General features: G+C 61.8%; 48 protein-coding genes, 3 tRNA genes and 3 rRNA genes (2 of these 54 only partly in view). 13 read left to right on the top strand and 41 right to left on the bottom strand.

The window, feature by feature from the left end; translation table 11 throughout:
* On the bottom strand, positions 1 to 1697 hold the 5' portion of the coding sequence (locus R5R73_RS01675; protein WP_322528600.1) for an AsmA family protein. Its footprint begins 691 nt before the window's first position; the window shows 1697 of its 2388 coding nt (coding positions 1-1697); its start codon is at positions 1695 to 1697; its stop codon lies off the left edge, out of view.
* 290 nt (positions 1698 to 1987) lie between these two features.
* Between R5R73_RS01675 and hisB the strand changes: the two genes are divergently transcribed.
* From hisB to hisF, 4 genes are all read left to right on the top strand, one after another.
* Positions 1988 to 2581, top strand: a complete 594-nt coding sequence (gene hisB, locus R5R73_RS01670) for an imidazoleglycerol-phosphate dehydratase HisB (RefSeq protein WP_071231538.1) — start codon at positions 1988 to 1990, stop codon at positions 2579 to 2581.
* A 40-nt stretch (positions 2582 to 2621) separates the two neighbouring features.
* On the top strand, positions 2622 to 3263 hold the full coding sequence (gene hisH / locus R5R73_RS01665) for an imidazole glycerol phosphate synthase subunit HisH (protein ID WP_322528599.1): 642 nt from the start codon (positions 2622 to 2624) through the stop codon (positions 3261 to 3263).
* Between the two features lie 172 nt (positions 3264 to 3435).
* Positions 3436 to 4221 carry a 1-(5-phosphoribosyl)-5-[(5-phosphoribosylamino)methylideneamino]imidazole-4-carboxamide isomerase gene (gene hisA, locus R5R73_RS01660; RefSeq protein WP_322528598.1) on the top strand — a complete coding sequence of 262 codons (786 nt, stop codon included), beginning with the start codon at positions 3436 to 3438 and terminating at the stop codon, positions 4219 to 4221.
* Positions 4218 to 4991 (top strand): imidazole glycerol phosphate synthase subunit HisF, encoded by a 774-nt coding sequence (hisF, locus tag R5R73_RS01655; protein WP_087720695.1) that lies wholly within the window; start codon positions 4218 to 4220, stop codon positions 4989 to 4991. Before hisA ends, hisF begins: the two co-directional genes overlap by 4 nt.
* Positions 4992 to 5118: 127 nt before the next feature.
* On the opposite strand, the gene R5R73_RS01650 is transcribed toward hisF, so the two are convergent.
* The 3 genes from R5R73_RS01650 to R5R73_RS01640 form a co-directional block, all read right to left on the bottom strand.
* Positions 5119 to 5892, bottom strand: coding sequence for a DUF3298 and DUF4163 domain-containing protein (locus tag R5R73_RS01650; RefSeq protein ID WP_322528597.1), 774 nt, complete (start codon positions 5890 to 5892; stop codon positions 5119 to 5121).
* Positions 5893 to 6037: 145 nt separating this feature from the next.
* Entirely contained in the window at positions 6038 to 6628 is a 591-nt protein-coding gene (locus R5R73_RS01645; protein WP_071231543.1) for a YjaG family protein, read from the bottom strand.
* A 10-nt stretch (positions 6629 to 6638) separates the two neighbouring features.
* The gene (locus R5R73_RS01640; RefSeq protein ID WP_071231544.1) at positions 6639 to 6941 is read right to left on the bottom strand and encodes an MGMT family protein; all 303 of its coding nucleotides are present in this window, start codon (positions 6939 to 6941) and stop codon (positions 6639 to 6641) included.
* Positions 6942 to 7001: 60 nt separating this feature from the next.
* Here R5R73_RS01640 and R5R73_RS01635 point away from each other — a divergent pair, with 60 nt between their 5' ends.
* A complete protein-coding gene (locus tag R5R73_RS01635) occupies positions 7002 to 7673 on the top strand; it encodes a type 1 glutamine amidotransferase (protein ID WP_322528596.1) in 672 nt (223 codons plus the stop codon).
* 17 nt (positions 7674 to 7690) lie between these two features.
* Here R5R73_RS01635 and mnmH read toward each other — a convergent pair whose 3' ends face one another.
* From mnmH to R5R73_RS01610, 5 genes are all read right to left on the bottom strand, one after another.
* A complete protein-coding gene (gene mnmH, locus R5R73_RS01630; protein ID WP_322528595.1) occupies positions 7691 to 8764 on the bottom strand; it encodes a tRNA 2-selenouridine(34) synthase MnmH in 1074 nt (357 codons plus the stop codon).
* A 35-nt stretch (positions 8765 to 8799) separates the two neighbouring features.
* A complete protein-coding gene (selD, locus tag R5R73_RS01625; RefSeq protein WP_087720707.1) occupies positions 8800 to 9840 on the bottom strand; it encodes a selenide, water dikinase SelD in 1041 nt (346 codons plus the stop codon).
* 131 nt (positions 9841 to 9971) lie between these two features.
* The gene (gene radA, locus R5R73_RS01620; RefSeq protein ID WP_322528594.1) at positions 9972 to 11348 is read right to left on the bottom strand and encodes a DNA repair protein RadA; all 1377 of its coding nucleotides are present in this window, start codon (positions 11346 to 11348) and stop codon (positions 9972 to 9974) included.
* A gap of 146 nt (positions 11349 to 11494) precedes the next feature.
* Complete coding sequence (locus R5R73_RS01615; protein ID WP_071231548.1) at positions 11495 to 11959, bottom strand: copper resistance protein NlpE N-terminal domain-containing protein; 465 nt, start codon at positions 11957 to 11959, stop codon at positions 11495 to 11497.
* Between the two features lie 127 nt (positions 11960 to 12086).
* Positions 12087 to 13184, bottom strand: coding sequence for an alkene reductase (locus R5R73_RS01610; protein WP_322528593.1), 1098 nt, complete (start codon positions 13182 to 13184; stop codon positions 12087 to 12089).
* A 189-nt stretch (positions 13185 to 13373) separates the two neighbouring features.
* Here R5R73_RS01610 and hisC point away from each other — a divergent pair, with 189 nt between their 5' ends.
* Positions 13374 to 14432 carry a histidinol-phosphate transaminase gene (hisC, locus tag R5R73_RS01605; RefSeq protein ID WP_322528592.1) on the top strand — a complete coding sequence of 353 codons (1059 nt, stop codon included), beginning with the start codon at positions 13374 to 13376 and terminating at the stop codon, positions 14430 to 14432.
* Positions 14433 to 14692: 260 nt separating this feature from the next.
* On the opposite strand, the gene R5R73_RS01600 is transcribed toward hisC, so the two are convergent.
* The 8 genes from R5R73_RS01600 to ilvC all read right to left on the bottom strand — a co-directional run bounded on the left by R5R73_RS01600 (position 14693) and on the right by ilvC (position 23715).
* Entirely contained in the window at positions 14693 to 15445 is a 753-nt protein-coding gene (locus R5R73_RS01600) for a VIT1/CCC1 transporter family protein (RefSeq protein ID WP_322528591.1), read from the bottom strand.
* Positions 15446 to 15705: 260 nt separating this feature from the next.
* Positions 15706 to 15820 (bottom strand): 5S ribosomal RNA (rrf, locus tag R5R73_RS01595).
* Positions 15821 to 16006: 186 nt separating this feature from the next.
* A 23S ribosomal RNA gene (locus R5R73_RS01590) occupies positions 16007 to 18898 on the bottom strand.
* 255 nt (positions 18899 to 19153) lie between these two features.
* Positions 19154 to 19229: transfer RNA gene (locus tag R5R73_RS01585), tRNA-Ala, on the bottom strand.
* Positions 19230 to 19367: 138 nt separating this feature from the next.
* Positions 19368 to 19444, bottom strand: a tRNA-Ile gene (locus tag R5R73_RS01580).
* A gap of 67 nt (positions 19445 to 19511) precedes the next feature.
* Positions 19512 to 21052 (bottom strand): 16S ribosomal RNA (locus tag R5R73_RS01575).
* Together the 16S, 23S and 5S rRNA genes with 2 tRNA genes alongside form the textbook arrangement of a ribosomal RNA operon.
* Positions 21053 to 21651: 599 nt before the next feature.
* Complete coding sequence (pssA, locus tag R5R73_RS01570) at positions 21652 to 22524, bottom strand: CDP-diacylglycerol--serine O-phosphatidyltransferase (protein ID WP_322528590.1); 873 nt, start codon at positions 22522 to 22524, stop codon at positions 21652 to 21654.
* 174 nt (positions 22525 to 22698) lie between these two features.
* A complete protein-coding gene (gene ilvC / locus R5R73_RS01565; protein WP_071230777.1) occupies positions 22699 to 23715 on the bottom strand; it encodes a ketol-acid reductoisomerase in 1017 nt (338 codons plus the stop codon).
* Between the two features lie 200 nt (positions 23716 to 23915).
* Here ilvC and ilvY point away from each other — a divergent pair, with 200 nt between their 5' ends.
* Entirely contained in the window at positions 23916 to 24800 is an 885-nt protein-coding gene (gene ilvY / locus R5R73_RS01560; protein WP_322528589.1) for an HTH-type transcriptional activator IlvY, read from the top strand.
* Between the two features lie 86 nt (positions 24801 to 24886).
* Here the strand turns inward: ilvY and ilvN are convergent, their stop codons facing one another.
* Positions 24887 to 25378, bottom strand: a complete 492-nt coding sequence (gene ilvN, locus R5R73_RS01555; protein WP_075561369.1) for an acetolactate synthase small subunit — start codon at positions 25376 to 25378, stop codon at positions 24887 to 24889.
* A complete protein-coding gene (locus R5R73_RS01550) occupies positions 25378 to 27102 on the bottom strand; it encodes an acetolactate synthase 3 large subunit (RefSeq protein WP_322528588.1) in 1725 nt (574 codons plus the stop codon). The genes ilvN and R5R73_RS01550 overlap by 1 nt, the downstream gene beginning before the upstream one ends.
* 634 nt (positions 27103 to 27736) lie before the next feature.
* Here R5R73_RS01550 and R5R73_RS01545 point away from each other — a divergent pair.
* Complete coding sequence (locus tag R5R73_RS01545) at positions 27737 to 29080, top strand: sugar porter family MFS transporter (protein WP_322528587.1); 1344 nt, start codon at positions 27737 to 27739, stop codon at positions 29078 to 29080.
* Between the two features lie 160 nt (positions 29081 to 29240).
* Here R5R73_RS01545 and clpB read toward each other — a convergent pair whose 3' ends face one another.
* From clpB to rluD, 3 genes are all read right to left on the bottom strand, one after another.
* Positions 29241 to 31823, bottom strand: coding sequence for an ATP-dependent chaperone ClpB (gene clpB / locus R5R73_RS01540; RefSeq protein WP_322528586.1), 2583 nt, complete (start codon positions 31821 to 31823; stop codon positions 29241 to 29243).
* A 317-nt stretch (positions 31824 to 32140) separates the two neighbouring features.
* On the bottom strand, positions 32141 to 32947 hold the full coding sequence (gene pgeF / locus R5R73_RS01535; protein ID WP_322528585.1) for a peptidoglycan editing factor PgeF: 807 nt from the start codon (positions 32945 to 32947) through the stop codon (positions 32141 to 32143).
* The gene (gene rluD, locus R5R73_RS01530; protein WP_322528584.1) at positions 32947 to 33903 is read right to left on the bottom strand and encodes a 23S rRNA pseudouridine(1911/1915/1917) synthase RluD; all 957 of its coding nucleotides are present in this window, start codon (positions 33901 to 33903) and stop codon (positions 32947 to 32949) included. Before rluD ends, pgeF begins: the two co-directional genes overlap by 1 nt.
* A gap of 159 nt (positions 33904 to 34062) precedes the next feature.
* On the opposite strand from rluD, the gene R5R73_RS01525 reads away from it, so the two are divergent.
* Positions 34063 to 34875: an outer membrane protein assembly factor BamD gene (locus R5R73_RS01525; protein WP_322529549.1), complete on the top strand. Its 813-nt coding sequence runs from the start codon at positions 34063 to 34065 to the stop codon at positions 34873 to 34875.
* A gap of 261 nt (positions 34876 to 35136) precedes the next feature.
* Here the strand turns inward: R5R73_RS01525 and R5R73_RS01520 are convergent, their stop codons facing one another.
* Both R5R73_RS01520 and thiO read right to left on the bottom strand, forming a co-directional pair.
* On the bottom strand, positions 35137 to 36777 hold the full coding sequence (locus R5R73_RS01520) for an NAD+ synthase (protein ID WP_322528583.1): 1641 nt from the start codon (positions 36775 to 36777) through the stop codon (positions 35137 to 35139).
* A 182-nt stretch (positions 36778 to 36959) separates the two neighbouring features.
* Positions 36960 to 38075 (bottom strand): glycine oxidase ThiO, encoded by a 1116-nt coding sequence (gene thiO, locus R5R73_RS01515; RefSeq protein ID WP_110635285.1) that lies wholly within the window; start codon positions 38073 to 38075, stop codon positions 36960 to 36962.
* 59 nt (positions 38076 to 38134) lie between these two features.
* Here thiO and R5R73_RS01510 point away from each other — a divergent pair, with 59 nt between their 5' ends.
* Positions 38135 to 38689: a GspH/FimT family pseudopilin gene (locus R5R73_RS01510; RefSeq protein ID WP_322528582.1), complete on the top strand. Its 555-nt coding sequence runs from the start codon at positions 38135 to 38137 to the stop codon at positions 38687 to 38689.
* A gap of 108 nt (positions 38690 to 38797) precedes the next feature.
* Here the strand turns inward: R5R73_RS01510 and R5R73_RS01505 are convergent, their stop codons facing one another.
* From R5R73_RS01505 to rplU, 16 genes are all read right to left on the bottom strand, one after another.
* The gene (locus tag R5R73_RS01505; RefSeq protein WP_322528581.1) at positions 38798 to 40528 is read right to left on the bottom strand and encodes a PilX N-terminal domain-containing pilus assembly protein; all 1731 of its coding nucleotides are present in this window, start codon (positions 40526 to 40528) and stop codon (positions 38798 to 38800) included.
* Between the two features lie 29 nt (positions 40529 to 40557).
* Entirely contained in the window at positions 40558 to 41055 is a 498-nt protein-coding gene (locus R5R73_RS01500) for a PulJ/GspJ family protein (RefSeq protein WP_322528580.1), read from the bottom strand.
* Between the two features lie 20 nt (positions 41056 to 41075).
* Positions 41076 to 41555, bottom strand: a complete 480-nt coding sequence (locus R5R73_RS01495) for a type IV pilus modification PilV family protein (protein ID WP_071230764.1) — start codon at positions 41553 to 41555, stop codon at positions 41076 to 41078.
* The gene (locus R5R73_RS01490; protein ID WP_322528579.1) at positions 41539 to 42000 is read right to left on the bottom strand and encodes a pilus assembly FimT family protein; all 462 of its coding nucleotides are present in this window, start codon (positions 41998 to 42000) and stop codon (positions 41539 to 41541) included. The genes R5R73_RS01495 and R5R73_RS01490 overlap by 17 nt, the downstream gene beginning before the upstream one ends.
* Complete coding sequence (locus R5R73_RS01485; RefSeq protein ID WP_322528578.1) at positions 41990 to 42445, bottom strand: type IV pilin protein; 456 nt, start codon at positions 42443 to 42445, stop codon at positions 41990 to 41992. The genes R5R73_RS01490 and R5R73_RS01485 overlap by 11 nt, the downstream gene beginning before the upstream one ends.
* A gap of 117 nt (positions 42446 to 42562) precedes the next feature.
* Positions 42563 to 43516, bottom strand: coding sequence for a 4-hydroxy-3-methylbut-2-enyl diphosphate reductase (gene ispH, locus R5R73_RS01480; protein ID WP_322528577.1), 954 nt, complete (start codon positions 43514 to 43516; stop codon positions 42563 to 42565).
* A gap of 51 nt (positions 43517 to 43567) precedes the next feature.
* A complete protein-coding gene (gene fkpB / locus R5R73_RS01475) occupies positions 43568 to 44035 on the bottom strand; it encodes an FKBP-type peptidyl-prolyl cis-trans isomerase (RefSeq protein ID WP_322528576.1) in 468 nt (155 codons plus the stop codon).
* Complete coding sequence (gene lspA / locus R5R73_RS01470) at positions 44032 to 44577, bottom strand: signal peptidase II (protein ID WP_416221230.1); 546 nt, start codon at positions 44575 to 44577, stop codon at positions 44032 to 44034. Before lspA ends, fkpB begins: the two co-directional genes overlap by 4 nt.
* A 34-nt stretch (positions 44578 to 44611) precedes the next feature.
* The gene (ileS, locus tag R5R73_RS01465) at positions 44612 to 47461 is read right to left on the bottom strand and encodes an isoleucine--tRNA ligase (RefSeq protein WP_322528574.1); all 2850 of its coding nucleotides are present in this window, start codon (positions 47459 to 47461) and stop codon (positions 44612 to 44614) included.
* Between the two features lie 68 nt (positions 47462 to 47529).
* On the bottom strand, positions 47530 to 48651 hold the full coding sequence (gene ribF, locus R5R73_RS01460; protein WP_322528573.1) for a bifunctional riboflavin kinase/FAD synthetase: 1122 nt from the start codon (positions 48649 to 48651) through the stop codon (positions 47530 to 47532).
* Positions 48652 to 48748: 97 nt separating this feature from the next.
* Positions 48749 to 50371 (bottom strand): murein biosynthesis integral membrane protein MurJ, encoded by a 1623-nt coding sequence (gene murJ, locus R5R73_RS01455; RefSeq protein ID WP_416221208.1) that lies wholly within the window; start codon positions 50369 to 50371, stop codon positions 48749 to 48751.
* Positions 50372 to 50513: 142 nt separating this feature from the next.
* Positions 50514 to 50780 (bottom strand): 30S ribosomal protein S20, encoded by a 267-nt coding sequence (gene rpsT, locus R5R73_RS01450; RefSeq protein WP_071230757.1) that lies wholly within the window; start codon positions 50778 to 50780, stop codon positions 50514 to 50516.
* Positions 50781 to 51026: 246 nt separating this feature from the next.
* Complete coding sequence (proB, locus tag R5R73_RS01445) at positions 51027 to 52163, bottom strand: glutamate 5-kinase (RefSeq protein ID WP_322528572.1); 1137 nt, start codon at positions 52161 to 52163, stop codon at positions 51027 to 51029.
* Positions 52164 to 52214: 51 nt separating this feature from the next.
* A complete protein-coding gene (gene obgE / locus R5R73_RS01440; RefSeq protein ID WP_071230755.1) occupies positions 52215 to 53408 on the bottom strand; it encodes a GTPase ObgE in 1194 nt (397 codons plus the stop codon).
* A 109-nt stretch (positions 53409 to 53517) separates the two neighbouring features.
* Entirely contained in the window at positions 53518 to 53775 is a 258-nt protein-coding gene (gene rpmA / locus R5R73_RS01435) for a 50S ribosomal protein L27 (protein ID WP_071230754.1), read from the bottom strand.
* A gap of 32 nt (positions 53776 to 53807) precedes the next feature.
* A complete protein-coding gene (rplU, locus tag R5R73_RS01430; RefSeq protein WP_071230753.1) occupies positions 53808 to 54119 on the bottom strand; it encodes a 50S ribosomal protein L21 in 312 nt (103 codons plus the stop codon).
* A 295-nt stretch (positions 54120 to 54414) separates the two neighbouring features.
* Between rplU and ispB the strand changes: the two genes are divergently transcribed.
* The 3 genes from ispB to R5R73_RS01415 all read left to right on the top strand — a co-directional run bounded on the left by ispB (position 54415) and on the right by R5R73_RS01415 (position 57373).
* A complete protein-coding gene (gene ispB / locus R5R73_RS01425; protein ID WP_322528571.1) occupies positions 54415 to 55407 on the top strand; it encodes an octaprenyl diphosphate synthase in 993 nt (330 codons plus the stop codon).
* 93 nt (positions 55408 to 55500) lie between these two features.
* A tRNA-Pro gene (locus R5R73_RS01420) sits at positions 55501 to 55577 on the top strand.
* 350 nt (positions 55578 to 55927) lie between these two features.
* The gene (locus R5R73_RS01415; protein WP_322528570.1) at positions 55928 to 57373 is read left to right on the top strand and encodes a P-loop ATPase, Sll1717 family; all 1446 of its coding nucleotides are present in this window, start codon (positions 55928 to 55930) and stop codon (positions 57371 to 57373) included.
* Between the two features lie 287 nt (positions 57374 to 57660).
* On the opposite strand, the gene R5R73_RS01410 is transcribed toward R5R73_RS01415, so the two are convergent.
* On the bottom strand, positions 57661 to 57671 hold the end of the coding sequence (locus R5R73_RS01410) for a DNA adenine methylase (protein WP_322528569.1). It continues 751 nt past the right edge of the window; the window shows 11 of its 762 coding nt (coding positions 752-762); its start codon lies off the right edge, out of view; its stop codon occupies positions 57661 to 57663.

Genomic DNA, 57671 nt, shown 5'->3' with positions numbered 1-57671 from the left:
GGCGCGATATCGACGCCGTTCATGCGCTCGGTGAAGGAGAGCCGGATCGGCGACTGACTCAGGTCCAGCGCGCTGGAGGCCTGCAACGCGCCGTCGTAGAGGTTGGCGCTGAGGGAATCGAGGCGCTGACGCCCGCCGCTGCCACTGGTGGCCAGTTCGACGTCGCTCAGATCGATACCCTTGACCTTGAGGGAATCCAGCGTCAGATGCCCTTCCTGCTCGAGCCCGGCGAGCCAGTCGACGGGAAGCACCTCGGCGCCTTCGGCCGCGGCCAGCGCCGGCGCGACACCGAGCGCCGAGAGCCAGGCGGTGTCCTTGGCGTCGTCGCCCGTCGCATCGCCGCCTGCGTCCTGCGATCGCGGTGCCAGATAGCGGTCCAGATCGAGCCGATCGCCGGCAAGATCGAAATTCAGCGCCTGACCGTCGAACGCGGCACCCAGCGAGCCACGCAGCTGGGTGTCATCCAGCGTCATCTGCAGATCGTCGAAGTCGATCTGTTGCGCATCGCCTGAGAACGGTCCACTCAGCGACAGCGCTGTGAGCGCCTCGTCGTCGGCGCTGTTTACCTCGATACCGAAGCGCGTCAGCCAGTCCCGCACCGACAGCGGCGCCAGTTCCATCCGGCCCTGATAGCGTGGCGCGTCGCTCAGTTGCGTGACGTTCACGCTGCCTTTCAGGTCCAGGCCATCGTCGCCGGTCAAAACGAGGTCACCGAGCGTGGCGGTCTGGGCCTCGAGATCGGCCGCCGCATCGCCCTGAAGGTCCAGCGACAGCGGTGTTTCCTGCATGGCGGAATGGTAGAGCGAGGCAGCAAGCTGAATGTCGTCGGCCCGGTACTGTTTCGCCCGGGTATCGGCGACCAGCGTGGCAACCTTCAGATTGAGCGTCTGGGCCTGCTCGGCCAGTGTCGGCAGTTGCGCCTTGCCGTTGAGCGTCACGCCCTCGAAGGTGTAGCGCCCGGCACCGAGATCCATCCGCATCTGGCTCTTCAACTGCAGATTGCCGTTCACATCCGGCTGGCGACCCTCGACATCGAAGGAGAGCTGGATCGGGAACGAGGATTGCGGGCTGACGTTGCTGCTTTGCAGACTGAGGTTGGCCAGCGTGATGTCCAGCGGTTTCTGCCGATCGACGTAATTCACCTGACTGTTGGAGACCTTGATGCTGGCGATGTCGAACGCCACCGCCTGATCGGCGCCCGGCTTCAGGCCGGGGCCCTTTTTCTCCGATTTCTCTGGCTGAGCCGGCTTCGACGACTCGGCCCCCTTCTGACCATCGTTCTCGGCCAGGCGATCCAGCAGCACCTGCCAGTTGCCCTGGCCCTGCGCATCGCGGGCGAGATTGAGGCGCATGCCATCGAGGATCAGGCCGTCGACCGAGACATCGCCGGTCAGCAGCGGCGTAAAGGCCACGCTGACCTCGGCGTTGTCGAAGCCGACGAAGGGCGCATCGTCCCGGGCCTGCTCGGGGAGCCAGGCTTCGGCGTCCTTGACGCTGACGCCGATGCGCGGATAGAAGGACCACGACAGCGGGCCGTCGAGACGCAGCTCCAGGCCACTCTGGTCGCGAACCGCCTCGATCAGGCGCGGTTTGAGATCGTTCGGATCGAAGAACGTGGTGATATAGACAACCGCCACCACGACCAGAATCCCCAGGACACCGACTGCCGCCAGCAGCGTTCTGAACAGCCCCTTCATTCCCATCCTCCCTGTGCGTGATCGACAGACGCCAGCGGTCGATGAACGGTACATCGCCGCCACGCCATGCGACCGGGAATCGCCCTACCGGGAACGACTGAATGATGCGACTCGACGTGCTGTGTGGCTTCCGGCATGCCCCCTGTATCTCCTTGTCGGCAGAACGGCCTGACTGATCGGTGGGCGGCGCGAAGATCGCCGCCTGATAAACACCGCCATTGTAGCGGATGCAGGGCTCGATTCACTATAATGGCCGATTCTCGCCAACCGTACCGGGAGATTCCCCACGCATGTCCGAGCGCATCGCCACGGTGTCGCGCGACACCAACGAGACGCAGATCACGGTCACGGTCAACCTGGACGGCAGCGGCCGCCTGGATTGCCGGACCGGGGTTCCTTTCCTCGACCACATGCTGGATCAGGTGGCTCGCCACGGCATGATCGACCTGACGATCGATGCCAAGGGCGATCTCGAGATCGACGAGCACCACACCGTCGAGGATCTCGGCATCACCCTGGGTCAGGCCTTCGCCCAGGCGATCGGCGACAAGCGGGGCATTCGTCGCTACGGCCATGCCTACGTGCCGCTCGACGAGGCGCTGTCCCGCGTGGTGATCGATTTTTCCGGCCGTTCGGGCCTGTTCATGGATGTCGAATTCACCCGCGCGACCATCGGCCGGCTGGACACGCAGCTGTTCTGGGAGTTCTTCCAGGGCTTCGTCAACCACGCTCAGGTCACGCTGCACATCGACAATCTCAAGGGCTTCAACGCCCACCATCAGGCGGAAACCATCTTCAAGGCATTCGGCCGTGCGCTGCGCGCCGCAGTCGAGGAAGACCCCCGCATGGCCGGCCAGATGCCATCGACCAAAGGCAGCCTGTGATACCGTCCATCGCCACCACCGAATCAGCGAGGAAACCGCAATGACGATCGCCGTGATCGATTACGGAATGGGTAACCTGCACTCCGTGGCCAAGGCGCTCGAGCACGTCACCCATGAAAACGTCATGGTGACCCGCGATCCGCGCTCGATTCGCGGTGCCTCGCGCCTGGTGCTGCCCGGCCAGGGCGCGATCCGCGACTGCATGGGCGAGTTGCAGCGCACCGAGCTCGAAGGCCTGGTCAAGGATCTGCTCGAGGAGCAGGCCAAGCCGCTGCTGGGTATCTGCGTCGGCCAGCAGATGCTGTTCGATCGCAGCGAGGAGAACGGCGGCGTCGACTGCCTGGGCTTCCTCCCCGGTCGCGTGCGTCACTTCGGCCACAAGCTGACCACGCCCGAAGGCGAGCGCCTGAAAGTGCCGCACATGGGCTGGAACCGCGTGGCGCAGCATCACCAGCATCCGCTGTGGGACGGCATCGAGGACGGCGCGAGGTTCTACTTCGTGCACAGCTATTACGTCGAGGCCACCAGCGATGCCGATATCTTCGGTACCACCGATTACGCCGGCGTCGATGCCCACGTGGTCACAGGTCGCGGTACCGTCTTCGCGGTCCAGTTCCATCCGGAGAAGAGCGCCGGGGATGGTCTGCGGTTGCTGGAAAATTTCGTCAACTGGGCGCCCTAGGCACCATCCGAAAAGTGGCTGCGCTCACCCATAATGGCGTTAAACATCGGCTCAAGATACTCATTTACCCTCTGTAAACTCCGTTCTTTCGCCGATTTTTGCCTTATCTGGTCATCGCTCGCCGACTTTTCGGACAGCACCTAACCGACTCACAGTCAAAGGATTCGAAGCCATGCTGGTGATTCCCGCCATCGATCTCAAGGACGGCCAGTGCGTGCGCCTCAAACAGGGCCGCATGGATGATGCGACCTCCTACGGGGACGATCCGGTCGCGATGGCCGCACGCTGGGTCGAGGCCGGCGCGCGGCGGCTGCACCTGGTCGATCTCAACGGCGCCTTCGAGGGCAAGCCGGTCAACGGTGACGCCGTCACGGCCATTGCCCGCGCCTATCCGGATCTGCCGATCCAGATCGGCGGCGGCATCCGCAGTGCCGAGACCATCGAGCACTATCTCGCTGCCGGGGTCAGCTACGTGATCATCGGCACCAAGGCGGTCAAGGAACCCGACTTCGTCGGCGAGATGTGTCGCCGGTTCCCGGGCCACGTGATCGTCGGCCTGGACGCCCGCGACGGCTTCGTCGCCACCGATGGCTGGGCCGAGGTGTCCACGGTCAAGGCGGTGGATCTGGCCAGGCGATTCGCCGATGACGGCGTCTCCTCGATTGTCTACACCGACATCGCCCGCGACGGCATGATGCAGGGCGTCAACGTCGAAGCCACGGCCCAACTCGCCCGTGACGGCGGCCTGCCGGTGATCGCCTCCGGCGGGGTGACCGATCTGGAAGACATTCGTGCGCTGGCCAAGGTCGCTGACAGCGGCATCATCGGCGCCATTACCGGCCGCGCCATCTACGAGGGCTCGCTCGACGTCGCCGAGGCACAGGCGCTGAGCGATTCGATTCAGGGCGATTCGATGCTTGGTGACGGGATCGACGCCGCCAAGGGAGACATCTCATGACGCTGGCCAAACGCATCATTCCCTGTCTCGACGTCGACGCCGGCCGCGTGGTCAAGGGCGTCAATTTCGTGGGGATTCGCGACGCCGGCGATCCGGTCGAGATCGCCAAGCGCTACAACCAGCAGGGCGCCGACGAGATCACCTTTCTCGACATCACCGCCAGTCATGAAGATCGCGGCACCACCGTCGAGATGGTCGAGCGTATCGCCGGCGAGGTGTTCATTCCGCTAACCGTGGGCGGCGGCATTCGTCGCTGCGAGGATATTCGCACCATGCTCAATGCCGGTGCGGACAAAGTCTCGATCAACACCGCCGCCGTCACCAACCCGGATTTCGTGCGCGAGGCCGCCGAACGCTTCGGCAGCCAGTGCATCGTGGTGGCGATCGATGCCAAGAAGGTCAGTGCCGAGGGCGAGCCGCCGCGCTGGGAAATATTCACTCACGGCGGGCGCCGCCCGACCGGGCTGGACGCCGTGGACTGGGCACGCAAGATGGTCGAGTACGGCGCCGGTGAACTGCTGCTGACCAGCATGGACCGTGACGGCACCAAGGTGGGCTTCGATCTCGGCGTGACCCGCGCGATCAGCGACGCCGTCGAGGTGCCGGTGATCGCTTCCGGCGGCGTCGGCAATCTCGATCACCTGGTAGCCGGCGTCAAGGAAGGCGGCGCCGATGCGGTGCTCGCCGCCAGCATCTTTCATTTCGGCGAATACACGATTCCGGACGCCAAGCGCTACATGGCCGAACACGGCATCGAGATGCGCCTCTGAGGCCATTGCCGAGCGAACCTGGCGACCCCAAAGCGCCGCGCCTGAGTTCCAGGCGCGGCGCTTGCGTTTTCTGCCGTTTACCTCACTTGCCTTCGCGGCCAGCGACAGGCCCCGACGACCGTCGTCATCACGGCAGATAGCGCGCCTCGAGAACGCCGTCGAGCTCGGCGTAGGGAATCATCAACTGCGGCTGCCCCGCCGCGTACGGCGCCAGGTCGTAGACCTGGTACTTCACCGCCAGACCGTCCGCCAACGGCGCCACGTTGTCGGATAGCGCGAACGGCCACTGCATCTCCGACAATCCGCTGGCCTGATCGGACTTCAACCAGCGCTGATGCGCGCGCTTCAACGCCGCCTCGTAAGCCGGCCGCTGCCCCGGCAGCAGCATGTCGTCGAGGTCCACCACCTGCTGCGTGTCGCGACTGATCACCATGTAGGAGGTCAGCGGCAAGCCGTGGGCACCGCCGCTATACAGATAACCGTCGAGCTCGATCACCAGCAGGTCGTCGCGATCCGCCACGATGTCCGCCCTGAGATCGGCCTCGAAGCCGGGCAGTTCCGGCACGTCCTGGCGGGCGCTGCGGGCAGCCGCGAACACTTGATCGGCGAAGGCATCGAAAGAACGGGCCTGCCCCATGGCGTTGCCGTCGGGGCTATCGCTGAGCCCGCTCGCCAGGCCGAACAGCCGCCGTTCGAGTTCGTCGGAGAGTTGCGGCGATTCGGGGAAGCGCAGGTAGGCGGCGTTGACGTTGGCGCAGCCGTCACCCTCGCAGTCGGGCTCGTGTACGCTTTTCACTACCGGCTCGGTGCGCAGCGCATCACCGCTCCATCCCAGACTCTGGCAACCCGCCAGCATCACTGTCGCCAATGCCAGACCACCGACCAACCAGCGTTTCTGCATGATGTTCCTCCTTGAACGTTATTCTCGCGCGTCGGCCGCTATTGCTGTTATCGGCCTCCAATCGCCTTGCTCCTGTCTTTCCATCGACAAGCCGTTATCAACAGTCTCTGGCATGACCCGCTTATCCACAACCGGTCGACGCCGATCAATCGAGGCTCAGCCCCAGATTGCTGATCCCCTGGTTCCGCCCCAGGATACGCAGCGCCCGTAGATCTTCGAGCCGGGGATCGGCCTCGAGCGCTTCGAGTACCGCGTCCTGAAAATCGCGCTCGTCCTGCATCAGCTCGTGCTCGCGGAACAGTGCGTCGAGCCGCTCGGCGTCCTCGCTGCCCTCGGTCATTTCGATATAGGCGCGTACGCCGTTGCGGGAAACCCGACTCACCTCCAGTGCGGCCTCCGGGGCTTCGCCGCGCAGGGCATCCAGCAACGTGGTCAACGCCATGACGCTCTCCGTTGCCCGTCGCGCACCGAAGCTGTCGTCGTCTTCCGGCGGCTCGATCTCGGCCAGTTTCTCGGCCTGCTTGTCAAAGTCGATCCGGGCCGAGGCGACCTTGAGCCGCTCCCACACCAGATCCAGCACATTGTTCATCACGCTCGGATTGCCGTGGCCGCTCATGCCGGCATAGAGCGCATAGTTGGGCACCAGGCGTTCGCTCAGCGCCGCCATGAAAGCGATCTGCTGGCGCGCGTCGAGCCGGCGAAGCCTGGCGTTGAAGCTCCCCGTGGGCTTTGTCATGAATTCCTCGTCATTCTGGCCACATCAAATGCATCGGCACGCGACCACCGGCATCGAAAACGACCCCTTCGGCGCGCAGTTTCTCGTGCTGGCGCTGGGCGCCGCCATGCTCCGCGATTCGTCGGCTGGCACCAATGACCCGGTGCCAGGGCAGGTCGTGCCCCGCGGGCAACTGCCGCATGGCCGTCCCGACCAGGCGCGCCGTGGCGCCTTCGGTCATCCGGGCGATCCGGCCGTAGGTGGTGACTCGCCCTGCGGGTATCTGCGCCACGATGGTGTAGATCTGTTCCAGGAGCTGGGCACGAATGGCCATCGCTAAAACCCTATTCCTCGCTTGTGGAGTGGTCCGGTCGTCCCCATCATTGGACCTATCATGCATATCTACTTTCTTCAGCATAGCCCGCTGTTCGGCCCCGCCCGCATGGCGGATTGGCTCACCGGCATGGGCCACAGCTACAACCACTGCCGGCTGGACGAGGGCGAACTGCCACCGCCACTGGCCAACTGCGACGCGCTGGTGCTGCTCGATGCGCTGCAACCGCCCGATGCCATGCTGCTCAAGCGCGAGCGCAAGCTGGTGGATCGCGCCTTGAAAAGCAACAAGCCGGTGCTCGGCATCGGCTTCGGTGCCGGCCTGATCGCCGAGGCGCTCGGCGCCATCGTTTCGCCCGCCGTGCAGCCGGAAATCGGCTGGCAGCCGCTGACCCTGGCGGACGAAAGCCCCTTCGACCTGCCGGAAACCTTCGACGCCCTGCTCTGGCATCGCGACATCTTCGGCCTGCCGGATGGCTGCCTGCCGCTGGGCAGCACGCCGGCCGGTCCGGTTCAGGGATTCGCCTGGGATCTGGGTCGCGTCGTCGCGCTTCAGTGTCATCTGGAGCTGACGGCCCGGTGTTCGGCGGCGCTATGCGATCACGACCTGCCGGCAGCCAACGCCGCGCCTTACGTACAGACTCGCGACGATATCCTTGACGACCCGAGGCGTTTCGATCGGCAGGCGGCGCTACTGGACCGGATCATGACCCAGTGGCTGGGCGAGCGCTGAACTAGAAATCCTTGCTCCTAACCGGCCTGTTCGCGCTCCCACTGCCGGGCGACCGCCAGACAGCTGTCCCAATCCCCGACATGCAGTGTCGGCCGGGGCTGATGCTCGATCTGGTGGCGATACATCGGGTCGTAGTACTCCCGCAGCAGCGGTGCCAGCCAGGCATCGTGAGCCTGCACGTTGCCGTGGCGCTGGGCCACGAAGGCCCGTTGCTGCGCCTCGGTCAATCGCGCCAGACGCTCGCCTCCCAGACGCTTGCCGAGGCGCTTCAGAGCGCCGGAGAGCTGCTTGCGAAACAGCACTTCGCCCAGATGCGGGCCGTAGTCGCGATGATAGATCTCGCTCAGGTCCTCGATGTAATCCTTGCGGATCTGCTCCAGACGCCACTCCAGCGGCATCTCCACCCGGATACAGGGCGCGGCTTTCATTACCTGCCAGAAGGTGGCCGGAATCGCCAGCCGCCCGATACGCTGGGACTCGTCCTCGACCACCCGCGCATGAGGCAGGCGCATCAGGTCCAGCGTCAGGCCATGCTCGAAATCGATCTGCGATGGTCCGGCCAACGGATGCTGGCCGAAGGCCGACCCCTTGTGACGCGCGTGGCCTTCCAGGTCGACGCCAGAATCGAGCGAATTGACCAGCGCCGTCTTGGCGCAGCCGGTCAGGCCGGCGACCAGCAGCAAGGGAGCCTGGCTGTGGGCTTCCAGCGTCTCGATGAACCGGGTACGCATCGCCTTCCAGCCACCGCGAATCCGTGGCAATGGATAGCCGCGCTCGGCGAGCCATTGCTGCGAGATCTTCGATCGCATGCCTCCGCGGAAGCAGTAGATCACGCTATCCGGCGCTGCCTTGATGGCTTGTTCCCAGGCGACCAACCGCGCTTCGCGGCTCTCGCCGGAGACCAGGCGGTTACCCAGCTCGACCGCGGAGGCCTGGCCGGCGTGCTTGTAGCGAATGCCGACCTCGCGGCGCTCGTCATCGTCCATCAACGGCAGGTTGATCGCCCCCGGCAAGGCGCCAGCGGCAAATTCGATCGGCGCCCGGACATCGATCAACGGTCGTTGGAGCAGCGCCAGATCGGCATCGATCAACTCATGGCTCGTTGCACGGCTCTTGTCGTCGTCCTTCAACCGCGTACCTCGATCAGGCTGGCACCGCCGCGCTTGCTGACGCATTCGCCGAACGCTTCCAGTTTGAGTTGATGCTGCCGCCCGATTCGCTCGACATCGTCGGCCCAGGCCGGATCCACCGCCAGCAGCAGGCCGCCGGAAGTCTGCGGATCGCACAGCCACTGCCAGTGGGCGGCGTCCATGTCCGGCAGCGCCTTGCCGATCGCCTCGCGATTGCGCGCGGTGCCACCCGGTACGGCGCCCTTGCGCCGATAGGCCTCGGCTTCGGCGAGCCGCGGCAGCTTGGCGAAATCGATCCGCGCTTCCACGCCGCTCGCCGCGCAGACTTCACTCAGATGCCCGGCCAGGCCGAAGCCGGTGACATCGGTCATGGCATGCACGCCTTCGACCTTGGCCAGTTCCTTGCCGATATCGTTGGCGATCAGCATCGTCTCGCGGGCCAGGCCGTGGTGACCGGCTTCCAGCAAGCCCTGCTTTTCCGCCGTCGTCAGCAGGCCGACGCCCAGCGGCTTGGTCAGATAGAGCAGGTCGCCCGGCTTGGCGCCGCTATTGAGCTTGAGGTTGTCGAGATCGACCAGGCCGTTGACCGAGAGCCCGAAGATCGGCTCCGGTGCATCGATGGAGTGGCCGCCCGCCAGGGCGACGCCCAGTTCGCGACAGACGGCCTGGGCGCCGGACATGACATCGCCGGCGATCTCCGCCGGCAGCTTGTCCAGCGGCCAGCCGAGAATGCCCAGCGCCATGATCGGCTCGCCGCCCATGGCGTAGACATCGCTGATGGCGTTGGTCGCGGCGATGCGGCCGAAGTCGAACGGATCATCGACGATCGGCATGAAGAAATCGGTAGTCGAGATCAGGCCGCGGCCGTCGCCCAGGTCATAGACGGCGGCATCTTCACGCCCCTGGTTGCCGACGATCAGATGCTTGCTGTTGGCGCCCGGCCCGGCCTTGGCAATGATGCGGTCGAGCACGTCGGGGGCGATCTTGCAGCCGCAGCCGGCCCCGTGGCTGTACTGCGTCAGGCGAATGGCACTCATGGTCTGTTCCTCGTCTCTTTCCTGGGGATATCGATCCTGGCTGGCAGTTTACCCGACGCGGCGACGAGACTCAGCGCCGGCGACACGATCCCCGCCGGCGACAAGACAGGCGGCCCCGTGGACCGCCACGTTCACAGCGCTTCCAGCGCCTCGGCCAGCTTGTCGACCGCCACCACCTGCATGCCGGCAGGCGCCTTCTTGGGCGCATTGCCGCGCGGCACGATGGCCCGCGTGAAGCCATGCTTGGCGGCTTCGATGATGCGCTCCTGGCCGCTGGGTACCGGACGGATCTCGCCGGACAGCCCCACTTCGCCGAACACCACCAGTTCCCGTGGTAACGGCCGGTTCTGAAGACTGGAAACCACGGCGAGCAGGACCGCCAGGTCGGCGCTGGTCTCGAGCACCTTGACCCCGCCGACGACGTTGAGGAAGACATCCTGGTCGCCGGTAAACAGCCCGCCGTGCTTGTGCAGCACGGCCAGCAGCATCGCCAAGCGGTTGTGATCGAGCCCCACCGCGACGCGACGCGGGTTGCCCAGCGCAGACTCGTCGAGCAGTGCCTGCACTTCGACCAGAATCGGCCGTGTGCCTTCCCACACCACCATCACCAGACTGCCGGAGGCCAGCTCCTCGCTTCGCGACAGGAAGATCGCGCTGGGATTCTTGACCTCCTTGAGGCCGAGCTCGACCATCGCGAACACGCCGAGTTCGTTGATCGCGCCGAAGCGATTCTTCTGCCCGCGCAGGGTGCGGAACCGGGAGTCGCTGCCGCCTTCGAGCAGCAGCGAGGCGTCGATCATGTGTTCGAGCACCTTGGGGCCGGCCAGCGTGCCGTCCTTGGTGACATGGCCGACCAGCATCAACACGGTGTTGCTCTGCTTGGCGAAGCGCGTGAGTGCCGCCGCCGACTCCCGGACCTGGGCGACGCCGCCGGGCGCGGAGCCGATATCTTCCAGGTGCATGGTCTGGATGGAGTCGATGATCAGCACTTCGGGGCGTTCCCGCTCGGCCACGGCCAGCAGCGTCTCGATGCTGGTCTCGGCGAGCATCTTGAGCCCCTGGGTCGGCAGTTGCAGACGGTGGGCGCGCATCGCCACCTGGGACAACGACTCCTCGCCGGTGACATAGAGCACGCGTTTGCTCTGGGCCAGGCGGCAGGCGGTCTGCAGCAGCAGCGTCGACTTGCCGGCGCCGGGATGGCCGCCCAGCAGCACGGCCGAACCGGGCACCAGGCCGCCGCCGAGAACGCGGTCGAACTCTTCGAACGTCGAACTGAAGCGCGGCACCTCGGTGAGATCGACGCCGGAAAGATCGACGACCTCTCGCGACAGCGCGCCGGCATAACCGCCCCGAGCACCACTACCGTTCGCGGGTGCGCCGGGCCGGGCGCCGCCGACCCTGACCTCGCTCAGCGTGTTCCATTCGCGGCAGTTGCTGCACTGGCCCTGCCATTTGCTGTAGTCCGCACCGCATTCGGTGCAGACGAAGGCGCTTTTCGCTTTTGCCACGCGCGGCGGTCTCCATCAAGCAGGTGGGGATGACAGACGTGCATGGTGCCATAGATGGCGTTTCCACACCGACTGCCCGTTGACGGCTGTCCTTCAACGACAAGAGGCGGCCAATGGCCGCCTCGATGTGCTCGTCAGCGTAACGATTACTGACGGGTCAGACGCAGCATCTCGCCGTTTTCGAAACGACGGCGCTGGGGATCGATCAACTCCAGCGTGCTGTCGTCGATCTTCTGGAAGTAGTAGATCTGGCCTTCGCCGTTCGGCGTCAGCTCATAGACCGTTGCCTGCGGATCGACCGCCGTTCCGGTCATCGTTTCCCACTGGCCTTCGTACTGCTCCGGATCCGGGTTCTGCGGATGATTCCGGTAGTCGGCCTCGAGGGTGAAGGTACGCTCGGCAGCGGGCGATGACTCGGTGCCGTTGAGGTCGACGGTCAGGTCGATACCATCACAGCTGCGACAAGGCAGCGTGCCTTCGTAGGTGGTCGTGGTCGACGACATTCCGGCAGATGAATCGGCGGTGCCGGTCTGCGTTTGGGTGCCACCGCTGGCACAACCGGCCAATACGGCAACCGTGGCGGCGCTGGCCAGCAACGTCCTGATCTGCATATCGGTTCTCCTTCACTTCTGGGCCATATAGGCCGCCTCGGCGGCCACATGATGACAGGATAGCGGTAAGTTTCCCGCGTGACACCCCATTCAGCCACCACGGCTCAGGCTGTCACGCGCAAACGGCTCAATCCAGCGCCGGATAGTCGGTATATCCCTCGGCCCCGCCACCATAGAAGGTTTCCGGATTCGGCTCGTTGAGCGCGGCATCCCGACGGAAGCGCTCGACCAGATCCGGGTTGGCGATGTAGGGACGCCCGAAGGCAGCGGCATCTCCCAACCCGTTTTCGATCAGCGCTTGTGCACGTTGGGCGGTGTAGTGCCCGCAGTAGATCAGCGTACCGGAGAAACGCTCGCGCAGATCGCGGCGGAAATCGTCGCTCAATTGCGGGCCTTCGCCAGTCCAGTCGGGCTCGTTGATGTGCAGATAGGCGATCTGGCGACGGCTCAATTCGCTGGCCAGATAACGCATCATCGCTTCGGGCTCGTCATCCGAGAGACCGAAGATTTCGATGAAGGGCGACAGCCGCACACCAACGCGCCCGGCCCCCATGACCTCGTTCACGGCGTCGACGACTTCCAGCAGCAGACGGGCTCGGTTGACCACGTTGCCGCCGTAGCGGTCGTTGCGCCGGTTGCTGCCGGTAGCGAGGAATTGCTGCAGCAGATAGGCATTGGCGGCGTGCACCTCGACCAGATCGAACCCTGCACGCTTGGCGCGCTTGGCAGCCTGACGGTAGTCGTCGATCAGGCCGGGGATCTCGTCCAGCGCCAGCGCCCGTGGTGTGCTGGTCGGGTGCTGGCCGGAGCTGCCGTCCTCGAACTCGACGAAACAGTTGGCGCCCTCGGCGCGCAAGGCGCTGGGCGCGACGGGGGCCTGACCTTCCGGCTGCACCATCTCGTGGGAGATGCGGCCCACGTGCCACAGCTGCAGGGCGATCCGCCCGCCGGCACCGTGCACGGCGTCGACGACCTGGCGCCAACCCGCTTCCTGAGCGTCGGTCCAGATGCCCGGCGTGTAGACATAGCCCTGTGCCGTGGGCGAAATGTTGGTCGCTTCGCTGATGATCAGGCCCGCGCCGGCCCGTTGGGCGTAATATTCGGCCTGCAGTGCGCCGGGAATGCTATCCGGCGTGCGGGCACGAGTCAGTGGCGCCATCATGATGCGGTTGTCGAGTTCGACGTCACCGACGGTAATGGGCGAAAGCAACTTGTCGTAAGCCATGGAATCCCTTCGAAGATAAGAGTGTAAATCGTGAGTCGGATATTCCTTAGATGAGGCCGTTAGAGCACTAATCAAGCCTACCGTTCATATTCCCGGGGTTGGCTTGCACCGATTCGAGCCTGACGTCACTATGAGTGCTGCCCTGCCGCACTTGTCTGCATCGTATCCATCACGTGCCCGCGAGAGATCATGAGTCGATTCTGGAGCCCCGCCGTTCGCGCCCTGACCCCCTACGTACCGGGTGAGCAGCCACGCGAGAAACTGATCAAGCTCAATACCAACGAAAATCCCTATCCGCCTTCCCCGGCCGTCGAGGCGGTATTGCAACGATTCGCGGTGGATCATCTGCGTCTCTACCCGGATCCGGAATCTTCGGCATTGCGTCAGACGCTGGCGAAGACCTATGGCGTCGAGCCGGAACAGGTCTTCGTCGGCAACGGCTCCGATGAGGTATTGGCGCTGGCGTTCCAGACCTTCTTCTGCCAGCCGAAGCCGCTGCTGATGCCGGCGATCAGCTACAGTTTCTACCCGGTCTACTGCAAGCTGTACGACATTGCCTATCGAACCGTGGCGCTGAACGACCACTGGCAGATCGCCCTGGAAGCTTTCGATACCGATAATGGCGGGGTCGTGTTCGCCAACCCCAACGCACCGACCGGCCACGGTCATCCGCGCCAGGCTATCGCCCGCCTGCTCGAGCGTATCACCGAGAGCGTCGTGCTGGTCGACGAGGCCTATGTGGATTTTGGCGGCGAAAGCGCCATCCCGCTGATCGAAGATCACCCCAATCTGCTGGTCACCGGGACGTTGTCCAAATCGCGCAGCCTGGCGGGGCTGCGCGTAGGTTATGCCATCGGCTCGCGTGAGCTCATCGACGGGCTGGAGCGGGTCAAGAACTCATTCAATTCCTATCCGATCGATAAGCTGGCCAGCGAAGTCGCCATCGCTTCACTGGAGGATGACGAACACTTCCAGGCTTGCTGCGAGCGGGTCGTCGCGACACGCGAGTGGACGCGTCAGCAGCTCGAAGCCCTGGGTTTCGAAGTCCTGCCGTCACAGACCAATTTCCTGTTCGTGCGTCATTCGGAACGCAATGGCGCGACGATTTTCAGCGAATTGCGTGAGCGCGGCATTCTGGTGCGTCATTTCGACAAGGATGGACTACGCGACTTCCTGCGTATCTCGATCGGCACCGATGACGAGATGCGCAGCCTGATCGAAGCACTCCAAGCCACGCGCCAGGCCTAGTGGCAGCGCGATGTCGTCAGAACGGTATCGGCTTTCCCACACATTCCCAGAAACTGCCGCTCTCTTCGGGCGGCGGTCATCCATCACGGCCAGCAGGCGCTCCGACACGAAATCCGGCGTGGACAGTTTTCCTTCCGGAACACGGCACTGAAACGACCGGGAAAGAGAGGTGTCGGTCGTGTCACCAGTGACTCGGCGTTCAGGTCTTCGAATCGCTTTCCCGGCGCCCCCCTGTCGCAGCTAAAAAAGCGCTTGAATGATCAGTTATCTAGTATCCCTTGTGCGAAATAGCCGGTAGCAAAAGCTAATCCGGCTGCTGCGGTACCCATCAACAATGTACGCAGTCCCGATCGCCACACTGGCACGCCATATACCGCGCTCTTAAGCATGCCGATACCTAAAAATACCAGTCCTGCGAGACCAAGACTGGCCAGGAATTGAGTTGTAATACCGAGTCCGGGCAGAGCATAGGGCAACAGGGGCAAAGTGCCGACCAAAAGAAATGCAGCGAAGGTAGTCAGAGCCGATCGCAAAGGGCTGATTCCAGCAGCAGAAAGCCCATATTCTTCCCGTAACTTGGTTGAGACCCATACCTCTGGATCGTGACATAGCGCTTCGACTACCCGTTCAAGCAGCTCCCCCTCAAACCCCTTCGCTTGGAACAGCTGACGAATCTCTTCTCGCTCGCCTTCTGGCACCAAGGCGATATGTTGGTGTTCGACCTGTTCAGCGTTAGCAATCTGAGCCAATTGTGCTTGGCCAGCCTCATAGTTGCTCACCGCCATACTGAAACCATCAGCAGCCAAGTTGGCGAATCCCAGTACTAATGCTACTTGTGGCGAGAAGCCCGCACCGAAAGCACCAGATACCACAGCAAAGGTAGTGACACAGCCATCAATACCTCCGAGTACAGCATCAGGTAGCGTTGATGCTCTCATTGGCCTTGCCAGCCGGTCGCGCACCGCATCGGGCTGGTGCTCGCCCAGAAGCTCCTCGCGGCTGGGAGTCGGCATGATGAAACCTCCTGTGGTCCGGATGGCTAATCAGGAGTATATGCACAACAAGGATATCGAGCTGATCAAAAGCGGGATGCTATCTTCGCTGGCGCGACCGGCAATGACACGTCCAGGCCGCTCGCTCTTCAGACAGTTCAGCACGAATAGGCAGTTCAGTACGGCCTGACCAATGCCGTCACGACAGGCCGTTTGGCCCGTGACGTTTCATGCGGGCATAAAAAAACCCCAGCCTTGTTGGGCTGGGGTTCGGTATAGATGCCTGACGATGACCTACTCTCACATGGGGAGACCCCACACTACCATCGGCGCTGAGCGGTTTCACTACTGAGTTCGGCATGGATCAGGTGGTTCCCACTCGCTATGGTCGTCAGGCAAAACTGACGTCGGGATGCGTGGCGTGACTGCAATTTGCCCTCATCCCAACCGATTCGGATCATGCTGACCAAGACACGTCTCGCCTATCTGCTCTTCAAGACAGGGCGTATCCAGTCTGTCGGTGATCATCACCGATCGCACGCGGTACGCATCGTACCGGTGCCGTAAACCCCTTGGGGTTATATGGTCAAGCCTCACGGGGCATTAGTACACGTTAGCTCAACGCCTTGCAGCGCTTCCACATCGTGCCTATCAACCAGCTAGTCTTGCTGGACCCTTTAGGAGACTCGAAGTCTCGGGGAGATCTCATCTTGAAGAAGGCTTCCCGCTTAGATGCTTTCAGCGGTTATCCCGTCCGCACATAGCTACCCGGCGATGCCACTGGCGTGACAACCGGAACACCAGAGGTGCGTCCACTCCGGTCCTCTCGTACTAGGAGCAGCACTTCTCAAATCTCCAACGCCCACGGCAGATAGGGACCGAACTGTCTCACGACGTTCTAAACCCAGCTCGCGTACCACTTTAAATGGCGAACAGCCATACCCTTGGGACCGACTTCAGCCCCAGGATGTGATGAGCCGACATCGAGGTGCCAAACACCGCCGTCGATGTGAACTCTTGGGCGGTATCAGCCTGTTATCCCCGGAGTACCTTTTATCCGTTGAGCGATGGCCCTTCCATACAGAACCACCGGATCACTAGAACCTACTTTCGTACCTGCTCGACGTGTCTGTCTCGCAGTTAAGCACCCTTATGCTCTTGCACTCAATGCACGATTTCCAACCGTGCTGAGGGTACCTTCGTGCTCCTCCGTTACGCTTTCGGAGGAGACCGCCCCAGTCAAACTACCCACCACACACTGTCCTCACACCGGATCACGGTGCCAAGTTAGAACGCCAATGATGCCAGGCTGGTATTTCAAGGTTGGCTCCACCCGAACTGGCGTCCGGGTTTCCAAGCCTCCCAGCTATCCTACACAAGCAACATCAGCGTCCAGTGTGAAGCTATAGTAAAGGTTCACGGGGTCTTTCCGTCTAGCCGCGGGTACACAGCATCTTCACTGCGATTTCAATTTCACTGAGTCTCGGGTGGAGACAGCGTGGCCATCATTACGCCATTCGTGCAGGTCGGAACTTACCCGACAAGGAATTTCGCTACCTTAGGACCGTTATAGTTACGGCCGCCGTTTACCGGGGCTTCGATCAAGAGCTTCGCCCGAGGGCTAACACCATCAATTAACCTTCCGGCACCGGGCAGGCGTCACACCCTATACGTCCGCTTACGCGTTAGCAGAGTGCTGTGTTTTTAATAAACAGTTGCAGCCACCTGGTATCTTCGACCGGTTCGAGCTCGGGACGCGAGGTCCTTCACCCTAAGCCGGCGCACCTTCTCCCGAAGTTACGGTGCCATTTTGCCTAGTTCCTTCACCCGAGTTCTCTCAAGCGCCTTGGGATTCTCACCCTGACCACCTGTGTCGGTTTGGGGTACGGTCGCATGTGATCTGAAGCTTAGAGGCTTTTCCTGGAAGCGTGGCATCGATGACTTCCGGACCGTAGTCCGTTCGTCTCGTCTCTCGGCCTTGAGGACCCGGATTTGCCTAAGCCCTCAGCCTACTGACTTTCACCAGGACAACCAACGCCTGGCTCACCTAGCCTTCTTCGTCCCCCCATCGCAATCACATCCGGTACGGGAATATTAACCCGTTTCCCATCGACTACGCCTTTCGGCCTCGCCTTAGGGGCCGACTCACTCTGCTCTGATTAGCATAGAACAGAAAACCTTGGTCTTCCGGCGGGGGAGTTTTTCACTCCCCTTGTCGTTACTCATGTCAGCATTCGCACTCGTGATATCTCCAGCATGCTTCTCAACACACCTTCACAGACTTACACGACGCTCCTCTACCGCTCATCCAGAGGATGAACCCGTAGCTTCGGCATCTGGTTTGAGCCCCGTTACATCTTCCGCGCAGGCCGACTCGACTAGTGAGCTATTACGCTTTCTTTAAAGGATGGCTGCTTCTAAGCCAACCTCCTAGCTGTCTATGCCTTCCCACATCGTTTCCCACTTAACCAGAATTTGGGGGCCTTAGCTGACGGTCTGGGTTGTTTCCCTTTTCACGACGGACGTTAGCACCCGCCGTGTGTCTCCCACGCTCTACTCACCGGTATTCGGAGTTTGCCTCGGGTTGGTAACCCGGGATGGGCCCCTAGCCGAAACAGTGCTCTACCCCCGGCGGTAATACGTGAGGCGCTACCTAAATAGCTTTCGAGGAGAACCAGCTATCTCCGAGCTTGATTAGCCTTTCACTCCGATCCACAGCTCATCCCAGCATTTTTCAACATACTTGGGTTCGGGCCTCCAGTTGATGTTACTCAACCTTCACCCTGGCCATGGATAGATCGCCCGGTTTCGGGTCTATATCCAGCGACTGGTCGCCCAGTTAAGACTCGATTTCTCTACGCCTCCCCTATACGGTTAAGCTCGCCACTGAATATAAGTCGCTGACCCATTATACAAAAGGTACGCGGTCACAGAACGAGTCTGCTCCCACTGCTTGTACGCACACGGTTTCAGGATCTATTTCACTCCCCTCTCCGGGGTTCTTTTCGCCTTTCCCTCACGGTACTGGTTCACTATCGGTCAGCCAGGAGTATTTAGCCTTGGAGGATGGTCCCCCCATGTTCAGTCAGGGTTTCACGTGCCCCGACCTACTCGATTTCACACATTCAGGTTTTCGACTACGGGGCTATCACCCACTATGGCCGGCCTTTCCAGGCGCGTTCGTCTAACCAGTCACATGCTTAAGGGCTACTCCCCGTTCGCTCGCCGCTACTGGGGGAATCTCGGTTGATTTCTTTTCCTCGGGGTACTTAGATGTTTCAGTTCTCCCGGTTCGCTTCCCAACACCTATGGATTCAGTGTGGGATATCCAGCTTGTGCTGGATGGGTTTCCCCATTCGGAAATGTCCGGGTCGCAGGTTGTTTGCCACCTCACCGAACCTTATCGCAGGCTACAACGTCCTTCATCGCCTCTGGCTGCCAAGGCATCCACCGTGTGCGCTTAATCGCTTGACCATATAACCCGAAGGAGTCTGGTCAGTGATTAATCATTCGACAATTGCCGGATACGCTTGAGACGTATCTCGTTTCGCTCTTCTCTAGAGAGAAGAACTGTCAGCATGATCCAAATTGTTAAAGAGCGTTTAGAGCGATAAGCTCTAAGCTGTAAGCTTGCTGTCACGAGTGTTTCATCGTCACGTCAAGCGTATAGCTTAAAACTTATGGTCAGACTGTCGGGTTGTGCTTGTCTCCCGGGTTGCCGCGAGAGAGTGGTGGAGCCTAGCGGGATCGAACCGCTGACCTCCTGCGTGCAAGGCAGGCGCTCTCCCAGCTGAGCTAAGGCCCCGGATAGACAGATCGTAAAAAGAACCAAGAAGACTTTCTCTTTTATTTGATCTGTTTAATTTTATTCAGATCGAGGCATTTCGAGGCGACGCATAGCCTGCTATGCGAGTCACGAAATAACGTGGAACTGGATAAAATTTGGTGGGTCTGGGCAGACTCGAACTGCCGACCTCACCCTTATCAGGGGTGCGCTCTAACCAACTGAGCTACAGACCCAAACAGTCTTGCTCTGGCCGATCAGGTAATTGATTGTGAGCGCTTGAACCACGCTAAGCTAATCGTTTAAGGAGGTGATCCAGCCGCAGGTTCCCCTACGGCTACCTTGTTACGACTTCACCCCAGTCATGAACCACACCGTGGTGATCGCTCTCCCGAAGGTTAAGCTAACCACTTCTGGTGCAGTCCACTCCCATGGTGTGACGGGCGGTGTGTACAAGGCCCGGGAACGTATTCACCGTGACATTCTGATTCACGATTACTAGCGATTCCGACTTCACGGAGTCGAGTTGCAGACTCCGATCCGGACTGAGGCCGGCTTTCTGGGATTCGCTCCACCTCGCGGTCTCGCAACCCTTTGTACCGGCCATTGTAGCACGTGTGTAGCCCTACCCGTAAGGGCCATGATGACTTGACGTCGTCCCCACCTTCCTCCGGTTTGTCACCGGCAGTCTCCTTAGAGTTCCCGACTTTACTCGCTGGCAAATAAGGACAAGGGTTGCGCTCGTTACGGGACTTAACCCAACATTTCACAACACGAGCTGACGACAGCCATGCAGCACCTGTCTCAGAGTTCCCGAAGGCACGAAGGCATCTCTGCCAACTTCTCTGGATGTCAAGGGTAGGTAAGGTTCTTCGCGTTGCATCGAATTAAACCACATGCTCCACCGCTTGTGCGGGCCCCCGTCAATTCATTTGAGTTTTAACCTTGCGGCCGTACTCCCCAGGCGGTCGACTTATCGCGTTAACTGCGCCACTAAGTCCTTAAAGGTCCCAACGGCTAGTCGACATCGTTTACGGCGTGGACTACCAGGGTATCTAATCCTGTTTGCTACCCACGCTTTCGCACCTCAGTGTCAGTGTCAGGCCAGAAGGCCGCCTTCGCCACTGGTATTCCTCCCGATCTCTACGCATTTCACCGCTACACCGGGAATTCTACCTTCCTCTCCTGCACTCTAGCCTGGCCGTTCCGGATGCCGTTCCCAGGTTGAGCCCGGGGCTTTCACAACCGGCGTGCCAAGCCACCTACGCGCGCTTTACGCCCAGTAATTCCGATTAACGCTCGCACCCTCCGTATTACCGCGGCTGCTGGCACGGAGTTAGCCGGTGCTTCTTCTGCGAGTGATGTCCTTCCTCTGGGGTATTAACCCAGGGGCTTTCTTCCTCGCTGAAAGTGCTTTACAACCCGAAAGCCTTCTTCACACACGCGGCATGGCTGGATCAGGCTTTCGCCCATTGTCCAATATTCCCCACTGCTGCCTCCCGTAGGAGTCTGGGCCGTGTCTCAGTCCCAGTGTGGCTGATCATCCTCTCAGACCAGCTACGGATCGTCGCCTTGGTAAGCCGTTACCTTACCAACTAGCTAATCCGACATAGGCTCATCCGATAGCGCGAAGTCCGAAGATCCTCCGCTTTCTCCCGTAGGACGTATGCGGTATTAGCGTGGGTTTCCCCACGTTATCCCCCACTACCGGGCAGATTCCTATGCATTACTCACCCGTCCGCCGCTCGCCACCAGGGAGCAAGCTCCCCGTGCTGCCGCTCGACTTGCATGTGTTAGGCCTGCCGCCAGCGTTCAATCTGAGCCATGATCAAACTCTTCAGTTTAAAGTCTGATAGTCCTTACTTCTCTCGCTCCGAAGAACGAGCAGAAAAGCGGACCAAACTTGGTTCAAGGTCAAACGAATCTTGACGAGTCGCTTGCCTCGATATGTCGTGACTGGCTGTCACGCGAGAACAAGCGCCCACATCAATTACCTGATCGATTATTAAAGAGCGTCCCTACTCGAAGCGTTTCGCTTCTGCCGTCGGCCCCAAGTGCTTGTCAGCGCTTGTTTTCTTGGCCGCCGTAAGGAGTGGCGTATTTTAAGGATCTTGGCGGCGATGTCAACATCTTTTTTCGTTGAATCCCGCTGGCTCCGGTCAAGCTGGGTGGAGCCGATCCTTCGAAGAACTGGGAAGCGATCTTACCGGCTTCACCGCCTTGCGTCAACCGATTTCTTCAATCAAATCAAACGCTTGGCTTTCTTCTCCGCTGCCTCCGAAACCCTGTCTCGGCGTCAGCGGATGCGTACTTTACGGATCCGATGCCCGCTTGGCAAGTGTTGTTTGTCACTTTTTGTGAATTCGGTCAAAACACGGCCCGGCAAAAACGACAACGCCCGCGCGCGGCGGGCGTTTCAGCAGCATGAGGCCACATTCAGCTTTCAGTCATCCTGCGAGTTCTGGCCGCCAACTTCACTTCGTCGCTTCTCTCTGCGCCCCTTGTTGAGCCGCCCCAGCGCCAGAATCGGGCCGGAAATGACGTAGCAGCCAAACAGGGCCAGCAGCATGACCGAAGGCTCGATGGAGATCAGTACGAACAACAGCACGATCGCCAACAGGAACACGAACGGTACCGGCCCCTTGAAATCGATCTCCTTGAAGCTGTGATAGCGCACGTTGCTGACCATCAGCACACCGGCAGCGGCAACCACGACGGTCATCAGCACCTTGAAGCCCAGCGACTCGGCATCGAAGGTATGAAAAACCCACACACAGGCAGCCACGATGGCCGCGGCCGACGGGCTGGGCAACCCCACGAACCATTTCTTGTCGGTGCTGCCGATCTGGACATTGAATCGGGCCAGGCGCAGTGCGGCGCCGGCAACGAAGATGAACGCCGCGATCCAGCCGATCTTGCCGATGTCCTGCAATATCCAGGTGAACGCAACCAGCGCCGGGGCCATACCGAACGAGACCATGTCGGCCAGGCTGTCGAATTCGGCACCGAAGGCACTCTGCGTATTGGTCAATCGCGCCACGCGCCCATCCAGCCCATCGAGCACCATGGCAACGAAGATCGCGATGGCAGCCTTAGCGTAGTCGCCGTTGATGGCAGCCACGATGGAATAGAAGCCAGCGAACAACGCCGAGAGCGTGAACAGGTTAGGCAGCAGATAAATGCCTCGGCGGCGTATCCGCTTGCCGTTCTCGACCGTCTCCTCAATGACTTCATCCTCGTCGTCGAACAGTGGAGAGGTGGCGCCGATGGTAATGGTCTCGGGCTCTTGCTCGTGGTGGCGGTCATCCTGCGTCATGAAGCGAGTCCTATAGTGGCGAGTGCGCTCGGGCATAATAGCCAGCCCATTCTACAGCCTAGCGGGAATCTCGACAGATGCTCGCGCAAAGCGCCTGGCAAACGTTATGGGTTCGGCTAAACGAACAGGGGCGCGACAATCGTCGCGCCCCTGTCGAAACCTGCGGGTCGAGTCTTAGTTCTTGCTCTTGTCGACCAGCTGGTTGGCGGTGATCCACGGCATCATCGCGCGCAGCTTGGCTCCGACCTGCTCGACCGGGTGCTCGGCGGTCTGGCGGCGACGTGCGTTCAGCGACGCGTAGTTGCAGGCGCCTTCGGCGATGAACATCTTGGCGTACTCGCCGTCCTGGATGCGCTGCAGCGCCTTGCGCATGGCGGCGCGCGATTCGTCGTTGATGATCTCGCGGCCGGTGACGTACTCGCCGTACTCGGCATTGTTGGAGATCGAGTAGTTCATGTTGGCGATGCCGCCTTCGTACATCAGGTCGACGATCAGCTTGAGCTCGTGCAGACACTCGAAGTAGGCCATCTCCGGCGCGTAACCGGCCTCGGTCAGCGTTTCGAAGCCGGCCTTGACCAGTTCGACCGCGCCGCCGCAGAGAACCGCCTGCTCACCGAACAGGTCGGTTTCGGTCTCGTCCTTGAAGGTGGTTTCGATGATCCCGCTACGACCGCCGCCGATGGCCGCCGCGTAGGAGAGTGCGATCTCCTTGGCCTGACCGGACGCATTCTGATGAATGGCGATCAGATCCGGGATGCCACCGCCGCGGACGAACTCGGAACGCACGGTGTGACCCGGCGCCTTGGGCGCGATCATGATGACATCGAGATCGGCGCGCGGCTCGACCTGGCTGTAGTGGATGTTGAAGCCGTGAGCGAAGGCGATGGTGGCGCCCTCTTTCAGGTTCGGCTCGATATCCTGCTCGTAGATGACCTTCTGGTTCTCGTCCGGCGCAAGGATCATGACGACATCGGCGGTCTTGCACGCTTCGGCTACACTGGCCACCTTGAGACCGGCGCTTTCGGCCTTGGCAGCCGAAGAAGAGCCCTTGCGCAGACCGACGGTCACGTCGACACCGGACTCTTTCAGGTTGTTGGCGTGAGCGTGGCCCTGTGAGCCATAGCCGACGATCGTGACCTGCTTGGCCTGGATCAGGGAAAGGTCACAATCCTTGTCGTAATAAACGTGCATGTCGTACTCCGGAAATCGATGGGCCGTTGGCCCGGAACTGTCGTCACTCAATGTCTGTCAGCGTTGATGGCCACTGGCGTCGTCTGGCGCGACGCTCTTCGTTTTAGCCTGGAGCCACGATAAGCCAGACAACTTGTTGCGTAAAACGCTATATTTGCAATGCGACATTTCATTTTCTGAAACGAATCAGCGACAAGACCATGGATTACCGCCCGCTCACCCAGTTTCTGGCTCTGGCCGACCATCTGCACTTCGGCCGGGCCAGCGATGCCTGCCATGTCAGCCCATCGACACTGAGCCGCTCGATCCGCCAGCTCGAGGAGACGCTCGGCGTCACCCTGTTCGAACGCGACAACCGCCACGTCACGCTGACGCGGGAGGGCCAACTGTTTCACTCCTATGCGCGGGAAACCCTGGAGCAGTGGCAGGCGATGCAGGCCACGCTGATGGCGGAAACCCGCGAGCTGGCCGGCGAGATCAGCATCTACTGCTCGGTCACCGCCAGCTACAGCTTCCTCTACCGTCTGCTGAGCGAGTTCCGTCAGCGCCATCCGCGTATCGAGATCAAGCTGCATACCGGCGATCCCGCGGACGCCATCGCCCGCGTACAGGCCGAGAACGAGGACATCGCCATCACCGCGCGCCCGCGCAGCCTGCCGGATGCCCTGGCATTCAAGCCGCTGGCGACGTCGCCGCTGGTTTTCATCGCGCCCCGCGACGGCGCCGACTGGCTGCCCGCCACGCCGGAAACGCCGACGCCCTCGCAGTGGAAAGGCGTGCCGATGATCCTGTCGGAATCGGGCCTGTCGCGGGATCACGCCGACACCTGGTTTCGGGCAATGGGCATCAGCCCGCGAATCTATGCGCAGGTGGCGGGCAACGAGGCGATCGTCAGCATGGTCGGGCTGGGGTTCGGGGTCGGCATCGTGCCGCGCATCGTGCTCGACAACAGCCCTTTGCTGGATCGCATCACGATCCTGCCGGTGAAACCGGAACTCCCTCACTACGATGTCGGCCTGTGCGTGCTCAGACGCCGCCTGAAGAGCGCGCTGATCGAGGCGTTGTGGGCGCAGTTGCCGAACTGATCCAACCCGCCGGAGAGGCTAAAAATACAAAACGCAAAACGCCCGACAGGATTACTCCTGCCGGGCGTCGAACTCCCGCTGGTCACTTACAACGTGAGCAGCTTGTCCCCGCGGGCAATGCCCGAGACGCCGGTCCGTGCCACTTCCAGAATGCCGATCGGCGCCATCGCCTGGACGAAGGCGTCGAGCTTGCCGGCATCGCCGGTGATCTGCACGGTATAGACGCTCGGCGTGACGTCGACGACCTGCGCCCGGAAGATATCCGCTGTGCGCTTGACCTCGTCGCGGGCCGCGCCCAGCGCCTTGACCTTGACCAGCATCAGTTCGCGCTCGATGTGGTTGCCCTCGGTCAGATCGACCAGCTTGACCACATCGATCAGCTTGTTGAGGTGCTTGGTGATCTGCTCGATCACCCGATCATCGCCCACCGTGGTCACGGTCAGCCGCGACAGCGACGGATCTTCCGTCGGCGCCACGTTGAGGGTTTCGATGTTGAAGTTGCGCTGGGAGAACAGCCCCACCACGCGGGACAGAGCGCCCGGTTCGTTTTCCAGCAGAATCGAGATGATATGGCGCATCAGGTCCGCTCCGTCTTCGAAAGCAGCATGTCACGCATGGAGCCCAACGGCACCTGCATCGGATAGACGTGTTCGAATGGATCGACGTAGATATCGAGGAACACGAGCTCGTTGGTATCGGCGAAGGCACGCTCCAGCGCCGGGGCCAGCTCTTCGTGCGTCGTTACCTTGATTGCGGTGAAGCCGTAGGCCTCGATCAGCTTGGCGAAATCCGGCAGCGACTCCATGTAGGAGTGAGCGTGACGGGACTTGTAGTTCAAGTCCTGCCACTGGCGCACCATGCCCAGCGACTGGTTGTTGAGATTGACGATCTTGACGCCGACATCGAACTGCTTACAGGTCGACAGCTCCTGCATCATCATCTGGAAGCTGCCTTCACCGGTGAAGCAGACCACGTCGTCCTGCGGGTAGCTGAGCTTGACGCCCATCGCTGCCGGGAAGCCGAAGCCCATGGTGCCGAGACCGCCAGAGGTGATGAAACGGTTGGGCTTGGCGAACTTGTAGTACTGCGCCGCGAACATCTGATGCTGGCCCACGTCGGTGGTCACGAACGCCTCGCCGCGGGTGGCACGGTAGACCGCCTCGATCACCTCTTGCGGCTTGAGCGCTTCGCCCGGCTTCGAAGGTTCGTAGAGCCTGTTCTTGCGCTCGGCCCGCCAGCCATCGATGCTTTTCCACCATTCTCCCAGCGCCTCGGGATTGGCCGGCTCGCGATCCTGGACCAGGCTGATCATCTCGTTGATGACGCTGCCCGCTGCGCCGACGATCGGCACGTCGGCCCGCACGGTCTTGGAGATCGAGCTGGGATCGATGTCGACATGGACGATCTTGGCCGTAGGGCAGAACTTCGACGTGTTGTTGGTGACACGATCGTCGAAGCGCGCACCGATGGCGATGATCAGATCGGCGTGATGCATCGCCATGTTGGCTTCATAGCTGCCGTGCATCCCGAGCCAGCTCAGCGACTGGCGGTCCCCCTGCGGATAACCGCCGATGCCCATCAGCGTGGTAGTGATCGGGAAGTCGAGCCGCTGGACGAGGTCGGTCAACGCCTCCGAAGCCTGTCCGGTGACAATGCCGCCGCCGGTATAGAACACCGGACGGCGCGCCTTGAGCATCATGTCGACGGCCTTCTTGATCTGGCCGCTATGCCCGCGCGTCACCGGGTTGTAGGAACGAATCTTGACCTTCTTCGGGTAGACGTATTCGTAGCGCTCGGTGGGCGCGGTCATGTCCTTGGGAATATCCACCACCACCGGACCAGGACGGCCGGTCGATGCCAGATAGAACGCCTTTTTCAGGACTTCGGGAATCTCGCTGGGATGGCGGATCGAGAAGCTGTGCTTCACTACCGGCCGGGTGACACCGACGATATCGGTTTCCTGGAAGGCGTCTTCCCCGATCAGGTGACTGGCGACCTGACCGCATAGCACCACCATCGGAATCGAATCCATGTAGGCGGTGGCGATGCCAGTGACGGCATTGGTCGCGCCGGGGCCGGAGGTGACCAGCACCACGCCGGGCTTGCCGGAAGCGCGGGCGTAGCCATCGGCGGCGTGGGTCGCGGCCTGCTCGTGACGAACGAGAATGTGTTGAACGCTATCCTGGCGGAACAGGGCATCGTAGATGTGCAATGCCGCGCCGCCCGGATAGCCATAGATACGCTCGACGCCTTCGTCTTTCAGAAAGCGGGCGATCATATCGGCGCCGGAAAGTAATTCCACTGGTGAGTCTCCCCTGGAAGTTCGAGTGCCGCTTCGCGGTTCTGGGCACAAAACCGATCCGTGAACGATTGGCGCGATCCACGGAAACGAAGCTCAATCACGGCGGTACGCCGCTGTCGACCTGCGGTCGACGCCTGATGCCATATCCTGGCGTCCTGGGCCCGGGGTGGGGACCCGCACTCTGAGGAACCGTCCGCGCTTCGGCGCCGACAGCTCCAGACACGGCAGATCGCCGTATCGGGGTTGGCGGGAACAGGCGTTTGGCCCGCGCCCTTGGTTTCCCAGCAAAAGCCGAGAAACCTGTCCTTCGACAGGCGGGTAGAGGTCGCTCGGAACCTACCCTTCACGCAGCGGCCGGGGATCACCCGTAGTTTGGCTGCGCCCGCAATCAGGAATCGCCTAGATTCCACCAGCGCCCCGAGGCTGTCAACCTCCGGCGCCGACAACCTGGCGCCTGGCGAGGGGAATGTCCGCAATATATGCCCATGACGCCGACTAAAGTCGGTTCGCTTTTCGCAGCACCATCGAGACATCGCTGCTGTACTGAATCGAAGACCGTATCGAATCCCTGCCTTGCCGGCTCGGATATCGGTCGATGACTTGCAGGCAAAACCGACCCATGGGAGTAACGCGCATGTCCCCCATCGTGAAATGGTCCGCGTTCGTGGCCATGGCAGGCTTTCTGTTCGGCTTCGATACCGCCGTGATATCCGGAGCCGACAAACCCATCCAGGAGCTGTGGGGGCTGAGCGATCTCCAGCATGGACTGTTCATCATGTCGATGGCGCTGTGGGGCACCGTTCTCGGGGCGATCTTCGGCAACTGGCCGACCGATCGCCTGGGCCGCCGTACCACGCTCTTCATCATCGGCGTCCTCTACTTCGTTTCCGCCGTGGGTTCGGCGCTCGCCACCGACCCGTTCTGGTTTTCGTTCTTCCGCCTGATCGGTGGCTTCGGGGTGGGCATGTCCTCGGTCGCCGCGCCCGCCTACATCTCCGAGATCGCGCCCGCCGAACGGCGTGGCAATCTGGTCGCGCTCTACCAGTTCAACGTGGTGTTCGGGATCTTCATGGCCTATGTCTCCAACGCCATTCTAGGCAGCCTGCTCGGCGACGATGCCTGGCGCTGGATGGTCGGGATCGAGGCGATCCCTGCGCTGGTCTACACGTTGGCGCTGCTCAAGGTGCCGGAGAGCCCGCGCTGGCTGATCCTCAATCGTAACGACACCCGCGCCGCCGCCAAGGTACTGGACCAGATCGATCCGCATCGCGACAACCAGGCCCAGATCGAGGAGATCCAGGCGGCAGATCGCGAGGACAGCAAGGTGCATTCGCGATTCTTCTCGCGCCGCTATCGCCTCCCCATCGTGCTCGCCTTTCTGATCGCGTTCTTCAACCAGTTTACCGGCATCAACTTCGTGCTCTACTACGCGCCTCGTATCCTCGAGTCAGCCCAGTTGGGAGACAACGCCGCCCTGCTCTCGACGGCGGGGATCGGCCTGATCATGGTGATCTTCACCATGATCGGCATGGCGCTGATCGATCGTTTCGGCCGGCGCACGCTGATGGTTATCGGCTCGGTGGGTTACATCATCTCGCTGTCGATCATCTCCCACGCCTTCTTCACCGATAACCTGGGCGGCGCGCTGATTCCGCTGCAGCTATGCCTGTTCGTTGCCGCCCACGGTATCAGCCAGGGCACGGTGATCTGGGTCTTCATCTCGGAGATATTCCCCAACCGGGAGCGGGCTCGCGGGCAGTCGCTCGGCAGTTTCACCCACTGGTTCTTCGCCGCCGTCATCACCCTGGTCACGCCGTGGGTGCTGAGCGTGTTCAACGGCGGGCCGGTGTTCGCCTTCTTCGCCTTCATGATGGTGCTGCAGATCGTCTTCGTCGCGTTCCTGATGCCGGAGACCAAGGGCGTCTCGCTGGAAAAGCTGCAGCAGAAGCTATCGCCGAGAGGGGAGTCGCGAACATAAAAAAGCCCGTGACATCGAGCGCCACGGGCGGGAAGACGGTCAGGACGCGACCGTTTGTCTTGGAAAGACCGTTTCTCTTGGAAAGACCGTTTGTCTTGGAAAGACTACTTGTCTCGAAAAGACAGAACCGATCGGCCCGGCACACCGCCGGGCCGAGCCGTTACTTGTCGAAGGCCAGATGATCGCCCTCGGCGCGAACGCGGATGGTGTCGCCCGGCAGGAATCGGCCTGACAGCAGATCCTGCGCCAGCGGGTTCTCGATCCGGCTCTGGATCGCCCGCTTGAGCGGACGCGCGCCGAATACCGGATCGAAGCCGACCACCGCCAGTTGGGCCATCGCCTCGTCGCTGATAGCGAGCTTGAGATCGCGTTCGGCGAGACGGCTGCGCAGGCGGTCGAGCTGGATCGAGGCAATCGCCTGAATCTGCTCCTGACCCAGCGCATGGAACACCACGACCTCGTCGATACGGTTGATCAACTCGGGCCGGAAGTGGTTGCCCACCACCGTCATCACCGCGTCGCGCATGGCGGAGTAGTCGCTATCATCGCCGCCCATGCGCTGGATCACGTCGGAGCCCAGGTTGGACGTCATCACGATCACGGTATTGCGGAAATCCACCGTGCGCCCCTGGCCATCGGTCAGGCGGCCATCTTCCAGCACTTGCAGCAGGATGTTGAACACATCCGGATGCGCCTTCTCGACCTCGTCGAGCAGCAGTACCGAATAGGGCTTGCGACGGACGGCCTCGGTCAGATAACCGCCCTCCTCGTAACCGACATAGCCGGGAGGCGCGCCGATCAACCGGGCCACGGAGTGCTTCTCCATGAACTCGGACATGTCGATGCGCACCATCGACTCCTCGGTGTCGAACAGGAAATTGGCCAGCGACTTGCACAGCTCGGTCTTGCCCACGCCGGTCGGGCCGAGGAACAGAAACGATCCATTGGGCCGATTCGGGTCCGACAGCCCGGCACGGGAACGGCGTACCGCGTTGGCCACCGCCCTGACCGCTTCGTCCTGGCCGATGACCCGCTCGTGCAGCGCCTCTTCCATGCGCAGCAGCTTGTCGCGCTCGCCTTCGAGCATCTTGGCCACCGGAATCCCGGTCCAGCGCGAGACGACCTCGGCAATCTCCTCCTCGGTCACGTTGGAGCGCAACAGCTGGTGTTGCGTGGTATCGCTGGCGCTATCGCTGCTCTCGGTGATCTGCTGCTCGAGCCTGGGAATCACGCCGTACTGCAGTTCCGACATCCGCCCCAGGTCGCCCTGACGGCGGGCCGCTTCGAGGTCGATGCGCGCCTGCTCGAGATCGGCCTTGTACTGCGCCGCCCCCTGGATACTCGCTTTCTCGGCCTTCCACACCTCCTCGAGGTCGGCGTATTCGCGCTCGAGTTCGCCGATCTGGGTCTCGAGATTGTCGAGCCGCTTCTTGGACGCCTCGTCGGTCTCCTTCTTCAGCGCCTCGCGCTCCATCTTGAGCTGAATGAGGCGCCGGTCGAGCCGGTCCATCTCTTCCGGCTTGGAGTCGAGCTCCATGCGGATCCGCGACGCGGCTTCGTCGATCAGGTCGATCGCCTTGTCGGGCAGCTGACGATCGGTGATGTAGCGAGTCGACAGCTTGGCCGCGGCGATGATCGCCGAGTCGGTGATATCGACACCATGGTGAACCTCGTAGCGCTCCTTGAGGCCGCGCAGAATGGCGATGGTGTCCTCCTCGGACGGCTCGTCCACCAGCACCTTCTGGAACCGGCGCTCCAGCGCCGCATCCTTCTCGATGTACTGGCGATACTCGTCGAGCGTGGTCGCGCCGACGCAGTGCAACTCGCCCCGGGCCAGCGCCGGCTTGAGCATGTTGCCGGCATCCATCGCACCTTCGGCCTTGCCGGCACCGACCATGGTGTGCAGTTCGTCGATGAACAGAATGACGCGCCCTTCTTCCTTCGCCAGTTCGTTGAGCACCGATTTCAACCGTTCCTCGAACTCGCCACGGAACTTGGCGCCCGCCAGCAGCGAGCCCATGTCGAGCGATAGCACGCGCTTCTCTTTCAGCCCCTCGGGCACCTCGCCGTTGACGATGCGCTGCGCCAGCCCTTCGACGATGGCCGTCTTGCCCACGCCGGGCTCGCCGATCAGGACCGGGTTGTTCTTGGTGCGGCGCTGCAGCACCTGAATCGTGCGCCGGATCTCGTCGTCACGGCCGATCACCGGGTCGAGCTTGCCTTCGGTGGCCCGGGCGGTCAGGTCGAGGGTGTATTTCTCCAGCGCCTCGCGTTTCTCTTCGGCGTTGGCATCATCGACATTGGCGCCGCCGCGCAGCTCGCCGATCGCAGTCGCGAGACGCTTGCGATCCAGCCCCGCCTGGGTCAGCACCTTGGTGAGCCCGTTCTTCATGTCCAGCGCAGCAAGCAGCACCAGCTCAATGGCGATGTACTGATCGCCACGGGTCTGGGCTTCGCGATCGGCGAGGTTGAACAGCCGCGCCAGATCCTGGCTCATGCTGACGTTGCCATCGAACTGGCCGACCTCGGGGAGATTGCCGAGATAGCCGACCAGCCCTTCCCGCAATCGACTGACATCGCCACCGGCTTTTTGCACCAGCCCCTTGATGCCGCTGTCGCGCATGTCGAGCAACGCCATCAGCAGATGGCCGGGATCGAGCTGATTGTGTCCGCGTCCTACCGCCAGAGATTGCGCCTCGGCCAGCGCGTTTTGCAGCTTGGTTGTCATGCGATCCATACGCATATCGTCACCTCCAGAAGCCGGCGCAAGGGGTCTTGGCGGCTCGTCGTTTTTCATCGGTTGACTATAAGATGGCGGTATGTTTGGACTTTTCAAGCGAGTCGAATGAAGAATTCGCTGCGACAGGCTGTCGCAGAAGAATTGAATTCATGAAGCCGGCCACAGACGCGAAAAGTCGCTAGCGGTAGCAGGCTTGCGCCACCAGGCGGCGCCGGAAATCGCGGAGGGGATTCAGCGGTAGAAAGCTAAAGGCAAAAAGCCGACTGACGGTGGAAAGCTGACTGACGATGGAAAGTTGCGTTTAGAAAGCAAAGCGCTTATCAGCGCAGCCAGATCACGCTGGCCATTCGTCCGGTATGCCCATCATCGCGACGATGGGAGTAGAAACGGGATTCGCACGCCGTGCAGAAATGACCACCGCTGATCGAGAGAATCCCGAGACGCTCCAGACGCAAGCGCGCCAGACGATAAAGGTCCGCCATGTAATGGTTCAGGCGATAAGGGCTGCGCTCGAAAGCACTCTCGGCATCGGGCTGCATGGCGACGAAGGCCTCGAAGACTTCCGGCCCGACCTCGAACTGGGCGTTGGAGATTGCCGGCCCCATCCACACCATCAGCTCTTCGGGGTCGACGCCCAGCGCGGCCACGCTGGCTTCCAGCACACCACCAGCGAGACCGCGCCACCCGGCATGAGCCAAGCCGACACGCGTTCCCTGCCGGTCGCAGAAAAAAACCGGCAGACAGTCCGCGGTGAGAATGACGCAGGCATGGCGACGGTCGAACGCCACCGAGGCGTCCGCTTGCGGCGGCTGCCGGCGATAACGCGACTGGTAGTGCTGGACGACGCGGGCGCCATGCACCTGATCGAGCCATAGCAGCGGCCGCTGGTCGCCGATCTCGGTCACCAGCCGATCCCGACAGCGAACCACGGTATCGGGATCGTCGCCAACGTGAGCCGCCGGATTGAATGCCGCGAAATCACCCTGGCTGGGGCCGGTCTCGCGCGTGGTGACGAAGGCCCTGACCGTGCTCGGCGCGGGCCAGTCGGGCAGCAGCAGGGTCGGCGCGTCTACCGACGATGTCTCGGGTTCGTTCGCCAGTATCGACGAATCATGTTCGGAACTCATCAATCGGACTCCTGATCCTCGCGCAGCGCGTCCAGCAGTAGAAACATGTCGTCCGGCAACGGCGCCTTGCACTCGACCGGCGCCCCGCTGACCGGATGATCGAAGCGCAGCTTGTGCGCATGCAGCGCCTGGCGCGGAAATTCCCTCAGCAGCGTCTTCAGTGACTCGCCGGCACCGGCCGGCATTTTCAGCCGCCCGCCATACACCGGATCACCGACCAGCGGATAGCGAACGTGCGCCAGATGCACGCGGATCTGATGCGTCCGCCCGGTTTCGAGCCGGCAGCGGACATGGGTATGGGCACGAAAGCGCTCGTTGACCCGATAGTGCGTGACCGCCGGCTTGCCCGAAGCCGTGACCGCCTGGCGCTGGCGGTCCTTGGGGTGGCGGCCGATCGGTGCGTCCACCTTGCCGCCCGCGGTCATCGCGCCGACCACGATGGCATCGTATTCCCGCGAGACGGTTCGTGCCTGCAACTGAGCCACCAGAGCCGTCTGCGCCGTCAGCGTCTTCGCCACCATCATCAGGCCGGTGGTGTCCTTGTCGAGCCGGTGGACGATCCCCGCCCGGGGGATCGCCGCCAGCGGCGCATGGTGGTACAGCAGTGCGTTGAGCAGCGTGCCATCGGGGTTGCCGGCAGCGGGATGCACCACCAGGCCGGCGGGCTTGTCGATGACCATGACATCGTCATCCTCGAAGACGATGGACAGCGGAATCGCCTGAGGCTCCCACCGGACTTCCTCCTCGAGCCGGGTATCGAGCGCTAGCCGCTCGCCACCGACCACCTTATCCTTGGGTCGGGCCTTTTGCCCATCGAGTGTCAATTCACCCTGCTGAATCCACCCCTTGAGGCGTTCTCGCGAGAATTCGGGGAACATTTCGGCTGCGGTCTGGTCAAGACGTCGCCCGGCCAAATGCTCGGGTATGCGCTCGTCACGCTTCAAGATATCGGCCATACGTGGGGATCGATTCCGTTTCGCCGGTACGTTTCGCCGGTACGTTTCGTCGGCGCGTTTCGTCGGTGCGTTTCGCCGGCACGAGGGTTTGCTTTATAGTGAGCCGGGTTCGGCGGATTCTAGCACGGCCGCCAAGGAATGGTTGATACGAGGATAATGATGCGATTTTCTGCGCGATGTTCTGCTCTGGCCGCCATGTTGCTGGCAGGCGCCCTGCTCGCTGGCTGCGCCAGCAACGAGCCGGCCCCCGACCTGCAGGAGCAGGAACTGTACCAGCAAGCCCAGAGTTCCCTCGACGCCGGCCGTTACAGCACCGCCGTGACCCAGCTGGAGGCTCTGGATACCCGTTTCCCGTTCGGTCGCTATGCCGAGCAGGCCCAGCTGGAACTGATCTACGCCTATTACGAAGTCGAGGACTGGGAGAAGACCCGGGCCGCTGCCAGCCGGTTCATCCGCCTTCATCCCGATCATCCGCAGGTCGACTACGCCTACTACATGCGCGGCCTCGGTGCCTATCAGGCGGGGCGCTTCAGCCTCGAAAGCCTGGAGCTGATCGATATCTCCAAGCGTGACCTGGGCGCGTCCCGCGATGCCTATGTCGACTTCGGCGAACTGGTACGCCGCTTCCCCGACAGCGCCTACGCGCCGGATGCCCGTCAGCGCATCATCTATCTGCGCAACGTCATGGCACGTCACGAGTTGCAGGTTGCCGACTTCTATCTGCGCAAGGGCGCCTACGTCGCGGCCGTCGAACGCGGCCGCTGGGTCATCGAGCATTATCCGAAAGCCGAAGCCACCCGCGATGCCCTGGCGGTCATGGTCGAGGGCTATCTCGGCCTGAACATGCGGGATCGCGCGCAGACCGTACTCCAGACGCTGATCGAGAACGATCCCGACAACAGCCAACTCGACGGCGACACCTTCGTGCCCAAGCACATCGATGTCGACCCGCCGCTGGCGCTCAAGGGCTGAAGCCGCGAGCCGCGAGCCGCGAGCCGCGAGCCGCGAGCCGCGAGCCGCGAGCCGCGAGCCGCGAGCCGCGAGCCGCGAGCCGCGAGCCGCGAGCCGCGAGCCGCGAGCCGCGAGCCGCGAGCCGCGAGCCGCGAGCCGCGAAAGTCAGCATGGGCTTGTAGCGAAGAAAAGGGCCAGCGACGTCAGTCGCTGGCCCTTTTCGTAGCCCGTAGCCCGTAGCCCGTAGCCCGTAGCCCGTAGCCCGTAGCCCGTAGCCCGTAGCTAGTTTCCCGGCTTCCAGCCGTTGACGATGGGGTAGCGCCGGTCGCGTCCGAAGCCTCTGAGCGTCACCCGCACGCCTACCGGCGCCTGCCGTCGCTTGTACTCGCTGCGATCGACCAGTTTGACCACCTGGTAGACGTCGTCGCGCTCGAATCCCGCCTCGATGATCGCCTCGGCGCTCATGTCGCCTTCGATGTAGCGTTCGAGAATTGCATCCAGCACGTCGTAACCGGGCAACGAGTCGCTGTCCTGCTGATCCGGCGCCAGCTCGGCGGAGGGCGGACGCGTGATCACCCGCTCGGGGATCGCCGGCTCCTGGGCATTGCGCCAGTTGGCCAGGCGATAGACCCAGGTCTTGTAGACATCCTTGAGCGCGTTGTAGCCACCGACCATGTCGCCGTAGAGCGTGGCATAGCCCACCGCCATCTCGCTCTTGTTGCCGGTGGTCTGGACCATCAGCCCCTTCTTGTTGGAAATCGCCATCAGCAGCACGCCGCGCACGCGAGACTGCAGGTTCTCCTCCGTGGTATCGGCCGCTAGCCCCGTAAAGCTTTCCGCCAGCGTGGCCGTGAAGGCTTCGACCATCGGCGCGATCGGCATCACCTCGTAGCCGACACCGAGCATCTTCGCCTGTTCGGCCGCGTCGGCCTGGGAGATTTCGGCGGTGTAGTGGTACGGCATCATCACCGCATGAACCCGATCCGGCCCCAGCGCATCGACCGCAATGGCCAGCGACAGCGACGAATCGATACCGCCGGAAAGCCCCATCACCACGCCCTTGAAGCCGCTCTTGTTGACGTAGTCGCGAAGCCCGGTCACCAGCGCGCAGTAGAGGTTTTCCTCGGCCCCGAGCAGCGGCTCGCGCTCCCCCGCCTGGGGAATCCAGCTGCCGCCCTCCCGGGTGAACCGTACCGGCATCAGCCCGACCTGCCAGAATGGCGCGCGCACGGCGACGTCACCGGCAGCGTCCAGCACCAGCGAACCGCCGTCGAACACCAGTTCGTCCTGACCGCCTATGGCATTGACGTACACCAGCGGCCTGTCGACTTCCCGTGCGCGCTCGGCAAACAGACGCTCGCGCTCGGCGGGCTTGTCGAGATGGAACGGCGATGCGTTGAGCGTCACCAGGATGTCGGCACCGGCCTCGGCGGACTGACGCACCGGCGCGCCATCCCAGAGATCCTCGCAGATCAGGATGCCGAGTCTGGCACCCCGGTGTTCGATCACCAGCGGCTCGTTTCCGGGTTCGAAATAACGATCTTCGTCGAAAACCTGATAGTTGGGCAGCGCCTGCTTGGCATACTCGCCGCGCCACTGACCACCCAGCAATACGCCGGCCAGATTGCGGCGCACGCCCTGGCGCATGCCCGGATAGCCGATGATGACCAGCGTCTCCGGCGCGATCCTGTCGATCTTGCGGGCCATCTCCGCCAGCGCCTCCTGCAGGCGCGACTCCATCGCCTCGCGCAGCAGTAGATCCTCCGGCGGATAGCCGGTCAGAAACAGTTCGCTGAACACGACCACGTCCGCGCCATGCTCGAGCCGCGCTTCGCGCACCGCCTCGATGGCCGCCGCGGTATTGCCGGCGATATCGCCCACCAGCGGGTCCAGCTGCGCCATCACCAGGGTCAGATCTTGCATCGGTCTACATTTCTCCAAACAGATGGGATTCTCGATATCGAAGACGTCTCCCGATCGAGAGCCCTCCGACGAGTGACGGCGCGCCTGGCGCTCGGATCGCTATCGAACAGAAAACCGTTGCCACGACAGCGCTTTCCGCCATTTTCGCGCATGCCATCCACGGAGGCAAAACCCGCCCATGCTCAACGAACCGACACATCGGAGCCGAGGAGGCGCGAGCCGGGCAGATAGGGGGAAGGGTCGACGATGGGCTCGCAGCCGATCAACTGATCGACCAGCAGCCGCGTGGCAGCCGGTGCCAGAACCAGCCCATTGCGATAGTGGCCGGCGTTGACGTGAAGCCCCTCGAACGTTGGCACTGTACCGATCATCGGCACTCCGTCCGGCGAACCCGGCCGCAGCCCCGCCCAATGGTGCTCCACCGGACACTCGGCCAGCGCGGGCACGATGGAGAGCGCGCTGGCATGCAGCGAGTCGCGGGCCTCACGGGTCGTCTGCTTGTCGAAGCCGACCTCCTCCAGCGTCGAGCCCGCCAGCACCCGGCCATCACCGCGGGGAATGACATAACGCCCATCCTTGAGAACGACCCGCTCGACCAGCCCCGGCGGCGCCTTGAACAGAATCATCTGCCCTTTGACCGGCCGAACCGGCAGTTCGATGCCGATACTTGCCAGCAACCCTTGCGACCAGGCACCGGCGCAGACGACGGTCTGGCCCGCCCGGATCGCACCCTGCGACGTCGCCACGCCGCGAATGGCCGCCCCTTCACGAATCAGCGCCGAGACCTCGCACTGCTCGTGCAGGCCCACCCCCGGCATCTGCAACAGACGCGCACGCAGCGCCTGGCCCAGCCGCGGGTTGCGAATGCTGCCGAGCGTCGGCATCCATAATGCACTATCGAAGCCCGGCGCGGCGTTGGGCTCCTTGGCGTAGAGCGTGTCAGCGTCGATGCGGTTCAGCGGCTTGGCCACCTCCCGCGCCCAGGCGAGCGCGACATCGACATCCTCGACCCGCAGATAGAGCAGACCTTTCTGGCGATATTCGGGATCGATGCCGGTTTCCTCGAGCAGCCGGCCGGCCAGCTCCGGATAGCGCCCTTCGGACCAGCTCGACAACGCCGAGATCGCTTTCGAGTAACGCCACGGATAGAGTGGCGAGACGATACCACCACCCGCCCAGGAGGCCTCCCTACCGCACTGGCCACGCTCGACCAGCGCCACCGAATGACCCGCATCCGCCAACTGCAGCGCCGTCATCATGCCGATGACCCCGCCGCCCACGATCAAGAAATCCTGCATGCTGTCGATATCCTGACAAAAGGGCGATTCTATCACTTGCTCAGACCCCGGACGCCGCAATGGACTCTCGCGCGACACCTTCACAATCGCCTGCTGGCCGTTACGAAAAGCGGACGCGACAAGCAGGTTTTACGCTGATCGAGTTGCTGATCGTTCTTGTCGTGCTCACGATCCTCGTCACGATGGTCACGCCAAGTATCCAGAGGTTGATGGCACAGCAGCGCGTCTCGACCGAAGTTCTGCGCTTGCGCAATGCCCTGCAGTTGGCGAGAAGCCTTGCCATCACACGACATACGACCATGACGATATGCCCCAGTCATGACCGCCAGGTTTGCACCCCCGAAGACTGGACGGCACCCCTGATGATCGTGCAGGGCCCCGCCGATGACGACACGCTGGAGGACGAAATCGTTCTCCGGGAGCTGAGCGCCAGCCAGGTCGTTTCCGTCACCTACCGGAACGATGGGCGCCTCGTGCGCTTCAAGCCGATGGGCTGGTCGACAGGCCATAACGGTACTTTCGAGATCTGTGGCCGATATGGCGAAGGGGCTCAGGTGGTTTTGAGCAATCTGGGAAGAATACGAACATCCGGAGAGACACCGCCCGACTGCTGATCAGGCTCTGTACGAAATTGCCTGCGCTCGGCCATACGGCGGTAAAATCAGCTCACTGAACCGCATTCAGAACGTCCGAAGGGCGAGCGGAGCGAGTAGTGCACTCATTTACAGCCAGGTGAAAGAGATCCCTCCCGTCCCCCCGGCACTCTCACCATTGGTGCCTACGGTCGATTCCATCAGCGCCTCGTCGTAATGGATGCTCGCGCCGCCGGACACCTCGACACGCCTGCCTTTCACGGCGCCATACAACCCCCCGCTGCCAGCGACGTTCACGGTGCTGTACGGCGCAAAAATGGTGCCCTTGAATGCAGAGCTTCCGGTGATATTGACGCCGGCATTCCAGGCGGGGGCATCACCATCGTCAAAAGTCGAGTAGAGGGACAGGATCGGGTTGCCCTCTTCATCGGTCGGGCTGTCGGAGGCAACATCCAGGCCACTGGACAGACTAAAACGCTCATCGGTAACTATTTTCAATGAACTGCCTTCGGCAACGCTGAACGTGGCGCCGCCTCCGATGTTGATATCGCCCTTGACGTAGAGCGTCATGTCGCCACCGTCCACGACGAAATTGGCGCTGCCGCCCAGCGAAAAACTATCCAGCACCAGTACGTTGGTGGGCTCGGGAAACACGCCGTCGATCATGACATCACGCGTGACCTGATAGCGCTCGGGGTTGGGTACGCTGTTATTGTTACTGTCCGCAGGTACCTGTATCCCGTACGGCGTCAATTTATAGGTCCGATTGCCGCCACCGATCGATAGGCTACCCGACGAGGCAGAGGCATAAGGTGTCAGCGCATCGCTCAAATCACCGATCGTCGCGCCATCGGATGTGATAAAGGAATCGCAGCTCGATGTCGCCACCTTGCCCACGTTGGGTGACCAGCGATTAATGCTTCCGCCCACCTGCTCCTCTACATCGCGATTGGTCGTGGTGCGTACGACTGGCGCGGTGGCATTGCCTTCGATACTTGACCCCCAATTACCGGTCACGATTTCCGTGTTCGCTTCGGCATTACCTGCGATGGTACCGCTGCCGGTCAGACGTATCGCCTGATTTGACGCGACATTGCCTCGAATATCCGCCCCACCATTACTAATTACGATGTCTCCATTCGCCTTCAGATTACCGTAGATAGTGCCAGAATTGCCGACTTCGATTCCCCCCGACGACACAACATCTCCATAAATCGGCTGCCCCGTACTCAGGACAATATCGCCTCCCGGAGCATTGGATTGGATTTTCGCGTTACTACGCCCCTGATTCTCACCACCGTAGCTTCCTTCACGAGAATCATAACTATCTATAGCACCACCGCCTGATACATTGACACCCTCACAGCCCAGCAACACCGAACCATATGCACCACCAGACGTACCGCCATCCACCTCAATAATCAATGGCTGGCCCACGAACGGCTTCGAGCCTCGTGATATGGCACTCCAGGCAACGATATAGTTGCCCGCTTTTCTGTCCTGAAACTCCTCGCCCTTGGGCACTTCGATATAGCAGGCGGCTGCGGTCATATCATCAGCAGCCTCGATCAGACAGCTCTTGCCGCCGTCATTCTCGGTCTTCGCGGCGAAACTTTGAAAGCCGTCCTGATCCATGTCGATATTGCTGGGCAAGGTAATGGCGGAGGCACCAGCGCGCACTTCGGAAGCCAGTGACATGGCGGTACGTTCCGTGAACAGAGCCGTTCTGGTGGATAGTTTATAGTTGCCGGCCATTTTCTCGTCGATCTGCGACGACTGCATGCTAGCCAGGCCAATCATGGTCGATATCGCTACGATGCCAAGCACCACGATCAAGGCAGCGCCACCTTGTCTCTTCATGGCAAGCCTTCCATATCCCTTCTGCATATCTACAAGGCTCCCATGGACTGATTGCGATTCATGACGACAAGGGTGATCTCCTTGTTGTTCTCGAACGTGATGGTGACTGGACACAACTCGTTCGCCGCGGTTTCGCACTTGTCTTTCGGCACGTTCAGGTGAGAGAAACCATTGAGAACGGGCTGCCCGTCGACATAAAGACTCAGCCCATCCTCGCTATCGGGGTCACCGCTCCAGCGATAGGTTCTTTCGTCACCGTCTCCCAGTGTCAGGATGACGACTTCGCCTTCATCGTCATTCTCGATCGTCACGTCGATCGCACGGCGAATATCTCCGATCAGGCTATCCGCCAAATAGGACAGGACGGCCTGGCGCTGACTTAGCCGCTGCGTTGCCTGCTGATTCTGTATGCCGATCATGAAGAGCCTTTCGGCCCCCAGCGCTATCAGCAGCCCGATCGCCATGGCGATCAGCAACTCGACCAGGCCAAATCCACGGTGGCGGGCCGGATAGCGCTCGGCGTCCACGTTCCCGTTCAGGTTCACGTTCATGTTCCTAACTTGGGCAGTCCGACTTCGTAGCTGTACGTTACAGAATCGCCGCCGCTTTCCCATCTCACCTCGATGGTGTAATCGCAACTGTCGCCCGATGCACTGTCAGCCGACGACTTGGTCTTCTGCTTGACTGCATTTCCGGACAAAAGGCCAGGAAGGTGGGATTGCCAGTTGTCGTACCAGTCGGCCGCGATCTCGCTACCCTTCGGACACTCGCTTCCTCCTGCCCCGGCCTTGAGCTGGGCCGCCCAGAGACGCTCGACGGCATCCTGGGCCGCCAGCGAAGCGAGCGTGCGCTGGTATCCGGCCTGCGCCCCCTGAAGGGATTTGAGCTGTAAGCCACCGACGGCCAGCAGGCCGATTCCCAGCACCGCGACCGCAACCAGCACTTCGATCAGGCTGAAGCCCCGGGCGCGGCCGCTGCCCCAACACGGGGGAACAGGCAGCGACTGTCGGTCATGGCGTCTTGTCATCATTTCGTTTGCCGATATAGCCAATCGGGGAAATCCACAGTGTTTTGTCGGCAACCTCTATTTTCTTCTCCGGACACAGGGAGTCGGAATCGCACTGTAACCGGCCCACCTCATTGAACGTAACGTTCCATGTTCGCATCACGCCACTGCCCCGAAAGCTTTCTCTAAGCGGTGGGCCATCCAGACCATCAACCACCAGTGTCCAGCCGCCGCCTTCTCTCGGCGCCAGCGTGACAGAGACGCTCTCGCCCTCCGATATCGCCATGCTTCGTGCCTGCCGCAAGCCGCCGGCAATGTCGTTATAGTCGCTGGCAATGCGGTTATGGGTGAACAGCGACTGCATGCCCGGCACGGCCACTGACGCCAGAATCGCGACGATGGCGAGGGTTGCCAACAGCTCCAGCAGCGTGAATCCGCCCTGTCGTACGTCCCGGTTACCAGCCACAGTTGGCTTGGCTATCCGTGTTGTCTTCCAGCCCGTGCCGGCCAAGCTGGTCCAGCGTGAAAACGCCGCAAGTATCTCCCGCCTGTGAGCCGATGGGCTTCGCCTCCAGCTTGTACTCGCTTTCCCAGCTGTCGTCGGAACTCCCGGTAATCCGGTAATAGCCGCCTGTCTCCGCTCGTTCTGTCAAATCGACGCTGCTGGCGCTCGGGTCCGCAATCGCGCACGAAGCGCCACTGTTACCGGCACTGGAGAAGTAAGCGCCCAGGTCGGCGTAGCAGCGCTCCAGTTGGCTCGCGATGTCCGTCAAGGCGGTTTTGGCATAGGTACGCCGCGAGCTTTGCATGTAACTTGTGTAACTGGGGTAGGCAATACTTGCCAGGATCGCCACGATCAGCATGACGATCATCAGCTCCAGCAAGGTGAAGCCGTCCTCACGCTTTCGCATCACATACCTGCTCGATAGTGTGTTTCAGTCTGTATCAATCTATACAGGAGTGGCTGACGATCGTATATGAAAAAGCCGGACCTTGGTCCGGCTTTTCGTCAAATAGGCGTTGAAGTGTCAGTCGCTGACGATGACCTGCTCCCTGAGCTCTCGCGGCATCGAAAACGTGATGGTCTCGGCGCGCCCGGAGAGTTCTTCCGGCGCCTCGGCGCCCAGCGCCTGGAGCCTGTCGATCACGCCCTTGACCAGCACTTCCGGGGCGCTGGCGCCGGCGGTGACGCCGATGGTCTCGACGCCTTCGAGCCAGCCCGGCTCGATCTGCTCGGCATCGTCGATCAGATAGGCCGGTGTGCCGACCCGCTCGGAGAGTTCGCGCAATCGGTTGGAGTTGGAGCTGTTGACGCTGCCCACGACCAGTACCAGTTGGGAACCTGCAGCCAGTTCGCGCACCGCATCCTGCCGGTTCTGAGTGGCGTAGCAGATGTCGTCCTTGCGCGGCCCCTGAATCTCGGGAAAGTGCTCGCGCAGCGCATCGATCACCTTGGCGGTGTCGTCCATCGAGAGCGTCGTCTGGGTGACGAACGCCAACCGTGAGGGATCGCGTACCGGCAGCCTGGCGACGTCGTCCTCGTCTTCGACGAGATAGATCGACCCGCCGTGGCGGTCGTCGTAACGACCCATGGTGCCCTCGACTTCCGGATGGCCGGCGTGGCCGATCAGGATGCACTCCTCGCCGCGCTTGGCGTAGCGCAGCACTTCCATGTGCACCTTGGTCACCAGCGGGCAGGTCGCATCGAAGATCTTGAGGCCACGACGTTCGGCTTCCACCTGTACGGCGCGGGAAACGCCGTGGGCGGAGAAGATCACGATGACGTCGTCAGGCACCTCGTCGAGTTCTTCGACGAAGATCGCCCCACGCTCCCGCAACGAGTCCACCACGAAACGGTTGTGCACGACTTCATGGCGAACGTAGATGGGCGGCCCGAAGACATCGAGCGCGCGATTGACGATGTCGATGGCACGATCGACGCCGGCGCAGAAGCCGCGGGGATTGGCCAGCTTGATTTGCATAATGACCTCGCTTGATACGCTCGAATGTCGCGGTAAAAACCGGGCCGGAGCTCAGTGAGTCGTGGCTGGCTTCACGTCCAGAATTTCCACCTCGAAGGTCAGGGTACGCCCTGCCAGCGGATGATTGAAGTCGACTTCGACATGGTGCTCGTCGACGCTGGCGATCACGCCCGGCAGTTCGCCGCCGGCAGCATCGGCGAACGACATTACCGTGCCCGGTTCCACGGCTTCCTCGAAGGCATCCCGGGAGAGCCGCTGCACGTTCTGTGGATTGTGCTGGCCAAAGGCGTGTTCGGGCGAGATCTCGAACGCCCCTTCGTCGCCGGCAACCATGCCCTTGAGTGGCGCCTCGAAGCCCGGCGGCAGATTGCCGTCGCCGAGCTGGAACGTGGCCGGCTGCTTGCCGCGGGTCGAATCGACCGCTTCGCCGTCCTCGAGCTTCACCGTGAAATGCAGCGTGACTTCCATGCCGTCGTCGATGCGGTAGTCGTGATCGTCTTGATGGCCGTTCTCGCTCATGAGTCACCCCGGGTCGAAGAAGATTGATCAGTCGAAGAAGATGGGCCCTTGCTGGAATCCCGGGAGGCTTTCGGCCGGCGCGAATCGAACAGCGATTGCAGCACCAGACCGACCGCACCCAGCGTGATGGCAGTATCGGCCAGATTGAACGCCGGGTAGTACCAGCCGCCCCAATGGAACGACAGGTAGTCGACCACGTAGCCGTGGACAAGGCGATCGTAGAGATTGCCGATGGCGCCGCCGATCACCAGCGTCAGCGAGACCGCCGTCAGCGTCTCGCCGCGCTTGAGACGGGAGAGCCACACCGTCAGGCCGATACTGGCGCCGATGGCGATGAGAGCGAACAGCCAGCGCTGCCAGCCTGCGTGCTCGGCCAGGAAACTGAACGCCGCCCCGGTGTTGTGCAGAAGCGTCAGATTGAAGAACGGTAGCACTTCCAGCGGCCGACCGTACTCGAGATTCGCCGACGCCAGCGCCTTGATGCCGAGATCAAGAACGATGACGACCAGCGACAGCCACAGCCAGCGCAGCGGACGCCGCATCGGCGCCCGCTCGACGGGTTGGTGAGAGGCGGAATCAGGCAAAGCGGCGCACCTCGCCCGGACCATCCGGAAGGTTGGCGATGGAGCGGGCCGACAGCGTCGGATGCTCTGGATTCGTGCCCACGTCCGGGCGACGCTCCCAACTGCGCTCGTCCTTCTCGTACGGGCTCATGCGAACCGCGACCTTGAGGCCATCCAGCTCGGTGGCCTTGGCCTCGCCCGCTTCCGCCAGCGGCTCGAGCGTCGCCTCGGAAGTGATCAGCACGAAACGCAGTTCATCCTCGAAACGCGACAGCAGCGCATGCAGCGCGTCGTCGACGTAGAGCGTCACTTCGCTGTCGAGGGCGCCCTTGATGATGCCGGCGTTGCGGGCATCCTCGAGCTGCTTGTTGACCGCCTGCTTGACGGCGATCACCTGCTCCCAGAACGCGCGCCCCATCGTCGCGTCTTCCGGCAGTTGGCTCAGGCCTTCGTAATAGGTCTCCAGATGCACGCTCTCGCCGCGCTCGCCGGGAATGTTCTCGTAGATCTCCTCGGCGGTGAACGACAGGATCGGCGCCACCCAGCGCGCCAGCGCCTCGACGATATGATAGAGCGCGGTCTGGCAGCTGCGCCGCGCCAGCGAGTCGGGCTGGGTGGTGTACTGGCGATCCTTGATGATGTCGAGGTAGAAACCGCCCATGTCCCGCGCGCAGAAGTCGTGCACCTGCTGATAGACATCGCGGAAGCGATAGTCGGCGTAGGCCTTCTGGATGCGCGCCTGCAGTTCGGCGGCACGATCCACGGCCCAGCGGTCCAGCGCCAGCATGTCGTCGAACGCCACGGCATCGCGGCTCGGCTCGAAGCCGGTCAGGTTGCCGAGCAGGAAGCGCGAGGTGTTGCGGATCCGGCGATAGACATCGGCGGTGCGCTTGAGGATCTCGTCGGACACCGCCATCTCGCCGGAGTAGTCGGTGGAAGCGACCCACAGGCGCAGGATGTCCGCGCCGAGCTTGTCCATCACCTGCTGCGGCGCAACCACGTTGCCCAGCGACTTGGACATCTTGCGTCCCTTCTCGTCGACGGTGAAACCGTGGGTCAGCAGCGACTTGTAGGGCGGATGACCGTCGATGGCGCAGCCGGTCAGCAGCGACGAGTGGAACCAGCCGCGGTGCTGGTCGGACCCCTCGAGATAGATATCCGCGCGCGGCCCCTGATCGTGGCCGAGCGGATGCGACCCGCGCAGCACGTGCCAGTGGGTGGTGCCGGAATCGAACCAGACGTCGAGGGTGTCGGTGACCTTCTCGTACTGATCCGCCTCTCCGCCCAGCAGTTCGCTCGGATCCAGCTTGAACCAGGCCTCGATGCCTTCCTGCTCGACGCGCTTGGCAACGGCTTCCATCAGTTCGACGGTGCGCGGATGCAGCTCGCCGCTCGCCTTGTCGAGGAAGAACGGGATCGGCACGCCCCAGTTGCGCTGGCGCGAGATGCACCAGTCGGGGCGGTTGGCGATCATCGAGTGCAGACGCGCCTGGCCCCAGCCGGGGATGAAATCGGTGGCATCGACGCCGGCCAGCGCCTTGTCGCGCAGCGTCTTGCCATCGCTGCCTTCGAGATCCATGCCCACGAACCACTGCGCCGTGGCGCGATAGATCACCGGCGTCTTGTGGCGCCAACAGTGCATGTAGCTGTGGGTGATCTTCTCGTGCGCCATCAGCGCGCCCGCCTCTTCCAGGCTGGCGACGATGTGCGGATTGGCCTTCCAGATCATCTGCCCGCCGAACAGCGGCAGATCATCGGCATAGACACCGTTGCTCTGCACCGGATTGCGGATCTCGTCGAAGCTCATGCCGTACTGGCGGCAGGTATAGAAGTCGTCTTCGCCATAGGCGGGCGACGAATGGACGATCCCGGTGCCGGCACCCAGCTCGACGTAATCGGCCACGTAGATCGGCGAGACGCGATCGTAGCCTGCATCCAGGCTCGCCAGCGGATGGCGGAAGGCGAGGTTCTCGAGGCTCGCACCCGGCGCCGTAGCGATGGTCTCGCCGGTCAGGCCGAAGCGCTCCAGGCTCGACTCGACCAGCTCTTCGGCGAGAACCAGCAGGCGCTCGCCGGTATCGACCAGCGCATAGACGAATTCGGGGTGAACGTTCATCGCCTGGTTGGCCGGGATGGTCCAGGGCGTGGTGGTCCAGATCACGGCCGCCGCCGGCTTGGCCAGCGACTCCAGCCCGAACGCGGCCGCCAGCCCAGCATCGTCGACGCTGGGGAAGGCGACATCAATGGCGTCGGACTGCTTATCCTGGTATTCGACCTCGGCTTCGGCCAATGCCGAGCCGCAATCGAAGCACCAATTGACCGGCTTGAGCCCCTTGAACACGTAACCGCCCTTGACCATCTCGGCCAGCGCGCGGATTTCGCCCGCTTCGTTAGCGAAGTTCATGGTCAGGTACGGGTTGTCCCAGTCACCCTGGACGCCCAGCCGCACGAAACCTTCCTTCTGCACCTCGACCTGGGCGGCAGCGTACTCGCGACACAGCGCACGCGCTTCGTCCGCCGGCAGATGCTTGCCGTGGGTGGTCTCGACCTTGTGCTCGATCGGCAGGCCATGGCAATCCCAGCCCGGGACGTAGGGTGCGTCAAAGCCGGCCAGACTCTTCGACTTGACGATGAAGTCCTTGAGCAGCTTGTTGACCGCGTGCCCGATATGAATGCTGCCGTTGGCGTATGGCGGGCCATCGTGAAGCACGAACCGCTCGCGCCCCCGACGCGCCTCACGCAGCTTGGCGTAGAGGTTCATGTCGTTCCACTGCGCAATTCGGCTCGGCTCCCGAGCCGGCAAATTGCCGCGCATGGGGAAGTCGGTCGAAGGCAGATTCAGCGTGTGCTTATAGTCGCTCATGGCTTTTGGGTCCGCTCAGGGCTGTTTTGAGGTCGCTCAGGGCTGTTTGTCAGATCGCTCAGGGCTGTTCAGTCGTCTCGGAATTCATTCGGTGCCGGCCCCGCATGCGCACCGGCATGCGAACTCTCGGGCAGCGGCGCCGATGCCAGCGGAAACTGCGCCTGGGGCAAGGTGGCGGCGCAGATCTCTTCGGCAGAGTGGTTCACGTCGGCGCGGGCCGCTTCGGCAACATGAGAATCGCGCTGCCCGAAATAGCGGCGGGCGTTGTCGATATCCCGATGAATCTGGGTAACCAGCGCGCCGAAGTCGTCGAATTTGGTTTCACCGCGCAGCCGGGCGCAGGGCACGACGGTCAGGGTCTGGCCGTACAGCTCGACCTCGCGATCCAGCAGGTGTACCTCAAGGATCGGCCGGTCGGCACCCACTGTCGGGCGCCAACCGATGTTGGCGACGCCGGCGACCCACTCACCGCTCGGCAAGCGCGTGGCACAGGCGAACACGCCGCGCAGCGCCATGGGTCGTCGCGTCAATGGAATGTTGGCGGTGGGCACCCCGATGGTGCGCCCCAGCTGGCGATCACGAACGACCCGCCCCTGATAGCCGTAGGGCCGGCCCAGCATGCGTGCGGCTTGGAAGAAGTTGCCGCTGGCCAGCAGCGTCCGCACCCGCGTGCTCGAGACGCGCTCATCGTCGAGGGCGAAGGTCCGCGTATGCTCGACGGCAAAGCCCCGTTCGCGCCCCACCGCCTGCAGCAGCGCGAAATCTCCGGCGCGGTCGCAGCCGAAGCGAAAATCGTCGCCGACGACCAGGTGCCTGACCTGCAGGCCTTCGATCAACACCCGTTCGACGAACTGCTGCGCGGTCAGGCTGCGCAGAGCATCATTGAACGGTAGACACAGGATCCGGTCGGCGCCGTGGGCCTTGAGCAGGGCCACCTTGTCTCGCAGCCGGGTCAGCCGCGGCGGTGCCTGATCGCCAGCGAAATATTCTCTCGGCTGCGGCTCGAAGATCACCACCGTGACCGGCAGCCCTTGGGCCCGGGACAGCGTCTGCAGCTGCTCAAGAATGGCCTGGTGGCCAAGATGCACCCCATCGAAGTTGCCGATGGTCGCCACGCAGCCACGCGCGCCCACACCCTGCGCGGCATCGTTGGCGGTCGGCAAATTGTGCAAGCCTCGGATCAGTTCCATGGGGTCTGTTCCCGTTTCAGCGCGAGCCGCGTTTCTGCATAAAAGGCATCATTATAACCAAAGGGCTTGCCCCGTAACCAAAAGCGGCCTGGGCCTCTCAGCCCTGCAGGCGGAAGTCCTTCAACCGGACGCCGCTGAGTGCCAGCCAACCAAAATAGAGGGCGGCGCCGCCGACCACCAGGGCGGCCAGTACGCCGGCCCGATGCAGCGCACCCCAGGCGACCCAGGTGTGCCAGTCCGGCGAGAACCACCACAAGCCCGCGCCCATTACCAGGCAGCCGCCCACGACCTGCACGGCATAGCGGCCCCAGCCCGGCTGGAAGCGCAGCACGCCCTGCCGACGCAGCCCCAGCCCCAACAACCCCGCGTTGAGAAACGCCGACAGTGCGGTGGCCAGCGCCAGGCCGGCGTGAGCCAGCGGCACGATGAGCGCCAGGTTCATGGCCATGTTGGCGAACATCGCCACGATGCCGATCTTGACCGGCGTCTTGGTGTCCTGGCGTGCGAAATAGCCCGGTGCCAGCACCTTGATCAGCATGAACGCCAATAGCCCCAGTGCATAGGCTCGCAGGCTGCGTGCGGCCATGACCACGTCGTGATCGGTCATCGCCCCGTAGTGGAACAGGCTGACCAGTAGCGGCTCGGCCAGCAGGATCAACGCCAGCGCCGCCGGCAGCCCGATCAGCAGCACCATGCGCAGCGCCCAGTCCAGCATGCGCGCGAAGTGATCCCGGGACTGGTCCGCATGACGCTTGGAGAGTGCCGGCAGGATCACGGTGGCGATCGCGATCCCGAACACGCCCAGCGGCAATTCCACCAGGCGATCGGAATAGTAGAGCCAGGACACGCTACCCGAGACCAGAAACGAGGCCAGCACCGTATCCAGCAGCAGATTGATCTGCGACACGGAGACGCCGAACAGCGCCGGGGTCATCAGGCGCAGAATGCGCCGGACGCCGGGATGCTTGAACCGCACCCTGGGACGCGGCACCAATCCCAGGCGGGCCAGGAACGGCAGCTGGAACAGCAACTGCGCCGCCCCGGCAATCAGGACACCCCAGGCGAGCCCCAGCGCCGGGTCGCTCATCAACGGGGTCAGCCACAGCGCGGCGCCGATCAGGCAGACATTGAGCAGTACCGGCGTGAACGCGGGTATCGCAAACCGCTCCCAGGTGTTGAGCACACTGCCGGCGAAGGCCGTCAGCGAGATCAGCAGCAGATATGGGAAGGTCAGCCGCAGCATCTCCGCCGTCAGCGCCAGCTTGCCAGGGTCGGCCTGGAAGCCCGGCGCGAACAGCCACACGAGCCACGGCGCTGCAGCGATGGCCAGCGCGGTGATCAAAGCCAGTACGACGCTGAGACTGCCGGAGACCGCATCGAGCAGCTCGCGAACTTCCGCGCGCGTACGCTGCGTGGCGTACTCCGACAGCACCGGCACGAAAGCCTGGTTGAACGCCCCTTCGGCAAACAGCCGGCGCATGAAGTTGGGGATCTTGAACGCCACGAAGAATGCATCGGCACCGCTGCCGGCACCCAGCAACGCGGCGATCACCACGTCCCGCGCCAGGCCGAGCACGCGCGACAGCAGTGTCATCGTGCTGACCACCATGCCGGAACGCAGCAGCCCGCGGCGCGAGACCGGGGTGGCCGTCTCCGCGGCCGCCGCGTCTGCCGGCGTGTCCTCTGGCGCCCTGTCCACAGGGCCGCGCTGTTCGTTCATGATGCGGCGTCACTCGCTCCGGGGGATTCGCACGCTCCGCTACCCATTTGGCGGCCTCGACGCGATGATCTCGATCCGAGGGCCATGGAAGGCAGCCACAAAAAAACCGGCCGAAGCCGGTTTTTCATCAAGCGCGTCCGGCTCAGGCAGCCAGCGCCTTAATTCGCTTGTTCAAGCGACTCTTGATGCGTGCTGCCTTCTTCTTGGACATGGCGTCCTTGTCGGCGATGCGATCGATGACCGGCTGAGCGGCCTTGAATTCGCTGTTCGCCTGCGCCTGATCGCCAGCCTGAATGGCCTTGATCACGCGCTTGATGTAGGTACGAACCATGGAACGCTGACTAGCGTTGAGCTTGCGGCGGTCTTCCGCCTGACGTGCGCGCTTGCGCGCCTGCTTGGTATTCGCCACCGTCGACTCCTTGGAGATGTTGACAGTCAATTCTGTAAGTTAAATCACCCAGGCCAGCCTCGAAACCGCTTCAGGCAACCCTGAATGATTCGGCCGAATGTTCAATGACGCCCGAATTCATCATGCTTCGGGAGCCACTTCGACTGCCATTTTCGCAGTCTTCAACGGGCCATGTCTGAGAGGATGCGGGATTCTATCACAAGGCCCAAGCACGATACCAGCGCCAACTGGCGCGGCCTGCCGCCCTCAGATCACCACCAGATTGTCGCGATGGATCAGCTCCGGCGCTTCCATGTAGCCGAGAATGTCGGCGATGCGCTGACTGGGCTGCCCCAGCAGCCGGGCCGCGTCGACGCTTGAATAGTTGATCAGCCCCTTGGCAACGCGCCCGCCCTGCTCGTCGACGCAGACCACCATGTCGCCGCGCCGAAAGGTGCCTTGCACCTGCTTGACGCCCACCGGCAGCAGACTCGATCCCTGGGAACGCAGGACTTCGACCGCGCCGGCATCCAGCGTCAGCGTGCCACGCACCTGCAGCTGACCGGCGAGCCAGCGCTTGCGTGCCGCCAGCGGTGCATGATCGGGATGCAGCAGCGTTCCCAGCGACTCGCCCTCGAGCAGCCGGGTCAGCACCGCCGGCTGGCGCCCGCTGGCGATCGCGGTGACCGCGCCGGAACGTGCCGCCAGCCGGGCGGCGCGCAGCTTGGTCGCCATGCCGCCGCGACCCAGCACGCCACCTCCGCCGGCAACGGCATCCAGCTCGGGATCGTCGGCCTGGCCTTCGCTGATCAGCCGGGCGTCGGGATCGTGACGCGGGTCGGCATCGAACAGACCTTCCTGATCGGTCAGGATCAGCAGCGCATCGGCCTCGAGCAGGTTGGCGACCAGCGCCCCCAGGGTGTCGTTGTCGCCGAAGCGGATCTCGTCGGTGACCACGGTATCGTTCTCGTTGATCACCGGGACCACATCGAGCTGAACCAGGGTGCGTAGCGCGGAACGCGCGTTCAGGTAGCGCTTGCGATTGGAGAGATCGTCATGGGTCAGCAACACCTGGGCGCTGCGCAAGCCGTGGCGGGCAAAATGCGTTTCGTAACACTGGGAGAGCCCGCTCTGCCCCACGGCGGCGGCCGCCTGAAGCTCGTGCACGGCGGTCGGGCGCGTATGCCAGCCCAGGCGCACCATGCCCTCGGCAATAGAGCCGGACGACACCAGCACGACTTCCACACCCCGGCGGTGCAGCTCGGCCATCTGATCGACCCAGCCGCCGATCGCCGCCGCGTCGAGGCCACGGCCATCGTTGGTCAGCAGGGCGCTGCCGATCTTGACCACGACACGCTTCGCGCCCTCGAGTACGCCGCGCCCTGCTCGCTCTTCCGTCGCCATCTCATTCTCCGCCCGACTGCCCGCCTGTCATGACCCGAATCACGGTTACCCTCAACGAACGTATTCCACCTCGACGTCGTGATCGTCGTCGTCATCGTCGAACTCCTCGACGGCTTCACCACGCTTGACGCGCAGGCGGGTCTGGTGCGCCTCCACCCGTGCCACCGACTCGGCCTCCATGCGCCGACGCATCTCGCGCTCGCGCTCGGCGGCCTCCTCGTCGTCGTTCTCCAGCTGGCGCTGCTCGGTCAGCCAGCGATGCGCGGCCTGCACCAGTTCCCCGGTGCCGTCGCTGGAGATCGCCGAAATCCGGAACACCGGACCCTGCCAGCCGAGCCGGGAGACGATGTCCGCCACGCGCGCCTCGCGATCTTCCGCCGGCAGCAGGTCGAGCTTGTTGATCACCAGCCAGCGCGGCAACTCCGCCAGCGTCTGCGAGAACTGCTCCAGTTCCCGGGCGATCGCCTCGACCGCCGCGACGGGATCGGACTCGTCGAACGGCGCCGCATCGACCACGTGCAGCAGCAGCCGCGTGCGCGTCAGGTGTTTGAGAAAGCGCAGTCCCAGTCCGGCGCCATCGGAGGCCCCTTCGATCAGCCCGGGCACGTCTGCCATCACGAAGTGCTCGTGAGTACCGAGCTTGACCACGCCCAGGTTGGGCACCAGCGTGGTGAACGGATAGTTGGCCACTTTCGGCTTGGCGGCGGAGACCGCCCGGATCAGCGTCGACTTGCCGGCATTGGGCAGCCCCAGCAAGCCGACATCGGCCATCACCTTCATTTCCAGGCGCAGCTTGCGCCGTTCGCCTTCGGTGCCCGGCGTGGTTCGCCGCGGCGCGCGGTTGGTCGAGGACTTGAAGTGGATATTGCCGAGCCCCCGGCGCCCACCCTGTGCCACCAGCACCACCTGGCCTTCCGCCGTGACATCGGCGATCACCTCGAGGGTATCCTCGTCGATCACCGTCGTGCCCACCGGCACCTTGACGTGCAGGTCGTCGCCAGCCTTGCCGCTCATCTGGCGCCCCTGCCCCTGCTGACCGCTCTGCGCCTTGTAGAAGCGCTGGAACTTGAAGTCGATCAGCGTGTTCAGCGACTCGTCGCCGATCAGATAGACATTGCCGCCGTGGCCGCCATCGCCACCGTCAGGGCCACCCTTGGGCACGAACTTTTCACGCCGGAAGCTGAGACAGCCATTGCCGCCTCTGCCGGCTTCGACGGTGATCGAGGTTTCATCGACGAACTGCATGTCACTCTCCCGGCGGCAGGTGCCGCACGCGTGGATGCTGCAAGAATAATACGGCAAAAACAAAAAAGCCCCGCCTGGGCGGGGCTTTTCATACAAGGTTCGTGACGTCTCAGGCGGAGACCACGCTCACGAACTTGCGGTTTCTCGGGCCTTTCTGCTCGAACTTGATGACGCCGTCATTCAGAGCGAACAGCGTGTGGTCCTTGCCGATACCCACACCGGTTCCCGCATGGAACTTGGTGCCGCGCTGGCGAACGATGATGTTGCCGGCCGTAGCCTTCTGTCCACCGTACAGCTTGACACCCAGGCGTTTGGATTCGGAATCGCGACCGTTACGCGTACTACCGGCGGCCTTCTTATGAGCCATGGCGAATACCTCTTTCTGGGGGAATGTTCCGCTTAAGCGGAGATTCCAGTGATCTTGACTTCAGTGAACCACTGACGGTGGCCCTGACGCTTCATGTGATGCTTGCGACGACGGAACTTGATGATCTGCACCTTGTCGCCACGACCGTGCGAGACGATCTCGGCAGACACCTTGGCGCCGCCGACCAGCGGAGCGCCGACCTTGATGTCGTCGCCGTCGGCAACCAGCAGAACCTGGTCGAATTCCAGGGTTTCACCGGTCGGCACTTCCAGCTTCTCGAGCTTCAGTGTCTGACCTTCCTGCACGCGGTACTGCTTACCGCCACTCTTGATAACAGCGTACATAAGATTCTCCAAACACTCATCGGGGTTGGCGCTCTTTCATCGACCTGCGGCGAGTGGTGCCCCTTCCGGCAACCATCTGACAGGGAGCATGATGAGTTGGGCGGCGGATTATAACGGCTCACGCCATGCCAGGCAACCTTCTTGCGCGCCCGGCCCGCGCGCGTTCCGGCCGGCGGGCAACCGCCGAGCGCCGCGTCGGTTGACGCACCTGAGGGGGCCACCTAGCATACCCCCACACGTCGTCTCCCGGCCCGAGAAGCCGAACGACCCCACCCGATTCATTGACAAGCCGACCATGCAATCCAACGCTGCATCCATCCATGCATCGGTGGCTGAGGACTTCGCCGCCGTCAATCGTACGATCCTCGATCAACTGGCGTCGCGAATTCCACTGGTCGAAACCATCGGCCAGTACATCATCGAAAGCGGTGGCAAGCGCCTGCGCCCGCTGCTGGTGCTGCTGGCGGCGCGGTCACTGGGCTACCCCGGAGACGAGAGCGTTCCCGGCGACAAGCACATCACCCTGGCGACGCTGATCGAGTTCATGCACACCTCCACGCTGCTGCATGACGATGTCGTCGATGAATCGAGCCGGCGCCGCGGCAAGGCCACCGCCAACGATACCTGGGGCAACGCCCCTTCGGTACTGGTCGGCGACTTCCTCTACTCGCGCTCGTTCCAGATGATGGTCGAGGTCGGCTCGATGCGGATCATGCAGGTGCTCTCCGGCGCTACCTGCATCATTGCCGAGGGCGAAGTCCAGCAGCTGACCAACATCGGCAACGCCGATATCGAAGAGTCGGACTACTTCGATACCATCCAGGGCAAGACCGCGATGCTGTTCGAAGCAGCCTCCCATAGCGGCGCCATCCTTGCCGGCGCCGATGCCGAGCAGGAACAGGCACTGCAACTCTACGGCCGCTATCTGGGGCTCGCCTTCCAGTTGATCGACGACCTGCTCGATTACCAGGGCGACGCCGAGACCATGGGCAAGAACGTGGGTGACGATCTTGCCGAAGGCAAACCGACGCTGCCGCTGATCCATGCGATGCGCACGGGATCGCCCGAACAGGCCGCGCTGATCCGGCAGGCGATTACCGATGGCGGCCTGGAACGCCTGGACGAGGTGCTCGCCATCGTGCGGGAAACGGGCGCCCTCGAATATACCCAGCAGCGCGCCGAAGAGATGGCGAGCCTGGCCCGTGCACAGCTCGAAACCCTCGCGCCCAGCCCCTATCGCGACAGCATGGAAACGCTGACGCGGGTGGCCGTCGAACGCGACGTCTAAAAGGGTGCAAGATCAGGGTTGCACCGCGCCTTCGGATGAGTATAATTCACCCCCGTCGAGCTAGCCTGAATGGCAACGGCCCGACGATGACATCGGAATATAGCTCAGCTTGGTAGAGCGCTGCCTTCGGGAGGCAGAGGTCGTAGGTTCGAATCCTGCTATTCCGACCACAAAACATCGCAAAAACCGCCACTTAGGGAATTCCTTCGTGGCGGTTTTTCTTTGCGCGCTCATCTAGGTTCCAAATAGGTTCCGTCTTACGGAAACCGTAACCACTCACGAAAGCTCGAAGCCGCATCCCATCAGCTTGTCCGCGCTCAATGTGGGACTCGCTCGACCGGACAGCTAACACAACGTGTTTTTTTGAGTTCTACTTCTCCCAAACGTGACCCAATAAGCATGCTCTGTACAGATCCGCTCGCAACCTAGGATCGATCTTATCCTTTCCATATGTTGAAATTTGACTACCTGTCGTATAAAACAAAGCTACATGTGATTACAAACAGATTGGTGTACATAAATGGCTAAACGAAATTCGCATATTTATAAAGAAATAGCCGCCTGGAATGTTGAGGCCAAGCAAGAAGACATGGGGAGGTACTTTTACAAAAGTCTCGACATAGAGAAACTGCTTGAAGGTGAGAGAAGCTTCGTCATTGGAAGAAAGGGAACAGGAAAGACAGCTATCGCACAATATTTGATAAAACTTTCTGGTCACGACCATTTCGCGCAATCGCTGTCACTAAAAAACTTTCCTTTTAACACTCTTTACGAAAAAAGGGATTCATCCTACACTGCACCGAATCAATATGTAACAATCTGGAAGCATATAATTTACACAAAGTTGCTTTACTTGCTTTGCGATAATGAAAACATCGACAGTACTTTTGTCGACTCAGTGAGAAAAACCATTCCACGAAAGCCTAGAGATTTAATTGGCAGAAACATTGTAAAAACGCTGGGAAGGAATTTCAGCCTAGGTTTTGCCACTTTGAAAGCTTCCATGGGATATACACAGTCATCAGAGCCTAACGAAATCGATTGGGTAGATCGAGTAGATGCGCTTGAGAGTATTATTCTAGACCAGATTGATAATTCTAAATATTTTATAATCTTCGATGAACTAGATGAGGATTACCGACACCAGTCAATCTTAGGTGGAGAAACTCAATATACAGAGCTGCTTATAGGTCTATTTAAAGCAGTGCAAGATGTAAAATCAACATTTAGCTCAGAAAAGCATAATGTAAACCCGATAATATTTCTACGCGATGACATATATAGCATCATACAAAACCATGATAAATCAAAGTGGGACGACCGTGCGGTCAAGTTATCTTGGACCAAGTATACAATACAAGCAATGGTGGCTCACAGAATATCTAAAGCCATTAACCCGAGCGCTCCCGCAGCATCGTTTGGAAAGGCTTGGTACAGAATTGTCGAACAACGGGACATCCGATATGGCTGGAACAGAGAAAAGGAAATTACAAGTTATGACTGGATCACCCAAAAAACTTTTCTACGCCCGCGCGACTACATCAGATACTTGAAAATATGTGCCAAGAAAGCGTACGAAGCTAACGATGACATCATAAGACCCGAGAGTATCACAACTCAGATCAAAAACTATTCAACTGAATTCAGGCAAGAGATAGTAGATGAAGTACACACTCTGATCCCAGACATTGAAAAAATATTTACGATAATATCAAGGGTCGGAAAAACCACTTTCAAACAACCTGATTTCACTGAAAAATATGAGACTGAAAATAAGTCCGATTGGATTAGACCTGAATATTCCGCAGAATACGTTATGCGTCTGTTATTTTTATTTAGCATAGTGGGAAATCATGCTCGGAACAATGTACAAATATTTCGCTATTTAGATCCCGCTTCAGAATTAGATCTAGAGAAGGGAATCATTGTCCACCCAGCATTACAAAAAGCGCTCCAGCTCATATGAAGCACGCTTGCAGCGCATTCACGCGCTTTAGGGAGTGGCTGTGTCGCCCATTCTGAAAAGAAAGCGCAGAGATCCGCATAAAAAATCGCACCCTTATACCTCCCACCGCGCCTAGTACTGGCGCGGCTTCCGCCTTTCTGCAGACATGCCGAATTTTCGACCCATTTAGCGCGCGGGCGGGGCGGGGTGCTGATCGCGCGGCTCGGGTCGCAGCGAGCCAGGGGCAGGCCACAGCCAAACGAAAGCGACCGCCCGAATGGGCGGCCGCTTGCGGTTGGTTCTGCCGGTCAGCGGTTGG

This window comes from Salinicola sp. LHM (assembly GCF_034479735.1).
GTDB classification, from domain to species: Bacteria; Pseudomonadota; Gammaproteobacteria; order Pseudomonadales; family Halomonadaceae; genus Salinicola; species Salinicola salarius.
This window is presented reverse-complemented; position numbering and strand designations above follow the sequence as displayed.

Excerpts from the sequence above, each read along its gene's own strand:
- R5R73_RS01505 (WP_322528581.1), bottom strand. The coding sequence starts at position 40,528 with ATGAAGAGACAAGGTGGCGCTGCCTTGATCGTGGTGCTTGGCATCGTA.
- R5R73_RS01415 (WP_322528570.1), top strand. The coding sequence starts at position 55,928 with ATGGCTAAACGAAATTCGCATATTTATAAAGAAATAGCCGCCTGGAAT.
- ilvN (WP_075561369.1), bottom strand. The coding sequence starts at position 25,378 with ATGCGCCATATCATCTCGATTCTGCTGGAAAACGAACCGGGCGCTCTG.
- R5R73_RS01520 (WP_322528583.1), bottom strand. The coding sequence starts at position 36,777 with ATGCAAGATCTGACCCTGGTGATGGCGCAGCTGGACCCGCTGGTGGGC.
- murJ (WP_416221208.1), bottom strand. The coding sequence starts at position 50,371 with ATGAACGAACAGCGCGGCCCTGTGGACAGGGCGCCAGAGGACACGCCG.
- R5R73_RS01610 (WP_322528593.1), bottom strand. The coding sequence starts at position 13,184 with ATGGCTTACGACAAGTTGCTTTCGCCCATTACCGTCGGTGACGTCGAA.
- ispB (WP_322528571.1), top strand. The coding sequence starts at position 54,415 with ATGCAATCCAACGCTGCATCCATCCATGCATCGGTGGCTGAGGACTTC.
- obgE (WP_071230755.1), bottom strand. The coding sequence starts at position 53,408 with ATGCAGTTCGTCGATGAAACCTCGATCACCGTCGAAGCCGGCAGAGGC.
- fkpB (WP_322528576.1), bottom strand. The coding sequence starts at position 44,035 with ATGAGCGAGAACGGCCATCAAGACGATCACGACTACCGCATCGACGAC.
- lspA (WP_416221230.1), bottom strand. The coding sequence starts at position 44,577 with ATGCGGCGTCCGCTGCGCTGGCTGTGGCTGTCGCTGGTCGTCATCGTT.
- ribF (WP_322528573.1), bottom strand. The coding sequence starts at position 48,651 with ATGGAACTGATCCGAGGCTTGCACAATTTGCCGACCGCCAACGATGCC.
- thiO (WP_110635285.1), bottom strand. The coding sequence starts at position 38,075 with ATGCAGGATTTCTTGATCGTGGGCGGCGGGGTCATCGGCATGATGACG.
- hisC (WP_322528592.1), top strand. The coding sequence starts at position 13,374 with ATGAGTCGATTCTGGAGCCCCGCCGTTCGCGCCCTGACCCCCTACGTA.
- hisH (WP_322528599.1), top strand. The coding sequence starts at position 2,622 with ATGACGATCGCCGTGATCGATTACGGAATGGGTAACCTGCACTCCGTG.
- R5R73_RS01615 (WP_071231548.1), bottom strand. The coding sequence starts at position 11,959 with ATGCAGATCAGGACGTTGCTGGCCAGCGCCGCCACGGTTGCCGTATTG.
- selD (WP_087720707.1), bottom strand. The coding sequence starts at position 9,840 with ATGAGTGCCATTCGCCTGACGCAGTACAGCCACGGGGCCGGCTGCGGC.
- ilvY (WP_322528589.1), top strand. The coding sequence starts at position 23,916 with ATGGATTACCGCCCGCTCACCCAGTTTCTGGCTCTGGCCGACCATCTG.
- clpB (WP_322528586.1), bottom strand. The coding sequence starts at position 31,823 with ATGCGTATGGATCGCATGACAACCAAGCTGCAAAACGCGCTGGCCGAG.
- R5R73_RS01545 (WP_322528587.1), top strand. The coding sequence starts at position 27,737 with ATGTCCCCCATCGTGAAATGGTCCGCGTTCGTGGCCATGGCAGGCTTT.
- rplU (WP_071230753.1), bottom strand. The coding sequence starts at position 54,119 with ATGTACGCTGTTATCAAGAGTGGCGGTAAGCAGTACCGCGTGCAGGAA.
- R5R73_RS01600 (WP_322528591.1), bottom strand. The coding sequence starts at position 15,445 with ATGCCGACTCCCAGCCGCGAGGAGCTTCTGGGCGAGCACCAGCCCGAT.
- R5R73_RS01525 (WP_322529549.1), top strand. The coding sequence starts at position 34,063 with ATGCGATTTTCTGCGCGATGTTCTGCTCTGGCCGCCATGTTGCTGGCA.
- R5R73_RS01485 (WP_322528578.1), bottom strand. The coding sequence starts at position 42,445 with ATGCGAAAGCGTGAGGACGGCTTCACCTTGCTGGAGCTGATGATCGTC.
- pssA (WP_322528590.1), bottom strand. The coding sequence starts at position 22,524 with ATGACGCAGGATGACCGCCACCACGAGCAAGAGCCCGAGACCATTACC.
- R5R73_RS01650 (WP_322528597.1), bottom strand. The coding sequence starts at position 5,892 with ATGCAGAAACGCTGGTTGGTCGGTGGTCTGGCATTGGCGACAGTGATG.
- ilvC (WP_071230777.1), bottom strand. The coding sequence starts at position 23,715 with ATGCACGTTTATTACGACAAGGATTGTGACCTTTCCCTGATCCAGGCC.
- rpmA (WP_071230754.1), bottom strand. The coding sequence starts at position 53,775 with ATGGCTCATAAGAAGGCCGCCGGTAGTACGCGTAACGGTCGCGATTCC.
- proB (WP_322528572.1), bottom strand. The coding sequence starts at position 52,163 with ATGGCGACGGAAGAGCGAGCAGGGCGCGGCGTACTCGAGGGCGCGAAG.
- R5R73_RS01495 (WP_071230764.1), bottom strand. The coding sequence starts at position 41,555 with ATGACAAGACGCCATGACCGACAGTCGCTGCCTGTTCCCCCGTGTTGG.
- hisF (WP_087720695.1), top strand. The coding sequence starts at position 4,218 with ATGACGCTGGCCAAACGCATCATTCCCTGTCTCGACGTCGACGCCGGC.
- ispH (WP_322528577.1), bottom strand. The coding sequence starts at position 43,516 with ATGCAAATCAAGCTGGCCAATCCCCGCGGCTTCTGCGCCGGCGTCGAT.
- rluD (WP_322528584.1), bottom strand. The coding sequence starts at position 33,903 with ATGGCCGATATCTTGAAGCGTGACGAGCGCATACCCGAGCATTTGGCC.
- hisB (WP_071231538.1), top strand. The coding sequence starts at position 1,988 with ATGTCCGAGCGCATCGCCACGGTGTCGCGCGACACCAACGAGACGCAG.
- R5R73_RS01510 (WP_322528582.1), top strand. The coding sequence starts at position 38,135 with ATGGACTCTCGCGCGACACCTTCACAATCGCCTGCTGGCCGTTACGAA.
- R5R73_RS01640 (WP_071231544.1), bottom strand. The coding sequence starts at position 6,941 with ATGGCCATTCGTGCCCAGCTCCTGGAACAGATCTACACCATCGTGGCG.
- hisA (WP_322528598.1), top strand. The coding sequence starts at position 3,436 with ATGCTGGTGATTCCCGCCATCGATCTCAAGGACGGCCAGTGCGTGCGC.
- R5R73_RS01645 (WP_071231543.1), bottom strand. The coding sequence starts at position 6,628 with ATGACAAAGCCCACGGGGAGCTTCAACGCCAGGCTTCGCCGGCTCGAC.
- R5R73_RS01635 (WP_322528596.1), top strand. The coding sequence starts at position 7,002 with ATGCATATCTACTTTCTTCAGCATAGCCCGCTGTTCGGCCCCGCCCGC.
- ileS (WP_322528574.1), bottom strand. The coding sequence starts at position 47,461 with ATGAGCGACTATAAGCACACGCTGAATCTGCCTTCGACCGACTTCCCC.
- pgeF (WP_322528585.1), bottom strand. The coding sequence starts at position 32,947 with ATGAGTTCCGAACATGATTCGTCGATACTGGCGAACGAACCCGAGACA.